Annotated in this window: 49 protein-coding genes (2 of these 49 cut by a window edge); 41 read left to right on the top strand and 8 right to left on the bottom strand. The window is 47.7% G+C overall.

What is annotated here, in order from left to right; translation table 11 throughout:
• Window positions 1-422, bottom strand: the 5' portion of a protein-coding gene (locus IEW26_RS15890) for a MarR family winged helix-turn-helix transcriptional regulator (protein ID WP_111269940.1). It extends 1 nt beyond the left edge of the window; 422 of the gene's 423 nt are visible here — the first part of the coding sequence; its start codon is at window positions 420-422; the stop codon is cut by the window's left edge — 2 of its three bases fall inside, at window positions 1-2.
• A 206-nt stretch (window positions 423-628) separates the two neighbouring features.
• Between IEW26_RS15890 and fucU the strand changes: the two genes are divergently transcribed.
• From fucU to IEW26_RS15905, 3 genes are all read left to right on the top strand, one after another.
• Window positions 629-1,102: an L-fucose mutarotase gene (fucU, locus tag IEW26_RS15895; protein ID WP_188593080.1), complete on the top strand. Its 474-nt coding sequence runs from the start codon at window positions 629-631 to the stop codon at window positions 1,100-1,102.
• 298 nt (window positions 1,103-1,400) lie between these two features.
• Window positions 1,401-1,964: a GNAT family N-acetyltransferase gene (locus IEW26_RS15900; protein WP_188593081.1), complete on the top strand. Its 564-nt coding sequence runs from the start codon at window positions 1,401-1,403 to the stop codon at window positions 1,962-1,964.
• Between the two features lie 49 nt (window positions 1,965-2,013).
• Window positions 2,014-2,637: a TraX family protein gene (locus tag IEW26_RS15905; RefSeq protein WP_229729885.1), complete on the top strand. Its 624-nt coding sequence runs from the start codon at window positions 2,014-2,016 to the stop codon at window positions 2,635-2,637.
• A gap of 138 nt (window positions 2,638-2,775) precedes the next feature.
• Here IEW26_RS15905 and IEW26_RS15910 read toward each other — a convergent pair whose 3' ends face one another.
• Both IEW26_RS15910 and IEW26_RS15915 read right to left on the bottom strand, forming a co-directional pair.
• Complete coding sequence (locus IEW26_RS15910; RefSeq protein ID WP_188593082.1) at window positions 2,776-6,477, bottom strand: non-ribosomal peptide synthetase family protein; 3,702 nt, start codon at window positions 6,475-6,477, stop codon at window positions 2,776-2,778.
• 42 nt (window positions 6,478-6,519) lie between these two features.
• Entirely contained in the window at window positions 6,520-8,265 is a 1,746-nt protein-coding gene (locus tag IEW26_RS15915; RefSeq protein ID WP_188593309.1) for a methyl-accepting chemotaxis protein, read from the bottom strand.
• A gap of 507 nt (window positions 8,266-8,772) precedes the next feature.
• Between IEW26_RS15915 and rpiA the strand changes: the two genes are divergently transcribed.
• The 14 genes from rpiA (at window position 8,773) to IEW26_RS15980 (ending at window position 22,197) form a co-directional block, all read left to right on the top strand.
• Complete coding sequence (gene rpiA, locus IEW26_RS15920; protein WP_188593083.1) at window positions 8,773-9,444, top strand: ribose-5-phosphate isomerase RpiA; 672 nt, start codon at window positions 8,773-8,775, stop codon at window positions 9,442-9,444.
• A 68-nt stretch (window positions 9,445-9,512) separates the two neighbouring features.
• Window positions 9,513-9,764 carry a hypothetical protein gene (locus IEW26_RS30635; RefSeq protein WP_308423485.1) on the top strand — a complete coding sequence of 84 codons (252 nt, stop codon included), beginning with the start codon at window positions 9,513-9,515 and terminating at the stop codon, window positions 9,762-9,764.
• Window positions 9,721-10,065 carry a GNAT family N-acetyltransferase gene (locus IEW26_RS15925; RefSeq protein ID WP_308423486.1) on the top strand — a complete coding sequence of 115 codons (345 nt, stop codon included), beginning with the start codon at window positions 9,721-9,723 and terminating at the stop codon, window positions 10,063-10,065. The genes IEW26_RS30635 and IEW26_RS15925 overlap by 44 nt, the downstream gene beginning before the upstream one ends.
• Before the next feature lie 15 nt (window positions 10,066-10,080).
• Entirely contained in the window at window positions 10,081-10,542 is a 462-nt protein-coding gene (locus IEW26_RS15930) for a MarR family winged helix-turn-helix transcriptional regulator (RefSeq protein ID WP_188593084.1), read from the top strand.
• Window positions 10,543-10,770: 228 nt separating this feature from the next.
• Window positions 10,771-11,871, top strand: coding sequence for a cobalamin B12-binding domain-containing protein (locus IEW26_RS15935; RefSeq protein WP_188593085.1), 1,101 nt, complete (start codon window positions 10,771-10,773; stop codon window positions 11,869-11,871).
• A 4-nt stretch (window positions 11,872-11,875) separates the two neighbouring features.
• Entirely contained in the window at window positions 11,876-13,642 is a 1,767-nt protein-coding gene (locus IEW26_RS15940; RefSeq protein WP_188593086.1) for an ATP-binding protein, read from the top strand.
• Window positions 13,643-13,711: 69 nt separating this feature from the next.
• Window positions 13,712-14,653 carry an alpha/beta hydrolase gene (locus IEW26_RS15945; RefSeq protein ID WP_145402828.1) on the top strand — a complete coding sequence of 314 codons (942 nt, stop codon included), beginning with the start codon at window positions 13,712-13,714 and terminating at the stop codon, window positions 14,651-14,653.
• Window positions 14,654-14,732: 79 nt separating this feature from the next.
• On the top strand, window positions 14,733-15,062 hold the full coding sequence (locus IEW26_RS15950; protein ID WP_145402827.1) for a hypothetical protein: 330 nt from the start codon (window positions 14,733-14,735) through the stop codon (window positions 15,060-15,062).
• 43 nt (window positions 15,063-15,105) lie between these two features.
• Window positions 15,106-15,819 carry a class I SAM-dependent methyltransferase gene (locus IEW26_RS15955; RefSeq protein WP_188593087.1) on the top strand — a complete coding sequence of 238 codons (714 nt, stop codon included), beginning with the start codon at window positions 15,106-15,108 and terminating at the stop codon, window positions 15,817-15,819.
• 104 nt (window positions 15,820-15,923) lie between these two features.
• The gene (locus IEW26_RS15960; RefSeq protein WP_145402826.1) at window positions 15,924-16,358 is read left to right on the top strand and encodes a GNAT family N-acetyltransferase; all 435 of its coding nucleotides are present in this window, start codon (window positions 15,924-15,926) and stop codon (window positions 16,356-16,358) included.
• Window positions 16,359-16,587: 229 nt separating this feature from the next.
• The gene (locus IEW26_RS15965; protein ID WP_188593088.1) at window positions 16,588-17,046 is read left to right on the top strand and encodes a MarR family winged helix-turn-helix transcriptional regulator; all 459 of its coding nucleotides are present in this window, start codon (window positions 16,588-16,590) and stop codon (window positions 17,044-17,046) included.
• On the top strand, window positions 17,043-20,210 hold the full coding sequence (locus tag IEW26_RS15970; RefSeq protein ID WP_188593089.1) for an MMPL family transporter: 3,168 nt from the start codon (window positions 17,043-17,045) through the stop codon (window positions 20,208-20,210). Before IEW26_RS15965 ends, IEW26_RS15970 begins: the two co-directional genes overlap by 4 nt.
• Before the next feature lie 208 nt (window positions 20,211-20,418).
• Window positions 20,419-21,045, top strand: coding sequence for a GDSL-type esterase/lipase family protein (locus IEW26_RS15975; RefSeq protein WP_111269953.1), 627 nt, complete (start codon window positions 20,419-20,421; stop codon window positions 21,043-21,045).
• Window positions 21,046-21,141: 96 nt separating this feature from the next.
• Window positions 21,142-22,197 (top strand): phosphotransferase, encoded by a 1,056-nt coding sequence (locus IEW26_RS15980; protein ID WP_188593090.1) that lies wholly within the window; start codon window positions 21,142-21,144, stop codon window positions 22,195-22,197.
• A gap of 100 nt (window positions 22,198-22,297) precedes the next feature.
• On the opposite strand, the gene IEW26_RS15985 is transcribed toward IEW26_RS15980, so the two are convergent.
• Together IEW26_RS15985 and IEW26_RS15990 are read right to left on the bottom strand one after the other, a co-directional pair.
• Window positions 22,298-22,975, bottom strand: a complete 678-nt coding sequence (locus IEW26_RS15985; protein ID WP_188593091.1) for a tetratricopeptide repeat protein — start codon at window positions 22,973-22,975, stop codon at window positions 22,298-22,300.
• Window positions 22,976-23,063: 88 nt separating this feature from the next.
• Window positions 23,064-23,948: an AraC family transcriptional regulator gene (locus IEW26_RS15990; RefSeq protein ID WP_188593092.1), complete on the bottom strand. Its 885-nt coding sequence runs from the start codon at window positions 23,946-23,948 to the stop codon at window positions 23,064-23,066.
• A 194-nt stretch (window positions 23,949-24,142) separates the two neighbouring features.
• Between IEW26_RS15990 and IEW26_RS15995 the strand changes: the two genes are divergently transcribed.
• Together IEW26_RS15995 and IEW26_RS16000 are read left to right on the top strand one after the other, a co-directional pair.
• Complete coding sequence (locus IEW26_RS15995) at window positions 24,143-25,663, top strand: tagaturonate reductase (RefSeq protein WP_188593093.1); 1,521 nt, start codon at window positions 24,143-24,145, stop codon at window positions 25,661-25,663.
• Complete coding sequence (locus IEW26_RS16000; protein ID WP_188593094.1) at window positions 25,660-27,174, top strand: UxaA family hydrolase; 1,515 nt, start codon at window positions 25,660-25,662, stop codon at window positions 27,172-27,174. Before IEW26_RS15995 ends, IEW26_RS16000 begins: the two co-directional genes overlap by 4 nt.
• 129 nt (window positions 27,175-27,303) lie before the next feature.
• On the opposite strand, the gene IEW26_RS16005 is transcribed toward IEW26_RS16000, so the two are convergent.
• On the bottom strand, window positions 27,304-29,334 hold the full coding sequence (locus tag IEW26_RS16005) for a beta-galactosidase (RefSeq protein WP_188593095.1): 2,031 nt from the start codon (window positions 29,332-29,334) through the stop codon (window positions 27,304-27,306).
• Window positions 29,335-29,481: 147 nt separating this feature from the next.
• Between IEW26_RS16005 and IEW26_RS16010 the strand changes: the two genes are divergently transcribed.
• The 16 genes from IEW26_RS16010 (at window position 29,482) to coaD (ending at window position 50,149) form a co-directional block, all read left to right on the top strand.
• Complete coding sequence (locus IEW26_RS16010) at window positions 29,482-30,315, top strand: AraC family transcriptional regulator (RefSeq protein ID WP_188593096.1); 834 nt, start codon at window positions 29,482-29,484, stop codon at window positions 30,313-30,315.
• Between the two features lie 141 nt (window positions 30,316-30,456).
• Window positions 30,457-31,245, top strand: a complete 789-nt coding sequence (locus IEW26_RS16015; RefSeq protein WP_188593097.1) for an alpha/beta hydrolase — start codon at window positions 30,457-30,459, stop codon at window positions 31,243-31,245.
• Window positions 31,246-31,343: 98 nt separating this feature from the next.
• Entirely contained in the window at window positions 31,344-32,003 is a 660-nt protein-coding gene (locus tag IEW26_RS16020) for an SGNH/GDSL hydrolase family protein (protein ID WP_188593098.1), read from the top strand.
• Between the two features lie 17 nt (window positions 32,004-32,020).
• Window positions 32,021-32,902: an SMP-30/gluconolactonase/LRE family protein gene (locus IEW26_RS16025; RefSeq protein WP_188593099.1), complete on the top strand. Its 882-nt coding sequence runs from the start codon at window positions 32,021-32,023 to the stop codon at window positions 32,900-32,902.
• A gap of 336 nt (window positions 32,903-33,238) precedes the next feature.
• Window positions 33,239-36,313, top strand: coding sequence for a cellulose binding domain-containing protein (locus IEW26_RS16030; RefSeq protein WP_229729886.1), 3,075 nt, complete (start codon window positions 33,239-33,241; stop codon window positions 36,311-36,313).
• Window positions 36,314-36,581: 268 nt separating this feature from the next.
• Window positions 36,582-38,126, top strand: coding sequence for a response regulator transcription factor (locus tag IEW26_RS16035; protein WP_188593100.1), 1,545 nt, complete (start codon window positions 36,582-36,584; stop codon window positions 38,124-38,126).
• 49 nt (window positions 38,127-38,175) lie between these two features.
• Window positions 38,176-39,948 (top strand): cache domain-containing sensor histidine kinase, encoded by a 1,773-nt coding sequence (locus IEW26_RS16040; RefSeq protein WP_145402813.1) that lies wholly within the window; start codon window positions 38,176-38,178, stop codon window positions 39,946-39,948.
• A gap of 334 nt (window positions 39,949-40,282) precedes the next feature.
• Window positions 40,283-41,581 (top strand): extracellular solute-binding protein, encoded by a 1,299-nt coding sequence (locus IEW26_RS16045; protein WP_167433980.1) that lies wholly within the window; start codon window positions 40,283-40,285, stop codon window positions 41,579-41,581.
• Window positions 41,582-41,711: 130 nt separating this feature from the next.
• Complete coding sequence (locus tag IEW26_RS16050; protein ID WP_111269964.1) at window positions 41,712-42,611, top strand: carbohydrate ABC transporter permease; 900 nt, start codon at window positions 41,712-41,714, stop codon at window positions 42,609-42,611.
• A complete protein-coding gene (locus IEW26_RS16055; RefSeq protein WP_145402812.1) occupies window positions 42,604-43,434 on the top strand; it encodes a carbohydrate ABC transporter permease in 831 nt (276 codons plus the stop codon). Before IEW26_RS16050 ends, IEW26_RS16055 begins: the two co-directional genes overlap by 8 nt.
• A gap of 164 nt (window positions 43,435-43,598) precedes the next feature.
• Window positions 43,599-46,649: a beta-galactosidase, LacZ type gene (gene lacZ, locus IEW26_RS16060; protein ID WP_188593101.1), complete on the top strand. Its 3,051-nt coding sequence runs from the start codon at window positions 43,599-43,601 to the stop codon at window positions 46,647-46,649.
• A gap of 233 nt (window positions 46,650-46,882) precedes the next feature.
• Window positions 46,883-47,188, top strand: a complete 306-nt coding sequence (locus IEW26_RS16065; protein WP_090895865.1) for a hypothetical protein — start codon at window positions 46,883-46,885, stop codon at window positions 47,186-47,188.
• A gap of 454 nt (window positions 47,189-47,642) precedes the next feature.
• A complete protein-coding gene (locus IEW26_RS16070; RefSeq protein WP_188593102.1) occupies window positions 47,643-48,086 on the top strand; it encodes an Imm44 family immunity protein in 444 nt (147 codons plus the stop codon).
• 237 nt (window positions 48,087-48,323) lie between these two features.
• On the top strand, window positions 48,324-48,674 hold the full coding sequence (locus tag IEW26_RS16075) for a hypothetical protein (RefSeq protein WP_229729887.1): 351 nt from the start codon (window positions 48,324-48,326) through the stop codon (window positions 48,672-48,674).
• A gap of 358 nt (window positions 48,675-49,032) precedes the next feature.
• Window positions 49,033-49,641 carry a 16S rRNA (guanine(966)-N(2))-methyltransferase RsmD gene (rsmD, locus tag IEW26_RS16085; RefSeq protein ID WP_145402808.1) on the top strand — a complete coding sequence of 203 codons (609 nt, stop codon included), beginning with the start codon at window positions 49,033-49,035 and terminating at the stop codon, window positions 49,639-49,641.
• Between the two features lies 1 nt (window position 49,642).
• Window positions 49,643-50,149: a pantetheine-phosphate adenylyltransferase gene (gene coaD / locus IEW26_RS16090; protein ID WP_188593311.1), complete on the top strand. Its 507-nt coding sequence runs from the start codon at window positions 49,643-49,645 to the stop codon at window positions 50,147-50,149.
• On the opposite strand, the gene IEW26_RS16095 is transcribed toward coaD, so the two are convergent.
• The gene (locus IEW26_RS16095; protein ID WP_188593104.1) at window positions 50,127-51,422 is read right to left on the bottom strand and encodes a nucleoside recognition domain-containing protein; all 1,296 of its coding nucleotides are present in this window, start codon (window positions 51,420-51,422) and stop codon (window positions 50,127-50,129) included. The two genes, coaD and IEW26_RS16095, sit on opposite strands and share 23 nt — an antisense overlap.
• A gap of 246 nt (window positions 51,423-51,668) precedes the next feature.
• Here IEW26_RS16095 and IEW26_RS16100 point away from each other — a divergent pair, with 246 nt between their 5' ends.
• Window positions 51,669-52,709 (top strand): SepM family pheromone-processing serine protease, encoded by a 1,041-nt coding sequence (locus IEW26_RS16100; protein ID WP_188593105.1) that lies wholly within the window; start codon window positions 51,669-51,671, stop codon window positions 52,707-52,709.
• 225 nt (window positions 52,710-52,934) lie between these two features.
• Here the strand turns inward: IEW26_RS16100 and IEW26_RS16105 are convergent, their stop codons facing one another.
• Window positions 52,935-54,179, bottom strand: a complete 1,245-nt coding sequence (locus IEW26_RS16105) for a nucleotidyltransferase (RefSeq protein WP_188593106.1) — start codon at window positions 54,177-54,179, stop codon at window positions 52,935-52,937.
• Between the two features lie 620 nt (window positions 54,180-54,799).
• Here IEW26_RS16105 and IEW26_RS16110 point away from each other — a divergent pair.
• The 5 genes from IEW26_RS16110 to IEW26_RS16130 all read left to right on the top strand — a co-directional run.
• Entirely contained in the window at window positions 54,800-55,306 is a 507-nt protein-coding gene (locus tag IEW26_RS16110) for a YceD family protein (RefSeq protein WP_111269974.1), read from the top strand.
• A 65-nt stretch (window positions 55,307-55,371) separates the two neighbouring features.
• Window positions 55,372-55,545 (top strand): 50S ribosomal protein L32, encoded by a 174-nt coding sequence (rpmF, locus tag IEW26_RS16115; protein WP_090923906.1) that lies wholly within the window; start codon window positions 55,372-55,374, stop codon window positions 55,543-55,545.
• Window positions 55,546-55,920: 375 nt separating this feature from the next.
• Window positions 55,921-56,538, top strand: coding sequence for a transcription factor FapR (fapR, locus tag IEW26_RS16120; protein ID WP_145402804.1), 618 nt, complete (start codon window positions 55,921-55,923; stop codon window positions 56,536-56,538).
• Window positions 56,535-57,530 carry a phosphate acyltransferase PlsX gene (plsX, locus tag IEW26_RS16125; protein ID WP_145402803.1) on the top strand — a complete coding sequence of 332 codons (996 nt, stop codon included), beginning with the start codon at window positions 56,535-56,537 and terminating at the stop codon, window positions 57,528-57,530. The genes fapR and plsX overlap by 4 nt, the downstream gene beginning before the upstream one ends.
• A gap of 8 nt (window positions 57,531-57,538) precedes the next feature.
• Window positions 57,539-57,671, top strand: partial view of a beta-ketoacyl-ACP synthase III gene (locus tag IEW26_RS16130; protein ID WP_111270071.1) — the 5' portion only. The gene runs 857 nt beyond the window's last position; the window shows 133 of its 990 coding nt (coding positions 1-133); its start codon is at window positions 57,539-57,541; its stop codon lies beyond the right edge, outside the window.

A 57,671-nucleotide genomic window follows, 5' to 3' on the forward strand; every position in this document is an offset into this window, starting at 1 on the left:
TACAGATTGTGATTGATGAGGGAAAGAGTATGTTTAAAGGCTTCCATCTGGTCTGCGGGTATACCTTCTGCAAGTTTTTTATTCATTGCTCTTTCGATCGGTACAAGAATATCAATTAAAGCTTTGCCTTCCTTGGTTATATACAGCAGATATGCCCGGCGGTCATGTTCGCTTGTCCGACGTTCTACCCAGCCTTTCTTCTCAAGCAAATCAATAATTCGTGCTGTGGTTGGCTGATCCTTGAAAACAAGCCCGGCGATCTCCTTCTGGTTCACACCTTCTGAACGATTCACATTAAAAAGGACAGAGAACTGCTCTGTCGTGATATCGTATGGCTTGAATTGTGATGCCAGCAGTGCGGCTGATTTGCGATGGGTGAGTCCGAGCATGAATCCAACGGATTGCTCCAGAGAATAATCCATGTATCAATGAGCCTCTCTTTCCGTAATAACATCGTTTAAATTCATTTAATTGTTATAACAACTATATGTGAAACAAGTAATTTTGTCAAAGCCAATGTAGGCTTTCATGGTGATTGCATCTCGGTGCAAAGTGCACAGAATCCTGTTAGAATAGGAATGAAACGGCTTTCAAGGTAATCAAATTCGTGTGTAAGGAGCGTTTAATGATGCTGAAAAATATCCCTGCCATACTTTCGCCCGAGCTGCTTAAATTCATGTCCGAGATGGGGCATGGCGATGAACTTGTGATCTCCGATGCCAACTTTCCGGCAGCCAGTCATGCGCAGCGACTGATACGCTGTGATGGCGTAAACGCTGTGCAGCTGCTGCAGGCCATATTACAATTGTTTCCGTTGGATACGTATGTAGAGAAGCCCGCCGCTGTAATGCAGGTGGTTAAGGGAGATCCCGTTATACCGATCATCTGGGAGGATTACCGGCGAATCATTGAAGAGCACGAGGGCATGACTGATGCATTGGAGTATGAGGAACGCTTTGATTTTTATGAACGGGCCGCCAAAGCTTACGTCATTGTTGCCACAGGGGAACGGGCGCAATATGCAAATCTGATTTTGAAAAAGGGTGTTATCTTTCCTGAACCAGGCCATGCCCAAGGGCAGCTGAATCTGGAATTCAAATAGACCATCCATGTTATGGCGACGGAGCTGGCGAGGCTTTCGTTGCCTTTTTGTGTTTACCCGAACGCAGCCAGTAGACGACAATATATACATAGGAATCGACTCAACCAGAACAGAAACGGCTGGTATCGCGTAAGAGCGATCGTCAATTCGTAAGCTGCTGCATTTCTGGCTTAACGCATCATTTACTGCAAACTTTGCTTCAGTTGATAAATGGGGCACAACGAAAATTTCTTTTACAATTAAATCAAGAAGAGATGAGGTTCATGAAGATATGAAGCAAAGGGAGGATATGGGAGCTATGGAGGAAATAGAAATGCAGCAAACGCAGGACGTGCAAGTTCGAATCAGACAAGCGAACGGAGAAAACGACGTGCCTGAAGTATCAAGGCTTTTTAACAATTACCGTATATTTTATGGTCAGCATTCAGATCTGGAGGGAGCCCGCTGTTTTATCCAGGAACGATTCCGTAAAGAGGAATCTATCATTTTTATTGCTGAATTAGGTGATGCAGGTGAGGGCACGTCAGCTGAAGCAGGTTCCATATCTCGGTATTGTGGTGAATCACAGATGCGGGCGGCTGGTTTTGTGCAGATTTATCCCAGCTTTAGTTCCGTTTCTATGGGACCGATCTGGGTACTGAATGATCTTTATGTCGATTCGGATTACCGAAAGCAGGGGATTGCAAGAAAACTGCTGCAGGCCGTTGCCGGAGAGGCGAAGGAACGACAGATCATTCGTATTACGCTAAGCACTGCTGTGAGTAATCTGCAAGCTCAAGCATTATATGAGTCTGAAGCATATACACAGGATCAGAGCTTCATGTATTATGAACGTAGTGTGCATTCTGGAGATGAAGCGTAAGAGAGGCACTCGATGTTAAGGGTAGGTTAAAAGGGGGGGAGCAGCTGATATGATGCAATGGATTGCCATGATTACGATGCTGATCGATCATATAGGTGCTGTATTTTTTCCGCATATTGTGGAACTGAGAATTATCGGACGCATCGCGTTCCCGATCTATGCTTTTACGGTGTATATTGGTTACAAGCATACACGTAATGTGCAGAAATACATATGGCGTTTGTTCTGGATCGCGGTTATTTCTCAATTGCCGTTTATGGCAGCGTTTAATCATTTCTCGCTGAATGTGGTCTGGACCTTGTGGTCGGCGCTGCTTGTTTTGCTGGCTTTGGATAAGCTGCCTTCCAGACCCCTGAGTATCCTGATTGCTATCGGAGCAGGGATCATCATGGAATACACACATATGGACTACGGGATGTATGGGCTGCTGCTGGTACTGCTGTTCCGCTACTTCAATGGGCCTGTGCTGGTTATGGTTCATGTGATTCTGAATGGACTTTATCTGCTGCTCTATCACAGTTCATTACAGATGTACAGTGTGCTGGCAACAATCGGTATTGCGATTGCTCAGTATTATCAGGCGTCGTTTCGCTTGAAGGGACCACGCTGGATCTGGCGTTATTTCTATCCGGCTCATCTTGCGATTATTGCTGTGATTCGCTGGTTGGCCTGATTGTATTTCGATTATCGTTTGGCAAGAAAAAGCCACTTTCTTCGCTGTGGGCAGCGAGAAAGTGGCTTTTGAAATAAAGGAGTACATTGATGTTTATTAATTGATGTTTTTTACAGAGAACACTTGCCGGACCTCGATTTAATCCGCAACCGTCGTTGTTCCGTAATTCGGACGAATCGGCTCCGGGAAATATCCGATCTGAACGGCATAGTCCAGCATAAGGTTAATGAAACGACGGTCTGTTCTGGCACACGAAATTCCGGCCGGTTCAACATATGCAGTTGTTACCGGTGATGCATAGGCATATGCTGAATCCTTCGCTCCATCACCTTCAAGCTGCGCGATGGCAAGCTGTAGAGCTTCTGGCTCTTTAGAGATCGTGGCATCGAACAGCCAGCGGGTATAATCCTCAAACGGCATCGTCTCAACATGATAACCAGCATGTTTGATCGCTTCGATCAGGTCGTCATAACGAATCGGCTCCGGATTACAGATGTGGAATACACGTCCGGCTGTATCCTGACGTAAGGCCAGATGTACGATTGCTTCACTTGCATAATCAATCGGCGTAAAGTCCATCATCCAATCTGCTGCAGGTGCCTTACCCAGCATCAGCATTGCTTTGATCATCCGGTAAATCGCATTGCTGTCGATGTTGGTCTGGAAACGACCCGTAAGTGAATGACATGTGAGATTGCCCGCACGATAGATGCTGACAGGCACGCCTTCCTCAGCAGCGGTCATAAGCACCTTCTCGGCTTCCAGCTTGCTGTCCGAGTACAGGTTGTCTACATGCAGCTCAGCCGGGTAACGGTCGTACTGCAGCGTGGATTCCCATTGTCCGCTAAGGGCAAGATCCTCCGGTATGCCCATGGTGGATACGTGATGGAAGGAGGCTCCCTTTTTGTTGCGGATCAGATTCAGCAAGGCAACGGTACCTTCGACATTCGTTTTGGCAAACTGTGATGCTTCTCCGAAATGTCGTACGTCAGCTGCACAGTGAATGATGCGGTCAATGCGTGATTGAATGTAAGCTTGCTGTTCACCGGACAGCCCAAGATTGTTTTCCTCCAGATTGCCTTCAACGATCTCCACACGTTCTGCAAGCTGATCAGCCAGTTGTTTTCCGAAATAATCTTGCATGACTTTGGTTAAACGCTGCATGGCTGTTGTTCCGTCACTTGCACGGCGAACGAGGGCGTAGATCCGTGCCGAAGATTTGACAATCAGCTGCTGCAGCACGTGAGAGCCGAGATAACCCGTTGCGCCAGTCACCAGCACATGCTCGGGTTTAACAATATCCGGGTACCCCAGTTGGGATGAGAGCTCGACCGGATGTTCGGAAAGCTGAGTCAGCACTCCGCTGCGGACAGAAGCCTGTGTATCCGTACGCTGATGGGATAACATTTCTACTCGACGAGCAAGTGCACGAATCGTTTTTTCAGCAAAGAAATCGGCAATTTTAAGCTGTGGATAATGCGGCTTCAGGATAACCAATACATGAATGACCCGCAGGGAGTCGCCGCCAATGCTGAAGAAGCTGTCCTCGATACCGAACTCGTCATGCTGCAGAATTTCTTTCCACGCATTGTACAGAATGATTTCCGTTTCTGTTTCGGGCATCACCCGGTCAGGCTGGTCAATATGACGTTCCGCATGCGGCATGGTTACCATTGCTTTGCGGTTGATTTTGCCTGTCGGTGCGATCGGCATCATATCCAGCTGACAGATCCATTTCGGTATGAAATACGATGGCAGCTTCTCTGCAAGCGCTGCTTTGATCTCTGCTGGCGAAACGGTGCTTCCATCTTTGGAGGTGAAATAAGCGACCAGCATATTCTGACCATCTGCTTCCTTTTTCGGAATAACAGCCACATCCTGAATCTGCTCCAGTCGAGCCAGATGATCTTCAATCTCACCGATCTCAATCCGGTGACCACGAATTTTAAGCTGGGAATCACTACGTCCGACATACTCCAGCAATCCTGTATCCAGTACCTTGGCAATGTCACCGGATTTGTAAATCTTTTCTCCGATAGCAAAGGGGTTATCAATAAATGATTGCTCGGTGCGCTCGGGCTGGTTCAAATAACCTTTGGCAAGTGCAGGCGTTGCGATGTATACTTCGCCAGGAACGCCTATCGGACAGAGCTGCTGCTCTTCATTGACGATATATACTTTGTAATTATGAATCGGTTTGCCGATGGGAATGTTAACGACATCAACGGGAACCTGCTCACTAATCCGGTGAGTCGTGGTGGCCACTGTACATTCTGTAGGCCCGTAAACATTAACGATATCGATCTGATTGCCAAATTTACGCTGGAATGCCCGAACCTGCTCGCCGTAGAGCGCTTCTCCGGCTACGGTAATAATGCGTACCTTTGCCAGCTTGTGAAAGCCTTCGTCAGACAGATAGGAAGCCAGCTGGTTAAAGAAAATCGTTGGCAAAATGGTAATGATGGTTGTTCCAGTGCGTTCAACTGCACTTGCAAACTCTTCGATGGACACACGTTCTTCCGCAGACAGCAGGTAGAGCTCCGCACCATAGAAGAGGGCGCCGATCGTGTCCCACACGGATGCATCGAAGCTATATGTGGCAAACTGGGTCAGAACGTCTCCAGGCTGAATGTCGCAGTCGCGCTGTACAACGCTGCCCAGATTGGTGACTCCCCGGTGGGCAATCAGCGCACCTTTAGGTTTGCCGGTTGAACCAGAAGTATAAATGATATAAGCCAGATCGTCCGGCTTGATATCCAGATTCGGATTGCTTGCCGCAAAACCTGCAAGGCGACCGTCCACCGAGAGAATCTGGCGTACCGTCGAAATACCAGAGAACAAAGCCGCAGCCTGCTCATAAGAGGCTTCTGTTGTCAGTACAAAAGATGAGGCCGTATCCTCGACAATGTAGCTGTTACGTTCCTCTGGATGTTCAGGATCAATGGGTACATAAACACCGCCTGCCTTTAATATACCGAGCAATGAAATGATCGTTTCCAGGCTTCGATCCATAAAGATGCTTACAAATTCACCTTGCTGCAGTCCATTGGACATTAACACACGAGCAACCTGATTCGCCCGTTCGTTCAGTTCCCTGTAAGTATAACTCATTGAAGGAGAAGATATTGCCGGGGAATCCGGGTATGCAGCCGCAGTTGCTTCGAACCACCCATGAATTGTCGGATGGACGGGCTCAAGCATTGTCGTATCATTCATCTCGCGGTAGATCAAACGATCGGAAGGAGAAAGGATATCTACAGCTCCAATGGCTTTATTGTCGTCACGCAGCAGTGCGAGAAGCAAAGTCTGGAAATACTCTGCATATCGCAGCACAGTAGATTTCTTTAACAAGGAGCAGTCGTAGAACAGGTCGAGAATCATCTCATTTTGATCATAACGAATATTCCAGTTCATCACCTGAGGGGCCTGAGGCAGCTGAACACTATTCAGCATAAATAGTGTCTCAGGATACCCTCCGGTTTGCAGTGTATAATGAATTTGCAACTGTTCTGTAATTTGTTCAAACAATTCATTAAACGTGGTTTTGCCCTGAAGCTGTAATGAAAGATAGGAAGCTGCCTGATCTGGCGCAAGTACACCAATGGCAAGTTCCTGTTCTGAAGACAATCGGAATAACAAGGCCGCATAGGCAGAAAGGAATGCAGGATACACCAACTGTTCCCCAAACCTCTTTTGAAGTTTACGACTCAATGACGCTTGCAATGTAATATGAGTAGACTCATAAGAGAAAGTTTGCTGGCGGCGCCCATAATCCAGTGGAATCTGAAGAACAGGCAAGCCAGATTCCACGATGCGGGCTGATGATTGGTTTTCAATCACTTCAGGTATCCTCCTTGGTTGAAACCGAGTGTTGGTTTATTTTTATTGTTGCTTGCTTACATGGAAATGAGAGATCAGCTCTTGCAGTTCTTCGGACATATCGTTCAATCGAGTAGAGGAATCTACCAGTGTAATCAAGGAAGCCTTCTGTTCATCAACAGATATTGAAATCTGTTCACTGCTTACTGCTGTTTTACTTACACTTGCGGACAAATCTTCTGCCGTTGCTGTCATCTCTTCTGTACCTGCTGAAATTTCTTCTGTTGCACTCGATACTTCCTGAATTTGCTGTGAAACCTTTTTCGCTGCTTCGAGAATTTCGTCGAATAATTGACCTGTCTGATCTGCTACTGTGAGCCCTGTATCCACTTCCGAGGTGCCTTGCTCCATCGCACGAACGGCTTGTCTAATACCGGCTTGAATCTCTTGAATCAAAACACCAACCTGGCTGGTTGCCTGTTCCGATTGTTCAGCGAGCTTGCGTACCTCTCCAGCAACTACTGCAAAACCTCGACCCTCTTCACCGACACGAGCAGCTTCAATGGAGGCATTGAGAGCAAGCAGGTTGGTTTGGCTGGATATGCCCGAGATAATGTTCAGGATATCGCCGATTTCCTGAGAACGGCTTTCCAATACTTCAATGGCGGATGCTGTGTTTTTTACAGACTCGGTAATCAGATTCATTTGCTCGGAGACTTGTCGAACTACGCTGTTACCCTGTTGTGAGCGGCGTTCCATCTCATAAGCTTCATCGGCTACACTGGCGGAGCTGCTTGCAATGGTCTGAATAACGGTAGCCATCTCGGACATGGCACGAGCACTGTCGCGTGTCGCCTGCTCCTGAGAGCGGATATTGGACGCAATCTGGGTTACGTTATGATTAATAGAATCTGCGTTGTCACTGTTGCGTTCAGATACTTCATAGAGTTCTTTGGCGGACTGATTGACTTCCTGAGAAGTCACTTGCACTTTTACGATAGTGTCATTAATTTTGCGAACCATGACGTTGAATTTCTCGTTAACGAGTCCTAGATCATCTTTGCCTGTCGGAATGTTGACATCAAGGTTGCCTTTGCTGACCTCGTCAATACCTTTAATCAGGTGACGAATCGGAGAAAGGGTATTTTTAACAACCAGGTATTGAATGATCAGGAACAAAAGCAAGAAAGCAACGAGAATAATCGTTCCGTTCAACAGCAAGGAATTCAGACCAGCCGGCACCGCACTTGCATCGGCATCGACAGCGAAGTATGCAAAGATTTTGCCATTGCTATCCTTGATCGGGTAAGCGATCGTTGTCCATGTGCCAAAATCATCTGAATAAAACGTGGTGAATGTTGGACGGTCTGTATTCAGCATTTCTTTGAGCGCATTGGCAACGACAACAGGCTGTTCGTACATGTCACCAATATTTACGTTATCACTCTGAAAAGCCTCTCTCAGGTTTGTTGGCATCGCGACAAGCGAGGTTAATCGTTTGTTATCGCCGCCAAGCTCAACACCAAAGATATAGGCTTGTGCAATGTTAGGATAATATTTTTGCATTTCATCGAAATAGGCTCTTAATTTTGTTTGTGCTGTACCATCATAGCTTTTTTCGGTAATCGCGGTCTGTACATCGACGGGATTAATATCTTCTGCCCACTTTTTCGTAATCTGTGCTACTTGTCCATGTAACTGATCGACCAGAATCGTTTTTTGGAAGTAATAACTGCTTGCAATCAAAGCTACACCAATGATGATAATGTTGGTAAATGAAAGCAATAGGTTTTTGGAGAAAAACGACATGTTTTTCCAGCTCAATGATTTCACTAAATTCCACTCCTGATCTCTTTTAAAGTTAAATGTTTGTAAGCTATACTTCGAATCGAGCAAGCTATCTCATCTCGTCATCTCCTTCTGAAAATATGCGACAATGGTCTTGGTTTCCAGTTTGCGTATAGAGACTTATGTACCTCTTGAAACCATAGGTGTCTAATTATTAAAACACATCTCTCTCTATTATGTCGTGCAAAATGTCGTTAAATTGAAGAGTATTGTTAAAACTTTTTTAATTTTCTACGTAAATGTGGACATAGTTATCAAAAAATAGGTATTTAGAACTGTTTATTGTTATGATTTGCCATTTTTTAGTTTCATTCTGTATTCTATAACATAGTGAGTAAAATTACACTATCAAACATCCAGAAATGAACACCTTGCTGCATCAGAAGCATAGATATACATTACATAAGGTTTTATCTATAATAAATACATATGGTTTTTTACAAATTGAGAGCAGGCGGGGGTTAAATGATGAATCTGAAACAAATTGCGGCAGAGCATGCGGCATCATTCGTTGAAGATGGAATGAAGGTTGGTTTGGGCACAGGCTCAACTGCATATTATGCGATATGTCGAATCGGGGAACGCGTTCGGGAAGGGCTGAACATTCAGGCGGTAGCTACTTCGGAGGCTTCAGACAAGCTTGCACGGGAGTGGGGCATTCCGATTATTCCTTTTGATCAAATCGGGCGTCTGGACCTGACGATTGACGGAGCGGACGAGGTTGACCCGGAGTTCAATCTGATCAAAGGCGGCGGCGGTGCTCTGTTGCGTGAGAAAATAGTGGCAGCAAACAGCGATAGGCTGATTATTGTTGCTGACGGCAGCAAGGCTGTACAGAAGCTGGGTAAATTTCCGCTGCCTGTTGAAGTCGTACCTTTTGCCTCGGAATGGACTTTTCAGACGCTTGAAAAAATGGGATGTCAGCCACGGTGGAGAATGGATCGGCAAGAACGGTACCTTACCGATAACGGCAATCTGATAGCAGACTGTCATCTGGGCACAATTGAGCATGCAGCAGAATTGAATGTGCAGCTTAATATGCTGCCGGGTGTTGTAGACAACGGACTATTCGTGGACATGGCAAACCTTGTTATTATCGCGAAAGAGGATGGCACGATCGATGAGCTTCACCGTCCGTGATCATTAAAGAAAAAGGGTCTGTGAACACTGAAATGGGAAAAGGCCTGTGAACATAGAATGGGAAGAGGGTGAGTATAATCACGAGGACAGAATCGGTAATTATACAAGATGAGCTTGTCCTTCGATGCGTTGAGCCACGTGACCTGGCTGAACTCTATGAACTGATCTACGGTGAGGACGAGCCTGAATGGAAACGATGGGACGCGCCTTATTATCCGCTGGAGCGTGTGAGTTACGAGCATTTTGAGCAGAATACGTTCAAACGATTGAGAGCGGATGAAGAGGAAGCACGCCCCGCATCTATTCGGGTTGTGGCTTGAGATCGGAATCGTGATCTACAAACCCTCAAGATGGGCCCGCGGCATTGGTACGAGAGCTCTTCAAATGTGGTCAGGTTATTTATTCGAGCAAATGCCAATAGTCCGGGTTGGACTAACGACCTGGTCGGGCAACGAGCGAATGATGCGGGCTGCTGCCAAGGTTGGATTTCAGATTGAGGCACGTCTGCGAAAGTGCCGGATTGTACTTGGAGAGTACTATGATTCTATTCGTATGGGAATGCTTCGTGAGGAATGGGACCAGATGTGTGCCATAAGGGCGGACAGAAATGTAAACAACTGATGGAGGATTATAGAAATGCTGAACACGGAGGATAACCGGGACCTGTCATTGCAATTATTCGTTGTACTTATTCGGGCCTATAATTCAGTGACATCACGCTCCAATCGGGACATCCAGAGCCATGGACTGAATTCAACAGAGTTTGGTGTACTTGATCTGTTGTATCATAAAGGACCACAGGCTTTGCAGAAGATTGGTGAGAAGGTGCTGATGTCCAGTGGAAATATAACGTATGTTGTCGATAAGCTGCAAAATAAAAATCTGCTGTTTCGCAGACCTTCCAAGGAAGACCGGCGAGTGATATACGCTGAACTGACGGAAGAAGGCAAACAGTTGTTTACACAAATCTTTCCACAGCATCATCAAGTGATTATTGATATCCTGGATGGACTTGAAGCTTCCGAGAAGGTGGAAGCGATACGTCTGCTGAAAAAACTCGGACTTGCTGCTGAAGGTAAAACGGACCTGCGTTTATAACGTAGATCCGTTTTTTTTTTGTGTCCATAAATGGACTCTGATCCTGGCTATGTGACTTGCATACAGCTACATAATATAGGAAGATTGAAATTCGAAAGAATATGAACTCTTGTTCGTGTATAATAGAACAGTGAAATTGCGTGATTTAGTTCGATTTTATTATTACTTAATAATAGAGGAAGTAGAGTTCATACAGCTGCAGGATGCAGACAGGGGAGGAATGTGTCTATGAGTCATCGGGAAGCTGGAGAGCGTTTACTTCAAAATGCAGGAACCTTGGCTGAGAAAATAACCGAAAAGCAATATCGGTTGCAGCCTGATTTAATGGAACGTTTCGGTCCAATCGGAAAAATACGAACGAAGGAAGACTCACGGTACAGCCTGAGTTATTTGGCAGAAAGTGTGCTTGTGAAGAGTCCAAGTTTATTCACTCACTATATATCCTGGTTAAAGGTACTGCTTGCAGGTTATCGGGTATCTGCCGAAGATCTGGAAGTGAACCTGCAGCTGATTAAAGAGTCGTTAGAAGAAGAGTTCGAACATCCTTACCTTGAATTTCTTCTGGAGTACCTTGAAATGGGCATTGAAGCAACCCGTCAGTCGGAATCGCAGAGTAGCTTTATTCATGCCTCCTTGCCCTATGGACTGGAGGCTCAGGCTTATGTACAGCATCTGCTTCATAATCGACGAAAGGAAGCTTTTGAACTGATCGAATCAGAGCTGGATGCGGGCGCATCGATTCGTGACATGTATTGTTACATTTTTCAGCCAGCGCAGTACGAGATCGGTCGATTGTGGCAGAAGAGAGAGATTAGTGTGGGCCAGGAGCATTTTTGCACAGCAGCAACACAATCGTTTATTTCAAGATTGTATTCCAGATGGCTGCTTCAGCCTAATCAGGGGAAAAGGCTGGTCGCTGCCTGTGTCGGAAGTGAGCAGCACGAGATTGGATTACGCATGCTTACAGATGTATTTGAAATGGAAGGCTGGGATACGTATTATCTCGGTGCGAATGTTCCGAATACAAGTATTGTAGAGGCCATTGGTCGGCATGAAACTGATGTAGTGGCAATCTCTGTTACGATGACTTATCATCTTCATCTGGCTAAAGATTTGATTCAGCGCATTCGAAGCCATGCAGAAACGGCACATGTCAAAATAATGGTAGGCGGTTACCCGTTTAATATAGACAAGGAGTTATGGAGGGCAGTCGGCGCGGATGGTTATGCACCGGGAGCGGAGGAGGCTGTCGCTGTTGCGGAGCGTTTACTTATTCATCCGGTATCGCTTGACAATGTAAGTGCGGCAAGTGAATCAGGAAAGGGATGAAGTGATGTCTAATGACAATGAGGAGATACAGAGACTGCGTCGAACGGTTGAGCAGTTGTCAGACCGGATGATTCGCAGCAAAGAGCAGGAGGAGCGCACGCTCTCTGCGTTTTCGGCAATGAATAACGAACTGGTCACGCTCCAGCGGAGACTTGCCAAGAACAATGCGAATCTGGAGTCCGCGCGGCAGCAGGCAGTAGAATCGGACGAGTCAAAAAGTGCTTTTATGGCGGTTGTCAGTCATGATTTTCGCACACCGCTGAATGGCATATTGGGAATGGCGGAATTGTTAGCCCGGTCTCCCTTGTCCGAGGAGCAGAAAAATTCAGTCACGGTTATCCAGGAAGCGGCGAAGCTTCTGCTCAAATTAATTGAGGATCTTCTGGATCTATCGAAGCTTGAGGCGGGGCAGATGCGACTTGAACAGGGCGAAGTCAACCTTCAGGCGATATTGGACCAGATTGCGCAGCTGCTTCGGCCGCAAATCGAGAAGACAGGAAATCGGTTGTTGATTGATTTTGATGCTGAAGTTGCGTCTGTACTGCAAGGGGATTCGACAAGAATAACCCAGGTGCTGATCAATTTGATCCAGAATGCCAACAAATTTACGACGGATGGCTTGGTAGAAGTGCGTGTGAAACGATTGAAGCATCAAGTCCATCATGCTCAGCTTATACGATTTGAGGTGCAAGACACCGGGATAGGCATTCCAGAAGCAGATCAGGCCCGTCTCTTTGAGCCTTATGTGCAGACCGAGCAGGGGCGTGCGAAAAAATATGAGGGTACAGGGCTTGGCTTGTCTATATGTAAATCACTGGTTACCCTGATGAATGGGCAGATTGGCATCAAGAGTAAGGAAGGGCAAGGCTCCACCTTCTGGTTTGAAATAGAGCTGGGTGTACGTGCGGATCAAGGCGATGAATCCGTGCAGCGAGCTGCGGGAGAGGACCTACCGGTTCATTCGGATGACCCGGGTTATGATGATAGCTGTGCTCCTAAAGCGGATTCTCATGAAGCAACCAAGAAGGCTTCACTTGCCCTGCCTATGCTGCTCGCTGATGATAATGCAATTAACCGCCAGCTTGTGCAGTTACAATTAAAGAAGCTGGGCTATACCCAAGTGGAATGTGTATCCAACGGGCAGGAAGCGCTAGATGCGTTTCGTCATAAAACATACAGCCTGATTCTGATGGACAGCATGATGCCTGTTATGGACGGAATCGAAGCTGCTCGACAGATTCGCATCATAGAGCAGAATGAAATGCGTGAACCGACACCGATTATTGCAATGACAGGTAACGTGATGAAAAGTGAGAAGGAACGATGTTACGAGGCCGGGATGAATGATTTTATAGGTAAACCATGTACCCTGGATGTGCTTGGAGTTGCGATCCGAAAATGGCATTCGGCGTCCAAGCCTGTTGAGATATTGAATATGAACGTTGTTCGTGAAATTGCTGCCTTGAATACGGACGGGAACGAAACGCTGCTTAGCATGCTGCTGGAGATGTACCGTGCGGAGACGCCCGGCAAGATTGAAGACCTGCGCAGACATGTGGTTTCTGCGGATCATACAGCGGCAGTAGAGACAGCACATGACTTGAAATCAGGAAGTCTGAGTCTGGGCATCAGCTATCTTTCAAACTTGTTTAGTCAGATAGAAGAACATGCCAAAAAAGAGCAGACACATCTGGCAGAGCCGCTGCTGGACAAGCTTCTTCCGGCGTATCAGGCGGCATGTGAAGCACTAAGGCAGGCTAACACCGATTAAAGTTTTCACACGTTATTATATGTTAAACAGGGTCGCTTACCCGAGCGTTAACTGAGGGGGATTGGATTTGTGATCATCTATGGGCTTGCGGCTTTGATCGTAGGAATATTGGCTATATTATGGGCCGGTGGGCTTTACTTTTTCAAAACGGCGATTCGTCGTACTCCGAAAACATTTTTGGTGGACAATCCTAATCTGAAAACCGAGGCGGAGGAGGAATTGATCAGCAACGCTGCCGATCTGCACTGGTTTGATGCACAGCAGAGCGAGAGGGTGATGATTCGATCTCACGATGGCTTGAAGCTATATGGAACCTGGCTGTCTGCGAAGCAGCCTTCTGCCCCAACCGTGATTCTGGCCCATGGCTATTCTGGAAGAGGCAGAGAAATGGCGGGTTTTGCCAGATTTTATGCTGAAACGCTCGGTTACAACGTATTAATGCCGGATGACCGTGGACATGGTGAAAGCGAAGGGGATATCATTGGCTTTGGCTGGCTGGACAGGAAAGATTATGTTCAATGGATCGGATGGGTACTGGAACGCACAGGAAAACATTCAGATATTGTGCTGCACGGTATTTCCATGGGCGGAGCGACGGTGCTGATGACAGGGGGCGAAGAGCTGCCGGATCAAGTCAAAGCCATTGTGTCGGATTGTGCTTACACTTCAGTCGAAGAAGAGCTAACATTCCAATTGAAGCAGCTTTACAAGCTTCCTGCCTTCCCTTTTATTCCGATCACCAGCTTGATTACCAAATGGAAGGCCGGGTATTCGTTCAAAGAGGCTTCGGCACTGAAGCAGCTCGCCCAAGTTCACGTTCCGGTGCTGTTCATTCATGGTGAGGCAGATACTTTTGTGCCGACATCAATGGTATATCGGTTGTACGAAGCTTGTGCCACAGATAAGGAGCTGCTGACGATACCACGCGCAGGTCACGGCACGGCGTTTAGGATGGATCAAGACCGATATAAATCTGTGCTGGAAGCTTTTTTACAGGAACATATTTCGTAGCATCAGATCATGTATTTACTCACGTATGGATGGCAGGTATCTATAAAGAAGAAGCAGTAGTGTTTGAAAGGAGATCGATATGCCACGTTTTTCAAGAGAATGCTCTTATTGCCATGAATCTATGGCAGCGGATGAATTCAAATGTAAATCATGCGGTAATATGGTCACAACCAAAACAGCCAAGCCGAAACAACCGTATATGCTGGAGTATGAAGAATCTATACTGGATCGTTACTCTATGATGCTGCTGGTGCTGATTACACTCTTTCTCTCACCCATCGCGGTAACGATCGGAGGCGTGCTGTTATTTAATGATTATGCAAGCAAGCGGGATGCAGGGAAAATTCTGGTGACCGCTGGTTTGATCATGATGATTGTACACGTGATTCTTTATTTCGCTTTCTGGTGAACGTTACTGTGAACATCTAAATTGATTTGCAGGAGGTGCCGGAATGGGAAAACAACAATTTGAGGCTGCTCGTCAAGCTGAAGCGGGGTATCATTCCAATTTTTATAAAAACAATGAATTGTTTGAAGACGGAACTTGGATGTCCAGACCGATGCCCTTGGTTATGGAAATGCTGGAACGGCTGCTTGTTCACAAAAAAGAACTGCGTGTACTTGATTTGGGATGCGGTGTCGGCAGACATACCATACCGATCGCACAGCGTCTGACAGACACCAACAGCGAAGTTATTGGTGTAGATCTGCTGGATGAAGCGGTGGACGGACTTAACAAGTATGCGAAGCGGTATGAGGTGAATCATATCGTTCGGGCAGAAAAAGCAGATGTTGAGCATTATCAGGTTCAGCCGAATGCTTTTGATTTTATTGCAGCCTGTTCATGTCTGGAGCATACCTCCAGCAAAGAAGCTTTGCTTGAAACGGTGGAGCGATTAAAAGCGGGAACTCGGCTCGGAGGCATTCATTGTATAACGATGAGCACTAGCGTAGAGGAAAAGGAAATTCAAACAGGCCGTCAGATCGAGCCGTTGATTGAATTAAATCTGTCCACATCCGAAGCCATCACATTGCTGGAACAGGCTTACGAAGGGTGGAACATCCTTTTTCAAGAGCATGTGACCCAGACGATTCAAGAAGAAAAGTATGATGAACCCACGGAGTTTCGCTGTGAGCTGCTTCGGTTTGCTGTGCAGAAGGATTAATCGACTTGTCTTGAACTTTGCAAAAATAAAGTCTACAATACGATAACGGGTTTGAGCATGTCTTAACGATTGCAGAGCTGAATAAGTCTTTTGGAGGAATTGTTTTGTTGAAAAATTTGAAGCCTCGTTTGAAGGAGCTGGAAGTTCAGGAGTTGTTATCCTACTCTGTCTTTCCAGACCCGGATCAGGTGAACCAAGCAATACAGGAGTATGAGACACAGGAGACATTGTTTCTGTCTGGTTATGAAGACGAGGAACAACTGGTCGGTCTTATTGGATATGAGCACACCGGGCCAAGCGAAATTACAATTCGCCATATTGCCGTGCTGCCGGAGAATCGGTTCAAAAATTATGGTCGCGGAATGATCTCACAGCTGCTTGCCGCCCATAATCCCGATACGTTGATCGCAGAAACGGACCATGAAGCGGTTGAGTTTTACCGTAACAGCGGATTTATCGTATACAGCCTTGGTGAGTTATATCCTGGTGTGGAGAGATTTCGCTGTGTATTAGAGAAAGAAGATGAGCAGGACGAGTAGTGCGTGCATAGAAGTGATCATTATAAAGTCATGAGAAGCTGCACTCACATACTCCTATACTTGATACAACCGACAGGATGTCGGACTTGGCAAATGTGCTGAGTCAGATGTCCTGTTTTTTTATTTTCTAAATAGGATATAAGTATTGCTTTATAACATAGTTTCATTATAGAATAGTTTTGTTGATGAATAGTTCGTTATGTGAACTAGTTTGGGAAGGAGGATATCCATGAGCGCCACGGATGCAAAAAGTTTGGTCAATCGTTATTTGGACGCCTGGTTTTTAGTGACAAAGCGATTTGACACTCAGATAAGGGAAAAGGTAGGTCAGACGATCACGACGGATCAGTTTTGTGCACTGCGCCTCATTCATGAGAAGCCTGCCTGTACCCCCTCAGATCTGGCTGAGCTTCTATGTGTAGGCAAGAGCAGCATTACGGCTCTAGTGAATAAGCTGGCTGACCGGAATCTGGTGCATCGCACAGGTGACGAGCGTGACCGTCGCGTCATCTATCTCACCTTGACCGATATGGGTTTACAGATTTACAGGGAAACAGAGCTGGAGATTCAGAACGTCCTGGAGCCTTACTTGAAGCATTTTACACCAGAAGCAGTCCAGAATTTTATTGAATCATTTGAGAAGCTGGCAGCGTTGTTAACACAAGAAGAAGGGCTGGAGAAACAATGAGAGCGATTTTGAAAGGACGCTGGTGGATCATGGGGCTGTGGATTGCCGCAGCTGCTGTGTTAATGTTCACCGCACCTAATATGAGTGAGTTAATTCGTGAGAAGGGGCAGTTTTCCGTCCCGGAAGGATATTCTTCCACCAATGCTGCGGCGATTCTGGAAGAAGCTGCGGCTCAAAAAGGAGAACAGAAGGGCACGGCTATTGCGTTAGTTTTCCATAATCCGGATGGACTCGGAGCAGCAGGCAAGCAGGAGGCAGAGAAGGCGATCAAGCAGCTTGAGGCTGATAAGCAGAAGCTGGGTATCGTGTCCATTGTAGAGCCATTTTCTCAGCCAGAGCTGGCAGACAAGATGATCTCGAAGGATGGCAAAACCATTCTGACATCCATCTCCATCGAGATGGGTGACCGTACTGTCAAGGAAATGCGGCAGGATCTGAATGACGCACTGAAATCAGTCAATGTTGAACATTATCTCACAGGTAAAAATTTGATTGACGAAGATACGATCGAGAGCTCCCAAGAGGGACTCAAGAAATCGGAATACATCACGGTTGTCTTCATTTTACTAATTCTTTTCATTGTATTCCGCTCGTTTGTCGCTCCATTTGTACCGCTTCTGACGGTGGGCATCAGTTACATCGTATCCCAGCAGATTGTAGCGTTCCTGGTTGACGGAGTTGACTTTCCGATCTCCACTTTCACACAGATCTTCATGGTTGCGGTTATGTTCGGGATAGGTACGGACTATTGCATTCTGTTGATCAGCCGATTCAAGGAAGAACTGGCGCATCATGAGAACACATGGGATGCCATTATTGCTACTTATCGCACAGCGGGTAAAACCGTATTTTTCTCGGCACTCGCAGTATTGGTTGGATTTGTGGCCATCGGCTTTGCACAGTTTATGCTGTATCGATCTGCGGTGGCGGTAGCGGTCGGTATAGCCGTGATGATGCTTGCACTGGTCACTATTGTTCCATTTTTTATGGCCGTGCTTGGAAGAAAACTATTCTGGCCTTCCAAAGGCTCACTGGAGCATCCGGAGAGCGGAATCTATGGTGCAGCCGGGAAATTCTCGCTTAAACGTCCGTGGGCAGCCCTGCTGATTGTTGCGGCGGTTACTGTGCCGCTTTTGATAACTTATAATGGAAAATTGTCATTTAACAGTCTCGATGAGATTGGTGACAAATATGATTCGGTTAAAGCCTTTAACATAATTTCAGACAGCTTTGGTCCAGGTGAATCCTTGCCGGGTCAAATTGTCATTCAGAATGACGAGCCGATGGATAATGTGAAGTATATGGCTGTAGCTGAGAAAATTAGTCGTGAAGTCGAAAAGGTTCCTGGTGTTGCAGGTGTACGCAGTGTAACACGTCCGACCGGGGATGAGATCAAGGACTTTGAAGTTACCAAGCAGGTGGGTACACTCTCTGATGGTCTGGGCGAAGGCAAGACGGGGCTGGACAAAATCAGTGATGGTCTTAGCAAAGCAAGCAATGAGTTGAGCAAAAATGAACCTCAGCTCAAAGAAGCGGCTAACGGAGCCGGAGAGCTGACCAAGGGCACAAGCCAGCTGCAATCCGGGATTACACAGCTTAGCGATGGGCTGAAGCGGATTGAAAAAGGTATCCGCGACGGTTCATCTGGTGCTGGCGATCTGAAGGCGGGTCTTCAGCAAGCCAAATCCAGTGCAGAGCAGCTTGCGAAAGCGAATGATCAGCTGCTGCAAGCCTATCGTCAAGCGGGAGCAGGTGTAGCTGCGCTAGGCGACGGCGCGAAGGAACTGGAGCAGCAGCTGACGGGAGTGTCAACAGCTCTGACAAATCTGACACAATCTTTTGCTGCGCTTGAGGAGCGTTACCCTGAGCTTCAGCAGGATGCTGACTACCAGCGAATTAAAGGTACGATTGGTCAGACGGGTACAGGTACAGCGCAGCTTGCGCAGGGACTGTCCCAGATTCAAACCAATCTAAGTGCTGCCGCAGCCGGAATTAATCAAGCGAATGAAGGTCTTGCTTCTGCCGCAGCTGGACAAAAGGCGCTGGCTGATGGTCTGGGTCAGATCGTTGCTGGCATTGGACAATTGGAGTCAGGACTGAAGCAGGCTGCGGACGGTCAAGGTAAAGTGATCAAGGAGATTCCTTCGATTCAAAACGGTCTGGGTCAGCTGCAGGGAGGACAGGAGAAGCTCCAGCAGGGATTCTCCGATATGAGCGGTCAATTGACACAGCTTACAGATGGCCTCAACCAAAGCGTAGACGGTATTAAAAAAGTGTCAGGAGGTCTGGATTCTGCACAGGATTATCTGACGGAATTGCAGAATTCGCCGGATTCTGATCTTGCAGGCTGGTATGTTCCGGCAGAAGCACTGGATAACAAGGACTTCCAGAAGGTCTTTGATACGTATCTGTCCAAGGATCGCAAGACCATGACACTGGATGTTATTTTTGCAGAAAATCCGTATGGTACGGAAGCGATTGATCGTGTGCCGGATATTGAAGCAGCAGTGCAGCGTGCGGTTCAAGGCAGTGCGCTTGAAAAGGCTGACGTAGCTATTGGTGGAGTAACCAGTACGTTTGCCGACTTGCAATCCATCTCGAACAAGGATTATATTCGCACAGTGATGCTGATGCTGGCAGGAACCTTTATTATTCTGGTTATATTGCTTCGCTCCGTCATTATGCCGATTTATCTCATTATTTCTTTGCTTCTTGCGTATTTCACATCGATGGCACTCACAGAAGTTGTCTTCGTGAATATTATGGGCTACGCTGGAATCAGCTGGGTGACTCCGTTCTTCGGATTCGTCATGCTGATCGCACTTGGTGTGGATTACAGCATCTTCCTCATGGATCGTTTTAATGAAAACAAAGGTATGAGGGCACAGGATGCGATATTACACGCCATGAAAAACATGGGAACCGTTATTCTCTCTGCAGCGGTAATTCTAAGCGGAACATTCGCCGCGATGTATCCATCAGGAGTGCTTTCGATGATGCAGATTGCTACCGTTGTGCTGAGCGGGCTGGTTCTTTACTCGCTATTGTTCCTGCCATTCTTCGTACCTGTCATGGTGAAGATGTTCGGGCGGGCGAACTGGTGGCCGTTCCCGAACAAGGAGCAAGCCGACTCTGCGGATTCCGATCATTCTGTAGGTATGTAATATATAGAGTAAATAAACCTGATATTAATGTAGTTGAGGGAGGCTCTGTCGCATCATGCGGCGGGGCTTTTTTTCTTCCTCATTGCTATCCTGGCAAAGAGGGGTGTCTGCCTAAGGACATTATCCCGCGCTTTGGCGTGCGGGCACTCATATGATATATGGCAGTTCTATTTTGAACAGGCAGATCAACAGAGAGAGGGGCGGCGGGATGGTATATCGTTATGTAGCTATAGGAGACTCTTTGACTGTAGGTACGGGAGCGCTGCTCGGAACCGGGTTTGTGCCCATCTACCGGCGAATGGCTGAGATGAATCTTCGTACGTTTGTATCGATGGAAAATTTGGGGGTGAACGGGCTGACCTCCGGGGAATTGCTGCAGATGATCCATAACCACCCTCGAGTTCGTCAGGCGGTGCGCGAAGCGGATATTGTTACGATATCCATTGGAGGCAATGATCTGATCCGAACCTTTAAAGCGAGCGGTGGTGTGCCAAGCGCGGGGAAAATGACACAGATTCTGGGTGAAACGCGCAATCACGTATCGCTGACGATGAAACAAATTCGACAGCTCAAAGGCAATGACAAGTATTTTATTCGTTCAATTGGATTGTACAACCCGTATCCGCAATCGACAGAGGCAGCATACTGGGTTCGGCAATATAACGCTTATCTGAATGGCGCAGGGTCGGGCAACTATGCGTGTGCCCAGGTGTATGACAAGTTCGAGGGGCGTGAGCGCGAGTTGTTGTTTTGGGACAGGGTTCATCCCAATGCCCGAGGATATCGGGTCATTGCTGAGCAACTGAACCGGACGGGATATAGTCCTTTTGTGTGAGTGAAGTGTAAGAGCTAAAGAAAGCTAGACCTGTTACATGAGTTCCGATATGATGAGAGGTATACTTCAAATCATCGGAACAGAGGGGTTAAAAAAGTGTCTAACTTCCAGAACAATTGTCTTTCTCGGGCGGAGCAGCAATTCATCTCTGACGTGTTGACCTTGTACGGCATCACATCGGAGTGGCAGGGCAAACGCAGCGAAGGAGGCATGAATAATTTGACCTTCGTGCTGCATACGGGCGAAGAAACTTATATTATGAGACAATATGAAACACATAATGATCAAGCGAAAATAGCTTTTGAACATGGCGTGTTGACTGCCCTGCAGCATACCGATTTCAAACTGGATTCGCCTAGACCTGTTGTATCTGTTAAGAATCAGAGGATGTATCAGGTCGTTCAGGATGAGGTTACAGGCAGAACGAAAATTGTGACGTTGTTTCATTATCTGGAAGGTGTCAATCCAGTATGGGAGCATGCGGATCAGCTGCTGCAATTAGGACGTGCAGCCGGTCATTTATCCGCATCACTCGCCAGACTGGATGTGCAGTCGGAGCCTGTCTATCCACCATATTACCGGATTGATAAGGCTTATCCGCTCTGTTCGCCGTCCAGACTATTGGAGATGTGTGCTTCGCCACCCGAGGCACTGACTGCTTGTGCTGTACAGCTTCGACAGCTGCGGGATGAACTTCCGGGTCTGTTTGAAGCGCTGCGCGGTATGGATCAGCTCCCACATCAGCTTGTACACGGAGATGTGAATGCCTCGAACGTGCTGGCTGATTCCGAAGGAAGCATCTGTGCGATTCTGGATTTCGAATTTGCTACATGGGATTTGCGAGTGATGGAACTGGCCGTTCCAATGTCTGACATGCTGACGATGGACAAGAGTGAAGCCTGGATGTGGAAGGCGCAGGCCAGACTGGTTCAGGGCTTTCGGGAAAAAGTGGAATTGACGGCTCAGGAGCTGAGAGCGATTCCTCCGTTAATTCTGCTGCGAAGTCTGGACGTGGTGATGCATTTCATCAGCCGAATGCTGGAAGGAACAGATGAGCCGCAAATTGCTGTGGAGCAGATTGTAAAGCTGAAGCAGCGAATGGATTGGATGCGGCTGAATGAGCAGCAATTACGTAGATTGTTAACGGAATAACTCGTCATGAATGAAAGTGCACTGGTTCTGCTCGGATTAATGGGCAGGGGCCAGTGCACTTTGTATGTGTTGAAGTTTTTGAATATCGGATATCAGGAGATTATATCGTCATCTTGCGAAACCAGCTGCGAACAGCCCAGCGGCGTTCCTGACGTTTCTTATACTTGGGCAAGGAACGATATACATTCAGGGATTGATGATACGCCTGCTTGGCATCATCGTTACGCCCTATTGAACGATAGACGGAGCCGAGCAGATAGAAGGCCTCACTGGACGAGGAGTGAATCTCCTGAAATTGCTGCACATAATGAAGTGCCTTGTCGCGATCCGTATCTTTGAAGGTAGTAGCAAGCGTGAGATAAGGCTGCCCGTATTTTACTCTCGGATTGATCTCAAGCGCATGTAAAATATGATGTTCGCCTTCTACAGTGTGCCCCAGATGCAATTCAGTTGTGCCCAACGCTTCCCAGTATTCTGCCGACTGCTCATAAGGGCGCTCCAGTTCAAGCAAATAAGCATGGGCTTCATTATAACGTTTGCGTTCAATCAGCAGCCTTGCCAGCTCCAGCTTGGAGGATACTTCGTTGGTATTCAAAGCAAGCTGCTGCTTCAGCCGCGAAATGTTGCGCATCCGTTTCAGCGGCTTGGTAAGGCTCGGGAATACACCTACAAAACGCCGGTCCAGAATGTATAGAATGACCAGCAGAATGAGAACGGCAAGGAATGGATTGCCGACGATCTGCCAAAGCAGACCAAAAATAAGAAATTTGATAATCACAGGTTCAACTCCAGTAACAATTTGATCGGGCTTAGCAAGCCTTGAATATCATACCATATCTTTCCTGCAAAGAAACTGTGAGTGCATATCAACGATGACGTACCATCGCTCTGCGGTAAGCGGCGGGGGTTGTACCTGTAAGCTTTTTAAATTGTCTGTAAAAATGAGGCAGGCTCTCAAAGCCGCAGGCGTCTGCGACTGCCGCCATCGTGGCATCCCCTTGCACAAGATGCTCCTTCGCCATAATCACTCTGCGAGCCAAAACGTAGTCCGTTAAGGTCATCCCGGTATAACGTTTGAAGGCACGGCTAAAGTGGGCAGGAGACACGGCGGCTTGCTGTGCAAGTTCAGGTAAGGAGAGGCCGCTTCTCAGCTTGTGATCCATGCTGGATAGTGTAGACGAGAGCCAGGATGGGGCCGGGAGTGACGCTGTAACATGAGCGGGTCCCGCAGCGGTCTCTGCCTCCAGTCGTTCCAGAAAGATGAGCAGCAGCTGCAGACGCAGCTGTGCTGCGTGAGCACTCAGATGATGGTCAAGCTGGAACTCTGCATGAATGTCATCAATTAATGCGGATACTTGTGCCCGCTGCTCTTTGTTCAGATGCCTTTTGTATACCCGGCGTTTACGGCAGCGCTCGAATGGATGCAGCAGCGCAGAGGACATGCCACCGGCAGATGAAGCTAGCAGTCCCGGGCTAAAGAACAATGCCGACGAAGTCACAGGATTGCCGGCATCGGGCAAAGCACGGTGCACTGTGCTGCCTGGAATAAGGAACAGATCACCCTCCTGCATCTCTTCAAGCCCCGTATCAATAAAAATACTGCCTTGTCCCCGGTAGACATAAATAATCTCATGCCAGTCATGCAAGTGATCGGGCAGCTCGTTCTGCGGGGACTTGGTATCACTGTATACGAGCCGCAGCGGTATGCCGGATTCGGTCTGGATCGTTGTGTGTACAGGTGAGTGTTCCATAAAAATACTCCTTTTAGAGACGGATGTCTCTGGTGAGATGTTATTTCTAGTCATGAAAGAGTATATTTAACGCAAAATAAGCAATTTAATTTCCTTTTATTGATGATACAATGAATTTAAAGCGTTTACAATAAAAGGATGACAGCATTTGATGTGCATTTTGGGTTTACAAATAATCGGTGAGGTGAATGTCCATGTCTGCAAGCACGAAGCGGCCAAGGTTAAAGCTGCATTTGCTCAGTAATGATAGTCAGCGCAAATGTAAAGAAATGATAGAACGTCCCGTCAAGGTTTTGCAGATCGGGGAAGGGAACTTTTTACGGGGATTCGCAGACTGGATGCTGCATGAAAGTGCAAGACAGGGCAAGTTTCACGGTAGTGTAGCTGTGACACAGCCGCGGCCCGGCGGCAAGGCCAAGCTGGAGCAGATTCGTGATCAGGATGGATTATACACGATGATTACGCGTGGGTTGTCTGATGGGAAGCGTATAGAGCGTACAGAGATGGTGTCCATTTTTTCACAATACATTAATCCGTACGAGGAGTGGCAGACGTTTCTTGAGCTGGCAGAGCTTCCGTCGCTTGAGTTTGTCATCTCGAATACAACCGAATCCGGGTTGAAATATATCCCTTCCGAGTATGTTCCAGGTGAGCCGGTACAGTCCTTTCCTGGTAAATTAACGGTTTTCCTGCATCAGCGATATGTACGATTTGGTGGAGATCCGTCAAGAGGTCTAATTCATCTTCCGTGTGAGCTGCTGGAGGGCAATGGAGATGTGTTGCGGAGCTGTGTGCTCCGTCACAGCGAGGATTTCGGATTTTCCGACAGTTTCCGTTCGTGGATCGAGCATCATAATTTGTTCCTGAACAATCTGGTGGATCGCATTGTGACGGGTGCACCGACAAGCGAAGAAGCAGAGGAGCTTGCAGATCGCTGGGGGTACGAGGATCAGCTGATTAATACGGCAGAGCCCTATCATTTCTGGGCGATTCAGGGGGAGGAGTCACTGGACAAAAGGCTTCCGCTCAAGCAGGCCGGTCTGAACGTGCACTGGGTCAAAGATCTGAAGCCTTATCAGTTGCGTAAGGTTCGCATCCTGAACGGCTCGCATACACTCATGTCCTCCCTCGGCTTGCTTCGGGGCAAACAGCATGTCAGAGAAACGATGGAAGACCCGCAGTTCAGCTCATGGATCAGGGAAGCGGTGCTTGAAGAGATAGTGCCTGCTATGGATATGCCTGAGCTTGGACTGGAGCAGTATGCAGAAGAAGTGTTTGAGCGCTTCCTGAATCCTTACATCGATCACAAGCTGCAGGACATTGCATTAAATACCGTTGGCAAAATCAAGGTGCGTGTGTTGCCAACTCTTCTGGCTTATCAACAAAATCAGGGAAGCTGGCCCGAGCGGTTGGTGCAGGGTCTGGCAGGTTTTCTGTACTTGTATCGTCCAATTCCAACAGAGGATGGATACAAGGCCCAATTGCTGAATGGTGAATTGATTTCCTTGCGGGATGACCCGGATGTACTGAAAGCGCTGGCTGCTCATTGGGACGGGTATGACAGTCTGAGCAATACAGCGGCAGCTGAACTGGAGAACAGGATGGCAGACGTATTGTCCGATGCAGGTATCTGGGGAGAGAATTTGAATGAAAAAGAAGGGCTGCGTGCAGCACTTGTGCATGAAATCGGTAAACTGGAAGGTGAAGCGAAATGAGTACAACCAGCACAATCAATGACTGGATTGCGATCCAGCCGCAGGATGATGTCATCATTGCACTTCGGGATTATGTCAAAGGAGAACAAATTACTCTGCCGGATGGGGTATCATTCGCTCTGCTGCATGATGTGCCCAAAGGACATAAAATTGCAGTACATGACCTCGCGCAAGGTGCAGATGTGATGAAATACGGCTTCTCCATCGGGATCGCCCAAGAGCCGATTGCACAGGGGAGCTGGATACACAGCCACAATCTGAAGACAGGCCTGCACGGACTGCTTGAGTACGAATATCAGCCTGGAAAAGCAGTCCCTATGGACATGCCGCCTGAGCATCTGCGCTCCTTCGATGGTTATTTGCGCCCGAATGGCGAAGCGGGGATTCGCAATGAAATCTGGATTGTGAATACCGTGGGATGTATCAACAAGGTATGTGAAGCCCTTGCCCGTATGGGGCAGGCCCAGTTTGGCAGCCGTATTGACGGGGTGTACCATTTTCCGCATCCATTCGGATGTTCACAGCTTGGGGATGACTTGAAATATACGCAGCAGCTGTTAGCTTCGCTGGTGGAGCATCCGAATGCCGGGGGTGTGCTTGTCATCGGTTTGGGATGTGAAAATAACCAGGTGGATGAGTTCCGGGAATGTATTGCGCCTGAATATCGGGAGAAGGTACGTTTTCTTAAAGCGCAGGAGACCGAGGACGAGCTGGAAGAGGGACTGCGTTTAATGGAAGAACTGGTGGAGATTGCAGAGCAAGAGCAGCGTCAGCCGTTGCCACTGAGCAAATTGAAAATTGGTCTGAAATGCGGGGGATCGGACGGGTTATCCGGCATTACTGCGAATCCGCTGGTAGGTGCTGTTGCCGATCTGCTGGTTGCCGCTGGAGGAACGGCAATTTTGACAGAGGTACCCGAAATGTTCGGAGCGGAGACGATTCTGATGAACCGTGCTGCCGATGAGCACGTATTTAATGATCTGGTAGACCTGGTGAACGGCTTCAAGCAGTACTTTGTGAATCATGGTCAGAACATCTATGAAAATCCTTCACCGGGCAACAAGGCAGGCGGCATTACAACACTGGAGGAGAAATCACTCGGCTGTACGCAAAAGGGAGGACGCTCCTCGGTTGTCGATGTGTTGAGATACGGTAAACGAGTGACCAAAACCGGTCTGAACATTGTAGAGGCACCAGGGAATGATCTGGTTTCGGTGACGGCATTATCTGCAGCGGGAGCTCATATTGTGCTGTTTACGACAGGCCGAGGCACACCTTTTGGCGGTCCAGTGCCTACACTGAAAATTGCGACACAATCCGATCTGGCGAAACGCAAAAAACACTGGATTGACTTTAACGCAGGTCAACTGCTTGAAGGCCAATCGATGGACGAGGTCAAGGTGCAATTATTCAGCCAGATCATTGACATTGCTTCAGGGCGTGCGAACACACTCAGTGAGCAGCATGGTTTCCGCGAGATTGCCATTTTCAAGGACGGAGTTATTCTGTAACTAGCAATGATGACAACAAACCAACAACCGGACTGTCTGCTTGCCTGCAGACATCCGGTTGTTGGTTTGTTCAGGAGGAGAGCCTTGGTGGTGCAAAGTACAAGCACCTTATATTTCCTACAACATTTGTTAAGTGGTCCATTCCAATATGTGCACGCCGCGCGCTTCGATCTCGGTAGCACCTGTATAATGTTGACCTGTTAACAGGTCGCGAGCAGCGATTTCACCCAGGTCATAGGATTGTGCAGACGCATGATGATTCATGACAAACAGATAGGAGCTGCCATCCTTGGTGCGTGCGCTTACCTCCACACCTTGCGGCGTTTCCAGCAAAGGTTTGATATGTTTGGCTGCTGCAAGCTCACCAAGCAACCCGTCAAGGAACAGATCATCAGGGTCTGTGGCAACATACCAGGCTTCCCCTTGACCGAATTTGTTGCGGGTAAGCGCAGGCATGCCTTTGTAGAAGTCTTCACCGTATTCGGCAATCACATCTGCTCCTTCACTGTGCAGCAGATCACATAACATGCCACATTCGTAAACGCCTTCAAGTGAACCGAATGTTTCCTGCAGCACGATCGTGTTCTTTTGCTCGGGTAATAGCGCATCAATCTCTTCAACCCAGATGCCAAGCAGGCTGCGCAGCTCGCCCGGATAACCGCCTGTGGTCACCAGATCATGCTCGTTAACGATGCCGCTGAAGAAAGTGGTCAGGAATGTGCCGCCAGAGGCAACAAACTGCTCCAGCTTGGCAGCAAAGCCTGGTTTGACCATATATAACACAGGCGCAAGCACAAGATCATAACTGCTGATATCCGTGTCCACACTTACGATATCCACTTGAATGTTACGGCGGAAGAAGGCTGCATAATATTTGTGAATCTGATCGACATATTTCAACGCAATGGTCGGTCCGCTTGATTTTTCGATAGCCCACCAGTTGTCCCAGTCAAATACGATAGCTACCTTGGACTGTACTGCCGCATCAAGCGTCGTATCTCCCAGGAGCTGCAATTCCTTGCCTAGCTGTGCTACTTCGCGGAACACCCGTGTATTCTCATGTCCGGCATGTTCGATAACAGCGCCGTGATATTTCTCGCAGGCTCCGATTGAACGACGCAACTGAAAGAACATAACCGTATCCGCGCCATGTGCGATGGATTGATAGCTCCACAGCCGCATCACACCTGGACGCTTCAACGAATTGTAAGGCTGCCAGTTCTGCTGGCTTGGTGTCTGTTCCATCAGCATAAACGGCTGACCATCCTTGAGTCCACGCATGAGATCATGTGCCATCGCGGTGTAGCTTACCGGTGTAGCAAGCCCCGGATAACTGTCCCAGGAGACGATATCCAGATATTTGGCCCATTTGAAGTAGTCAAGCTGTTTGAAAAAGCCCATCAGGTTGGTTGTAACGACGGAGTCGGGGATATGCTTTTTGATGGCATGGTATTCCAGCAGATAACATTCCAGCATACTGTCCGAGTTAAACCGGGAGTAATCCAGAGAGATGCCCTGAAACGAGGAGCTGTTATGGCCCCAATGCTCGCTCAGATTGCTTGGAAGCACAATCTCGTCCCAATCGTAAAACGTGTGCCCCCAGAAGTTGGTGTTCCAGGCTTTGTTGAGCCGTTCAATGGACGTATAACGTTTCTTGAGATACACACGAAATGCCTTCTCACAATTATCACAGTAACACTCGCCGCCGTATTCGTTGGAGATATGCCACACGAGCACAGCGGGATGATCTTTGTAACGGGCTGCCAGCTTGTCAGCGATGATCTCGGAGTATTTGCGATAGGTTGGACTGTTCGGGCAGGAGTTATGCCGCCCGCCGAATTTGCGTTTGCGCCCGTCTGTGTCTACACGAAGCACATCCGGGTATTTTTTAGCCATCCAGGCCGGATGAGCAGCCGTGCTTGTCGCAAGGCAGACGTATACTCCATTCTGATGAAGACGATCAATGAGCTGGTCCAGATACTCAAAGTTGTAGGTTACTTCATCAGGCTGAATCAGCGCCCAGGAGAAAACGTTAATGGTAGCGATATCAATACCTGCCAGTTTAAACATACGCAGGTCCTCCAGGTGGGTCTCATGATCCCATTGTTCAGGGTTGTAATCCCCTCCATAGAACATTTTGGGCAGTTTGCTGCTAATCAACGCGCTCACCTCTTGTATAAGAATAATTCTATACTATATGATACATATGACTTTTAAAATATAACAAAAGTGATAACGTATATAAGAATATGGAACTCAATTATGGAGGATAAAGCTTTAATTGCAGTTCTGTTCAAGGAGGCTTTTATGCTCATTTCGCCCCGCCATCAACGTTATTTTATGACCCCGCGGGACCAGTCGCTGCCGCTGTACATCGAGAGCATCGGGTATAACGGAAATCAGGAAAAAGTATACAGACCTGCAGGTTATCCGTATTATCACTGGCTGCAAACGGTGAAGGGAGCGGGTGAACTCAAACTGTCCGGGGCTTCGGCAACAATCGGTGAAAATGCAGGTATTCTGCTCCCGCCCAACCTGCCGCATGAGTACGTCCGTGTTCAGAAGGAGTGGGAGACGATCTACATTACTTTTGACGGATCGCAATGTGCAGCAATTGTCGATTCGCTTGGTCTGGGTGAACCTGCTTTCCAGCAGTGGGATATGGACAGTCCACTCGATCATTTTGCCAGGCATGTGCTGGATTCCATCGGCAGTGATCAGGATTTATCCGGGCTTGAAGCGTCAGCAGACATGTACCGTTTTCTGATTTTGCTCAAAAAACATGGCATGATTGGTAATCGCTCCTCGATCTCGCAAGCCGTAGCCAGACTTGCCCCGCTCCTCGCCTTTATGGAGCAGCATTATCAAGATCCCGACATTGGACTGGAGCAGATGGCATGCATTACCGGAATTTCATCGAGACATTTGAACACGCTGTTCAAACAGTCCTTTGGCATGACGGCGTACAGTTATTTTATTTTGCTGCGAATACGCAAATCCAAAGAGCTGCTGACAGGCAGCAGAGAGCTGACAATCAAAGAGACCGCCATACGGGCAGGATTTCGGGATGCCAGTCATTTTGTCGCCACCTTTCGCCGGATTGAAGGGGTAACACCGGAACAGTTTCGGAACTTGTACTAATTTAGAGCCGGGTTGAACAAAAAGATATGCTGCAAGGTATTGATGCATGATGCCGTTCCCGTTATGATGGTATCGAATCCAAGTAACGAAAACGATTAAACGGATATATTTCCATGCTAACGAGAGAGGATGAGCCATATCATGAGTTCTATTATCCCATTGTGGGATCAGGCAGCGCCTTATGCGGCTGCAGGTCATGAAGACGAAATGCCACATCTGATTCCTTTTATTCAACCCGGTTCCGAGAGCGCTGTCATTGTGTGTCCTGGAGGCGGTTACGGTTTTCTCGCAGACCATGAGGGTGCCTCTGTTGCTGAACTGTTGAATCGTGCAGGTATCAGTGCATTTGTGCTTAAATATCGCGTAGCTCCTCATCAACATCCTGCTCCCAAGGCCGACGGGCAGCGTGCAATCCGTTATGTGAGAGCAAATGCAGCACAATACGGAATTAATCCGTCCAAAATCGCGGTGTTAGGTTTCTCGGCAGGGGGCCATTTAACAGCTACACTGGGTACCCAATATGATGCAGGACAACCGGACCACGAGGACTTTGTCGAGCGGCAGAGCTCTCGTCCAGACCGTGTAATTCTCTGTTATCCGGTTATTACGATGGAGTCATATGGACATTCGGGTTCAAGAATAAATCTGCTGGGCGAAGATGCAACACAGAAACAGATTCAGGCCTTTAGTGCAGAGCAGCAGGTCAAGGCAGACGCTCCTGAAGCGTTTATCTGGCATACGAGTAACGATCAGGCTGTTCCGGTTGAAAATAGCTTGCGCTACGCACTTGCTTTGGGTAAACACGGTATCCCTTATGATCTGCACGTATTCGAGAAAGGGCCGCATGGCTTAGGCCTGGCTGAGAATGATGATACAGTTCGGGTATGGTCTGATCTGTGCCTGACCTGGCTTAAAAATCAAGGCTGGTAACGATAGGCTGGCTGCCCAAGAAGAAAGAAAGGTAATAACGGATCCCGCTCCGAGTACGTACTCATCGATCTCATATCAAGCGAAGGAGATTCAGACTCATGAAATTGCATAAAAACGACAAGATTCTATTCATCGGTGATTCCATTACCGATTGCGGACGTTCACATCCTGTAGGGGAGGGAAGCTCGGGGCTGGGCCATGGATATGTTGCACAGGTGTACGCCTTGTTACGGTCTATTTATCCCGAATTGATGCTTCGGGTACAAAATGTGGGTAATAGCGGGAATACAGTCCGTGATCTGAAGCAGCGCTGGGAGCGCGATGTGCTGGAGCTGAAGCCGGACTGGTTGACCATCATGATTGGTATCAATGATGTGTGGCGCCAGTTTGATCATCCGCTTTCAGATTCACATGTGTTTCTCGATGAATATGAAGCCACCCTGGGTGAACTGGTGGCATCTGTTCGTCCGAAGGTGAAGGGACTTGTGCTCATGACACCGTATTATCTTGAAGCCAATCCGGAAGATCCGATGCGGGCTACCATGGACATATATGGAGCAGCAGTTCGCAGGGTAGCATCGGAATATGAGACTCTGTTTGTGGACACACAGGCCGCATTTGCACCATTCTGGGATCACTATTATACATCGGTGCTGACACATGACAGAGTGCACCCGGACGCTACAGGTCATATGATATTGAGCAAAGCGTTTCTGGATGTGATTGGATTTGAATGGTCGGGTAATAAGAAATCCTGAAAACAAGGAGAGTTGATATGAGTAAAGTAACTGTAGTCGTGGATACCCCTGCACTATTGGGAGAAGGCCCCAGCTGGGATGCAGAAAATAACCGTTTGTTATGGGTAGATATCGAAGGATTCAAGGTGCATGCATTCGATCCAGCGACGGGTCAGGATCAGGTCTATGACGTGGGTGAGCACGTCGGGGCTGTTGTTCCGTATCGCGGCAGCGAAGTGCTCGTTGCGCTTCGTACGGGATTTTATACATATGATCTGATTACAGGCGAACTTCAGGCCATTGCCGACCCGGAACAGGATAAAACGACCAATCGATTCAATGATGGGAAATGTGACGCCAATGGACGATTCTGGGCTGGCACCATGAGCCTGAATAACGAGCAAAAGGCCGGATCATTATATTGCCTGGAGGAAGGACAGCCTGTGCGTACGATGGTGCAGCATGTATCTACTTCCAATGGTCTCGGCTGGAGCCCGGATCGTCAGTTCATGTATTACATTGATACGCCAACACGTTCGGTGGATCGTTTTGCTTTTGATCTGGCTTCCGGCACAATCTCGAATCGGACCAGCATTATTTCCGTTCCTGAAGAAATGGGGTTCCCGGATGGCATGACTGTGGATGCTGAAGGAATGTTATGGGTTGCTCATTGGGGCGGAGGGAGAGTTACCCGCTGGAACCCGGAAACCTCGGAGCTGTTACAGCAGATTGAAGTACCTGCGGATCAGGTGACCTCCTGTTGTTTTGGCGGACCCGACTTGGAGGAGCTCTATATTACTACCGCACGAATCGGGATCAAGGAAGAGAGATTGCAAGAAACGCCGCAAGCAGGTTCACTATTCGTGGTGAAGCCTGGTGTGAAAGGGCAGGAAACTCATGCTTACGGGCGAAAAGGTTAAGCAATACGCTGAACATAAGAAGATTTCAGGTGCTGCTTCTGCAGCACCTTTTTTGCGCCTGAAAACAAGGATATGAAGCAAAAAAAATTTTTGAAAGGCAGTTTAAAAGAAAGGGATAAAACGTTTTCCATCGAATGTTAATTATTGTACAATAAACTGTTTTGTGGTTTTGTTTGCAGAGGTTTTGTAAGCGCTTAACCGAAATGTGAAGGGAGGTGATGTTTCCTTAATAAGCAACTTCTATGGATTCGTCTGGAACGGCATCATCAGGATGAGACAGCGGGGAGAGAGCGGATTACAGCACATGTTCAACCATGAAAAGGAGGATATGTTGAGATGAAAACGTGGATGAGGAAGCTGCGGATGATTGGTTTAAGTATGGCTATCGTAACGGCTTCATTGAGTGGAATAGGCATGTCTGGAACTGTGGCGGCGGCTCCAAGCGAAGCTTACGAATGGAAAAATGTTGTTACTGGTGGAGGCGGGGGATATATACCGGGAATCATTTTTAACGAATCGGAGAAGGATCTGATCTATGCCCGGACAGACATTGGTGGAGCGTATCGCTGGAATCCGGCTGATAGCAGCTGGAAACCGCTTACCGACTTTGTCGGGTGGGATGACTGGAACAACAATGGGGTAGATGCTCTCGCTACGGACCCGGTGGACCCGGATCGTGTGTACATGGCTGTAGGCACGTATACGAACTCGTGGGTACAGGATAACGGGTATATTTTTCGATCCACAGACCGGGGAGATACATGGCAGCAGACCGAATTGCCCTTCAAGGTGGGTGGAAACATGCCTGGTCGCTCATTGGGAGAACGCTTGGCGATCGACCCGAATGATCATCGGATTTTATATTTTGGGGCACGCAGCGGCAATGGGTTATGGAAAAGCACTGATTATGGAGTAACCTGGAGCAAAGTAACCAGCTTCCCGAATCCGGGCAACTATGTAGAGAATCCGGGGAATGAATATACCAGTGATATTATTGGTTTGGCCTGGATTACTTTTGATAAAACAACCGGCTCGGCAGGACAGGCGACACAGACGATATATGTTGGAGTAGCGGATAAAAGTGAAAGCATATATCGCAGTACAAACGGAGGTTTGACCTGGACAGCTGTTCCCGGGCAGCCAACAGGTTACCTGCCTCACCATGGGAAGCTGGATGTCGATGGAAATATTTACATTACCTACAGCAATGGTGCAGGACCTTATGACGGTACAAAGGGAGAGGTCTGGAAGCTGAACGCTGCGACGGGGGTATGGAAAAATATTAGCCCTGTGCCGAGCAGCAGCTCGGATAACTATTACGGTTATGGCGGCCTGGCTATTGATGCACAGGAACCCGGTACACTTATGGTAGCCACGATGAATTCCTGGTGGCCGGATGCCATCCTGTTTCGAAGCAAGGATGGTGGAGATACCTGGACACGCATCTGGGATTTTGAAGGATATCCTGACCGCAAATTCAGATATACGCAGGATATTTCGGCAGCACCTTGGTTAACCTTTGGCGTTAATCCTGCACCCCCTGAGATTACACCCAAACTTGGCTGGATGATTAGTGCGCTGGAGATTGATCCGTTTGATTCAGATCGGCTGATGTATGGAACAGGTGCGACGATCTACGGCACGAACAACCTTACCGATTGGGATCAGGATGAGAAGATTCATATCTCCGTGATGGCCAAAGGCATTGAAGAAACCAATGTGCTTGATCTGATCAGTCCTCCAAGTGGAGCAAATCTGGTCAGCGCTTTGGGCGACATTGCCGGGTTCCGCCATGATGATCTGACCCAAGCTCCAGCTGCAATGTTTACGAACCCGAACTATCCTTCAACGGAAAGCATTGATTTCGCTGAATTAAGTCCGAATACAATGGTGCGTGTAGGTAAAGCCGATTACACGGTTGATCCAAATGCGAGATCCATAGGGCTATCCAGCGACGGAGGCAGCACATGGTACAAAGCAAGCGCTGAGCCTTCAGGCACGACAGGGGGCGGGACTGTTGCGATCTCGGCAAGTGGCAACCGTATCGTGTGGAGCACGTCGGACCGGGGAGTATTTTACTCTGCCAGCGGTGATTCATGGACGGCGAGCACAGGAATTCCTGCACAGGCCAAGGTGATCTCCGATCGGGTGAATCCGAACAAATTCTATGGCTTCGCAGCCGGTAAAGTGTATGTGAGTACCAATGGTGGAGCTTCATTCGCTGTATCGCCAGCTGCAGGTCTTCCAGTGGAAGGCAACGCAGACCTTCATGCTGTACCGGGTGTAGAAGGTGAGCTGTGGTTCGCAGGTGGTAATGAGGAAGATGGGCCATATGGTTTGTGGCACTCCACAGATTCGGGAGCAACCTTTACCAAGCTGGCAAATGTGGAGGAAGCGGACAGCATTGGTTTTGGTAAAGCAGCTCCGGGGCAAAATGTTGTTGCCTTATATACCGTGGCACAGATTGACGGGACACGAGGATTTTTCCGTTCGGACGACGGCGGAGCAAGCTGGGTACGGATTAACGATGATCAGCATCAATATGCGCGTGTAACGACTATTACAGGCGACCCGCGTATATATGGCAGAGTATACCTTGGAACAAATGGACGGGGAATTCTCTATGCAGACCCGGTTAACGGAAATGGCGGCACTACGCCAGTACCGAATTCGACGATCACCCCTGTAACGGCTCAGTTTGATCTGAACATCGATCATCAGGCTGATATTCCTGTGGCGTTGACACTCAACGGCAATACATTGACCTCTATCCGCAACGGAAATACGATATTGGCAGCGGGAACCGACTATAGTGTAACTGGCAATCAGGTTGTGCTTCATAAAGCGTATCTGGCTACTTTGCCAAAAGGGGCAGCCGCATTAACTTTTCAGTTCAGTGCGGGCAATCCTGCAACGCTGAATCTGACCGTCAAGGATACAACAGTGGTGATTCCAAGTGGCACAATTCGGATCGAGATGTATAACGGCACAACCGCCGCATCCAGCAGCTCCATCAATCCTAAATTCAGACTGACCAATACTGGCACCGCTCCACTCAATCTGTCGGATGTGAAAATCAGATACTACTACACAATTAATGGCGTTCAGCCGCAAAATTTCTTCTGTGACTGGGCTGCTGTGGGGAACAACAACGTTACGGGTACGTTCAGCTCATTAACACCGGGGCTGCCTGGAGCGGACCATGTGCTGGAGATTGGCTTCAAAGCCTCGGCTGGAACGTTGAATGCGGGGCAGAGTACAGAGATTCAGACCCGTTTCTCCAAAGACAACTGGACCAACTATAATCAAACGGATGATTATTCATTCGCAGATGCACTTTCCTCATATACAGAGTGGTCGAAAGTAACCGGTTATGTTGCTGATCAGCTGCAATGGGGAGTAGAGCCTTAATACCGGGTTACAGCACCCGGAAAGAGCAGAATAAGGGTAGAAGTTCCTTAACGCCTGAATAGGTACTGGCGCTTTGGGGCTTCTTTTTTTGTCGAAATATAGTGTACACTAGAGGTAGTTACTATTGCTTAAACATAGGATTTGAGATATAACAAGATGTACGATTATTATAATGTTCATGTAACCGCTAACAAGGGAAAGCTGTGACTACAACAAAGGTTGAACTGTATAGAGATAGAGTGAGAGACAAGACAGGGGGGTCGCGATCATGAACCGGTTGTGCAAGGTGCTGATTGTTGACGATGAATTTCTGGTTAGACAAGGTATAAAGCACCATATGAACTGGGAAGCCGAAGGCTTTAATATCGTTGGAGAGGCTTCCAATGGCGAAGAGGGCTTGCAGCAGGTGGAGTTGTTGAAACCGGATATTGTCATAACCGACATCGTGATGCCTGTTATGAACGGTGAAACATTTGTCCGCACACTCAAGGCGGCATATCCGCAGATAGAGGTTATTGTGCTGAGCAGTTTCAGTGAATTTGAGTATGTTCGATCAACATTGCAGCATGGAGCAGCGGACTATATTTTGAAGCCAAAGCTGGACACAAACGAACTGCTTGAAGTACTTAGACGCACGGCTGGCAAAATTCCCGAGCTTCACTATGAGCCTTCACATGAGGGCTATCGGATCGTTCAACTGATGGAGAAAATGCTATCCGGCTTTACGCTGGATGAAGACAATGAAATGCCGAAGCTGCGGGAAGCATTCCCGTTAGGCTCCTTTCGTCTGTTCGCTTTCCAGCCTGAGAGTGGACTGAAGAATCAGGAACATGAGCGGATTGAAGCCCAATTACGGAGCCGTCTGCCTGGGATTGGCTGCGCGGTTTTGCCCGCGGAGAGCCGTCTGCCTGTCCTGCTGCTGAATGTAAAACCGGAACAGGATGAAGAGATGGTTGAACAAATTCGGGAGTGGGCTAAGGAGTCAGAAACGGGAACTGGTGAGCACGCTGCAGTGTGGGTACTCAGCGAGAGGTTTGGCTCATTTGAGAAGATGGGTGACATCTATCGTGAGCGACTGGTTAAATTAATGGAGTTCTGCTTCTATTATACAGATCGTGCGATTCTGGTAGATGGCGAGCTTCCACCGATGCATCCCGCAGGATATCAGTTCAATGTCAATATGTTCTTGCAGCATGTGAAACGCAATCGGGTGGAGTCGGCCAGAGAATATTTACGTGATCATGCCGCTTCGCTTGGACGGGATTATATAGCCGATGTATTTGAGATCAAATCCTTTCTCGGCAACCTGATCTTTAATGTCACGATTACGCTGGCAGATATGGATGTGCAATCCTCCGGACTGGAAGAGAGCAAGTACACGTATTTCAAAAACGTCGATGGAGCGTCAAGTCTGAACGAAGTGATGCAGGTGCTGGATCAGTTCATGAACGAGGTTGAGGAATGTGTATCCGGTTCAGGTGGCAAACGGAGTGATCCTAATATGAAAATGCTGCTGGATTATATGCATGAGCATTACGATCAACCACTGGGGCTGTCCGAGGTGGCGAAGCATTTCCATTTTAACCCATCGTATCTGTCCAGTTATTTCTCGTCACACAAAAAAGAGGGCTTTAATGAATATTTGAATAAAATTCGCATTGAAAAGGCTGAGGAGCTGCTTCGTTCAGACGATGTGACAATATCCGAAATCAGCAGCATGGTCGGATACTCGGATCACAGCTACTTCTGTAAAGTGTTCAAAAAATTCACTGGACTATCACCCAGCCGATACCGGCGTAAATTCTGGGCTTAACTCCCGAGTTTAAAGAAATGAAGGCTAAGGAAACGGATGAGATGTATTCATGAAAAAATGGTTGTACAGCGGCTTGGCTCGTCTTGGACTATTTCCCAAGCTGATTTTGGTTATGCTCGTCAGTATTGTACTTGTCTCTGTTCTTATCCTATGGACAACAATTCATATGTCCACCAACCTCTTTACGGAGACGTTCAGCATCACAAATTCCAAGGTGCTCAGCCAGATCAAGACGAACTTTGATGCTTTTAACGACTCGATTGCTGCGGTGACCAATAACGTAGCTCAGAGCGGTGCGATACGCGGGTTTCTATCCGAAGGGGACGGAGATTCAGTCACCTTGTCCAAGTCATATTATAATATGCGGGAAACGATGAAGCGGGTTCAATCGATCATTGACTTTTATGAGGTAGGCATTACGATTGCGGGTGTGAATGGACGCTCTTACTCAACCAATCCCTCCTATATTCAGAAAACAGCAGAAGAGCTAAAGCAGGAGCAGATTACGAAGGAGGCAGCTCAGTCGCCGAGCAGATTGATTTTTGACGACTATCAGAGTAAAACCAATGAAGGCGAGCTGCAGATGATCTCCGCTACGAAGGCATTGACCGACCGAACACGAAGCCGTATGTACGGAACGGTGTATATTACGATGAGAGAAGAGGCATTCCGTCAGTTTTATGCTAATTTCACGAGTCGCGGCAATGATGTAGTCATTATGAACGAAAAGGGAGAGATCGTATCTTCAAACCGGGAAGACTGGATCGGCACGAATCAGCCAGAATTGTTATCATATGCCGAGACGATAAAAGAAAATGCTCCTAAAAACATTACGGCACGTGTAATGGGACAGGAAAGCATTATCATATCTGAATACTTGCCATTCTACCGTTTTTATCTGGTGAATATTGTTGATAAAGAGTCTGCAATGGGGCAGCTCATCGATATGAAGACGGTAGCCCTGATCTGTGCTGCGATTGTTGTCGGGGCTCTGCTGCTGGTGTTCCTGATTACAAACCAGATGACGAAATCACTGCGCAGACTCGTGAAACAGATGTCCAATATTACGAAGAGTGATCTGGACAACTATATTCCAGTTAGCGGCAGTTACGAGAGCAGACAGCTTGGTCATGCGTACAATTATATGTTAGATGAGCTTCATGACTACGTGGATCAGCTTGTGCAAACACAGCGTGAGCAGCGTAATGCTGAGCTTGCTGCACTGCAGAGTCAGATTAATCCGCATTTTCTCTATAACACGCTGGCTTCCATCAAAGTTCTTGTGCAGCAAGGCAATAAGGACCGGGCTGCGGAGACGATCAATGCGCTGATTGGCTTGTTACAGAATACGATCAGTGATGTGAGCGAGACCGTTACGGTTGAGAAGGAAATTGAAAATTTGAAAAACTATGTCTTCATTAATCATGTGCGTTACGGCGGTCGCATCAAGGCGGCCTTCTATGTAGCGCCGGATTGTACGCATTATCATGTACCCAAGCTGGTGATTCAGCCTTTTATTGAAAATGCCTTTTTCCACGGGTTCATCAAAAAAGAAATGGGCACCATTCATGTCATGGTGTCCCGTGCAGGAGAATCGCTTATCTGTGAGATTATGGATAATGGTGATGGCATTGAGGGCTTGAATATGGAAGGAGCACTGCCTAATCCCCAGAACAATCGTCAGCTGTTTAGCGGGATTGGTATCCGGAACGTACATGATCGCATAGAACTCCTGTATGGTTCTCCATATGGGGTAACGATTATGAGCACTGTAGGCGAAGGGACCCGAGTAACGGTAACGCTGCCTTTGATTACAGGTTAAAAACTATACAACCCTTCATCTTAAATAACACAAACCCCTCATTTGATCCGTTTGCAGATGAGGGGTTTTTCATATGCAAATGTATGAACGACTGCATAGTTGTAAAATATTCAGCTCAAAATAATACAAAATCAAAAGAAAGTACAAAAAGCTAAATTAAGTGCAACCGTTTTCTGTAAAGGTTTTCATTGTGGCAATAAGAAGACAAATCTGCACAAAATTTTTACTAACGAATGGAGAAATGGGAATGATAAGATGAATACATCGAAAGCAACCGCTTTCAGAAAACGCAAACAAATTTACAAACAAAGAGGTCGAAGGGGAGTTGAATGTTTTGAAAAAAATGTGGGTTTTAATGCTCGTAACGGTATTACTGTTGTCCGCATGTTCATCCGGCGGTGGAGGTAAAGAAGCTGCAAGCGGTGGCGGCAGCGAGAAAACAAATGAAATTACGATCTGGGCTTGGGATAAAGCATTTAACGTCGCTGCTCTGGAGCAAGCGAAAGCTATTTATCAAAAAGAAAACCCTGATCTGAAAATCAACATCATTGAAAATGCTCAAGATGCGATCATTCAGAAGCTGAACACTGGCTTGAACTCCGGAACAAGCAGCGGTCTGCCAAACGTAGTTCTGATTGAAGACTATCGTGCACAAAGCTTCCTGAGCGCTTATCCAGATGCGTTCAAGGATTTGTCTTCAACAATCAAAGCATCTGACTTCGCAGATTACAAAATCGGACCAACTTCTTATGAAGGCAAACAGTACGGTATTCCGTTTGACTCCGGCGTAGCTGGTTTGTACTACAGAACAGACTTGCTTGAACAAGCAGGCTACAAAGCTGCTGACCTGCAAGATATCACGTGGGATGATTACATCAAAATCGGTGAAGCTGTAAAAGCAAAAACGGGTAAAGAGCTTCTGTCCCTTGACCCGAACGATCTGGGTATCATCCGTATGATGATCCAGACTGCAGGTAAATGGTACACAGCTGAAGACGGTAAAACACCTGATCTGAACAACAATCCTGCATTGAAAGAAGCATTCGAAACGTACAAAAAAATGATGGATGCTAACATTGTCAAATTGCACTCCGACTGGAGCCAATTCGTTGCCAACGCCAACAACGGTGACGTAGCAACAATTCCTACAGGTAACTGGTTCTCACCATCCGTTCGTCAAGAAGCTTCCCAAGCCGGTAAATGGGCTGTAGCTCCAATGCCGAAAATGGCTGGTCAAGCAAACTCTGTACACGCATCCAACTTGGGTGGTAGCTCATGGTATATCATGAACAATGTTCCTGGTGCAGATCAAGCGGCTGACTTCATGGCTAAAACGTTTGGTTCCGACAAACAACTGTATCAAGATCTGTTGACTAAAATCGGTGCAATCGGTACGTACACGCCGGCTGTTGATGGTGAAGCATACAACAAACCAGATGAGTTCTTCAGCGGTCAAAAAATCTTCGCTGATTTCGCTAACTGGACAAAAGAAATTCCAAAAGTTAACTACGGCAGCAACACATATGCAATCGAAGATATTCTGGTTGTAGAGATGCAAGCATATCTGAACGGTAAATCACTTGATGACGTTCTGAATGATGCACAGAAACAAGCAGAAGCACAATTAAACTAAAAAACCAAGGTAACTTATAGAACCAAGGAAACAACGGAGCCGTCTCCCTTGTCTGGCGCAAGTCGAGCTGGACAAGGCGAGAGGCTCTGTAGGTTCTACCCATGTTGCATGGAGAGAGAGGAGCCATACTGTGAAAGCCATAAATACAGGAGACAGTCTCCAAAAGAAAAATAATTTGACTGGATGGGCTTTTGTTTTGCTGGCTGTTGTCGGAATTGTAGCCTTCTACTTCTATCCGATGATTCAAGCGCTGCTCTTATCATTCAAGTCAGGCAAAGGTGCCAACCTTGAGTTTTCGGGCCTTGCAAACTACAAAAGATTGCTCGTGGATACAACGTTCCGTACAGCGTTATCGAACACGTTTATTTACTTGATCATTCAAGTACCTTTAATGATCATTCTCGGTATGTTCATTTCCGTATTGCTGAATGACAGCACACTGCGTTTCCGGGGCTTTTTCCGTACTGCAATCTTTCTGCCTTGTGTAACTTCACTTGTTGCATACTCGGTTGTATTCAAATATTTGTTTGCACCGGATGGTATGGTGAACCAGGCTTTGATGGGTTTACACATTATCGGCACACCAATTCAATGGATTACTGACCCGTTCTGGGCTAAAATTACGATCATAATCGCCGTTACTTGGCGTTGGACCGGATATAACATGATTTTCTATCTGTCATCCCTGCAAAATATCGACCAATCGATCTACGAAGCAGCAAAGATTGACGGAGCGAATGCATTCACTCAATTTTTCAAAATTACTGTACCATTGCTTAAACCGATCATTCTCTTCACGTCCATTACATCAACGATTGGTACATTGCAAATCTTCGATGAAATTATGAATATTACCAAAGGCGGTCCGGGTAATGCGACCATGTCGATCTCGCAATATATCTACAACCTTTCGTTCAAATATTCACCGGACTTCGGTTATGCAGCAACCGTTTCGTATTCAATCGTAATTCTGATCATTATTTTGTCCATCATCCAGTTTAAAGTGGCAGGTGATAATAAAAATGGCTAAATCAAGAGCAAAACGCATTTTCACATATGTTTTCCTGTCCCTCGTCGCTTTTATTTCCATCTTCCCATTTTTCTGGATGATCGTCAGCGCTACAAACAAATCGGTAGACGTGACGAAAGGCACGTTGCTGCCGGGTTCTGCTTTGATTGAGAATATTAACAAACTGCTTGATTCCACGAATCTGATTCAGGCACTGGGCAATTCAGCGATTATCTCGATCATTTCCACTGTTCTGGCTTTGCTGATTGGTTCCATGGCTGGTTACGGCTTTGAGGTATATCGCACGAAATCCCGTGATATCGTGTTTACCATCCTGCTCATGTCGATGATGATCCCGTTTGCAGCGATTATGATTCCGCTCTATCGCATGTTTGCAACCATTTCGAGTACGGTACCTGCAATCGGTATCAACACGATGGGATCCGTTATTCTGCCGACCATCACAACAGCGTTCCTGATCTTCTTCTTCCGTCAGAACACCAAAATGTTCCCGAAAGATTTGCTGGAGGCTGGACGTATTGACGGTCTGAGCGAACTGGGTATTTTCTTGAAAATCTATATGCCGACGATGAAAACAACCTATGCAGCAGCCGCTATCATTACGTTCATGAGCAGCTGGAACAACTACCTGTGGCCGCTGATCGTATTGCAAACGCCTGATCAGCAAACCATTCCGTTGTTGATTTCCAACCTTGGCGCAGGTTATGCTCCTGACTATGGGGTTATCATGACAGCCGTTGTTATTGCAACCCTTCCAACAGCACTCGTGTTCTTCATTATGCAGAAACACTTTGTTGCAGGTATGGTTGGTTCGGTAAAATAAAGTTAACGCATATGACGTCCATACGGACGAATGCAGGAAAGAAGGGAGGACGCCTGTACAGGCGTACCTCTGTCTTTTTTGTATAAAGCAAATATTAGGTACATTCTGTTGTAAGCTTGAAATAACTCAAAACGATATTCGTTCTAAAGAGGGAGAGAGAGCCGATGAAAGCAACAAAGGCAGATATCAACTGGTTGGGAGATGTAAGTGTATTTGAGGTGAACCGTCTGCACGCATACTCCGATCACCGCTATTACCACACGATGGAAGAGGCTGCTGCTAATGCTTCCATGTCGATGCGATATGATCTGAACGGAACATGGAAATTCAACTATTCCATTCGCCCGGATTGCCGTCCTGAGCTTTTCTACACTTCGGAATACTCCAGCGAAGGCTGGGATGATATTGAAGTGCCAGGACATATTCAGCTGCAGGGCTACGGACAGATTCAATATGTAAATACACAGTATCCGTGGGATGGCCTGAATGAACTTCGTCCACCTGCACTGCCGCAAGACAAAAATGCGGTGGGCAGCTATATTCGCACCTTCCATCTGCCAACGGGTTGGGAAGCGAATCCGGTATATATTTCATTCCAAGGTGTGGAATCCGCATTTTATGTATGGCTGAACGGGCAGTTTGTCGGTTACGGCGAAGACAGCTTCACACCGTCTGACTTTGACCTGACCCCGTTCCTTCAGGATGGAGAGAACAAACTTGCGGTTGAGGTATATCAACGCAGCACAGGCAGCTGGCTGGAGGATCAGGACTTCTGGCGTTTCTCCGGTATTTTCAGAGACGTATATCTGTATACCGTGCCAGCAGCACATATTCGTGATGTGCATGTTCGGACGGATCTGGACAAGTCTTACACAAACGGTACCTTGGAGCTGGATCTGAAACTTGAAGGCAAAGCAGCTGCGGGTGCACGTGTCGAAGCCGAGCTTCGGGACAAGCACGGCAATACGGTTAAAACTTTTGGGGCTAATGAAGTGGGCAATGGGCTGGTACAGCTTCGTGAAGAAATTGGCCAAGTTAACCTTTGGAGTGCCGAGATTCCGTATCTGTACCGCCTATACATCCGTGTATATGATGCAGCAGGCAACCTTGTAGAGGTTGTTCCGCAAGCGGTTGGTTTCCGTAAATTCGAAATGATCGACAAGGTTATGCATATCAACGGCAAACGCATTGTGTTCAAAGGGGTTAACCGTCACGAATTCAACCCTCGTCGTGGTCGTGCAATTACGAAGGAAGACATGCTGTGGGATGTTCGTACGATCAAGCAGAACAACATGAATGCGGTACGTACATCACACTATCCTAACCAAAGCTTGTGGTATGAGCTGTGTGACGAGTACGGTTTGTATGTTATTGACGAGATGAACCTGGAAACACACGGCTCCTGGCAGAAGCTTGGTGCTGTTGAGCCCTCTTGGGTAATCCCTGGCGACAAGCCGGAGTGGCACGACATTGTTATGGATCGTGCAATCTCGATGGTAGAGCGTGACAAAAACCATCCGTCGATTCTGATCTGGTCCTGCGGTAACGAATCTCACGGCGGTGAAGTGATCTACAAAGTATCCCAATACTTCAAAGAGGCTGATCCGACACGGATGGTTCATTACGAAGGTGTATTCCACGACCGTCGTTTCAATGACACAAGTGACATGGAATCCCGGATGTATGCGAAGCCGGCTGACATCGAGGAATTCCTGAACGATAACCCGACCAAGCCATATATCAGCTGTGAATACATGCACGCGATGGGTAACTCTATTGGCGGTATGCATAAATACACGGAACTCGAAGACAAGTACCCGATGTATCAGGGTGGCTTTATCTGGGACTACATCGACCAGTCCATCTACAAAAAGGATCGTTATGGCAAAGAATATTTGGCATATGGCGGAGACTTTGGAGATCGTCCATCGGATTATTCCTTCTGCGGCAACGGCATTGTTCATGCAGATCGTAAAGTGACGGCTAAAATGCAGGAGGTTAAATTCCTGTATCAGAATATCAAGCTCTTCCCAAGTCATGACAGTGTTAAAATTGTAAATCAGAACCTGTTCGCAGATACATCTGCGCTTGAACTGGTGTACAGCCTGGAGCGTGAAGGGCACGAAGTATTGCGCGGCACACTGGATGTAAATGTTGCTGCGGAAAGTGAAAGCGTAGTAGAGCTTCCTTTGAATGCAAAAGCTCTTGAAGGCGGCGAATATGCTGTCAACGTAGCGTTTGTGCTTAAAGAAGCAACGCTGTGGGCGGACAAAGGTGATGAAGTGGCATTTGGCCAGTTTATTTTTACACAAGAAGGCAGCCAAGCAGCTGCGGCTGTAGATGAAAATCTGGTGAGCGATATCCACGTGGTTGAAGGTGACGTAAACATCGGCGTTCGCGTTGGTCAAACCCATGCTTTGTTCTCCAAGCAATTTGGTACACTGGTATCCCTGAAATTCTCTGGACGCGAAACGATTGCGATCCCGCCGGCACCACTGTTCTGGCGTGCAACGACAGACAATGACAAAGGTACAGCGATGGGCTTTGAGCTTGGTGCATGGTTTGCTGCCAGCCTGCTGCCGCGCTGTGTAGAATGGAAGCATGAACAGAAACCGGATCAATACCGCATTGAATTCACCTACAAGCTCAACATCTCCGCAGATGTAGAGGTGAAAGTGATTTATACCGTGCTTGCCGATGGCAGTGTGCATGTGCATAACACGTACAAAGGCACTGAGGGCTTACCAAACCTGCCAATCCACGCGCTTTCGTTCAGAACGTCTCCGGACTATGAAAATGTGGAATGGCTGGCGATGGGGCCCGAGGAGAACTACTCCGATCGTGCATTCGGTGCACGTCTGGGCATCCATGGCAGCAAAGTAGCGGATACTATGGCTCCTTATCTTGTACCACAAGAGTCGGGTAACCGTACAGGCGTACGTTGGGCCAAGCTGACGGACAATGCCGGACGCGGGTTCAAGATCGAAGCTTCCGGCTCGCCGGTTGAACTGAATGTGTCACCTTATACAGCGTTTGAGCTGGAAAATGCGCAGCATGTGTATGAGTTGCCACCAGTGCATTACACAGTTGTTACGGTAGCCGGTAAACAAATGGGTGTTGGCGGTGATGACAGCTGGGGCGCTCCGGTGCATCCGGAATACCAAATCCCTTCCAATGGTGAGCTGAGCTTCCAATTTGTCATCCGTTCATTGTAAGAGAAGGTTAATTTAAACTTGGTGCGCAGACTTATATTTCAAATCTGTAAGCCATAGTTTACAGCAAAAGCCAAAGCAGAGGCTCCTCAATGATGAGGGCCTCTGTTTTGTTTTATTTTGAATAAAGGAGAGGGTAGAAGATTGAGGCAGGCAACGGAGCATAGGTATGATTGAAACCGTTCTCGTTCGGTTCTCGTAATGTACATAAACAAAGAGATGGAGGAGGGGACAGGATGAGCAGAAAAGCAAAAACGGGGATGTGGCTGACGGTGCTGGCCGTTCTGGGCATTATTGTTGGATCATTTATCTGGTATTTCAACACCGCTTCTGGTGAGCGCGCACTCAAAACGATGAGATCCAATAATGCCGGAGGACTGGAGCGTGTAGTGAAGGTGTACAGCAGCTCAGGTGAGCTGATCCAGACCTATGAAGGCAAGATCGATGTGCAGGATACCGAGTATGGAAACAAGGTGCTGTTTGATCTGAACGGCAAACGTATTGTGATCTATAATGCAACCGTGGTAACGGAAGAAAAGTAAAGCACTGAATAGAATTGAAACATAGATGCAAAGTGACGAGTGTTCGCGCGGTCCAGAGCAAGGCCAACCAGCTTGAAGAGACATATCTCTGCTTCTGTAGTAAAATTAAGGAAAATAATGAGAATTGAGTGATACAGAATGATGATTTTCTTGGTTGCTCTTGCTTTGCTCGGCATGTTAGCTTTTTATAGTTTGCTTGCTTATTTTTTAATCCGTTTGATATCCAAAAAAGGGTTTAAAGTGACGTTGACGAAATACGAAATTATAGAAATAATGACTTGGCTTGCTTTGATCGTTATTGTTTTTTATAACATTAAGTCGTGGTCGACTTCTACAATCTTACCGGCTGTCTTGCTTATCATACCATTAAGGAATTTGCGGATTTCGAATAGAAAGCACAGAGAGCGCATTAAACGGGAATCAGCTGCATTGCAGTGAATAAGGAGGGCACGCTGTGATTCTGGGCAAAACAACAGATACGTCAGGGCTGACCAAGGTTGCGGAGCTATCGGATGAATTACAGCCCGTTTTTGAAAGAGCGGCCGAGAAGTATGCTCTGTGTGATATTGAATTGTACTTCGTATTCCGCTGCCTGCCTGATGAATATGGACGTAAATCCAGCGTCAGGCACGTAAAGGCTGAAAGGGTGATCTACTTCGATCTGACGGTCAGTGAAGACCGTTATAAGACCTGGAGCGTAAGCAAACAGCGACATGCCTTGAGCCATGCGTTTTATACATTTTTGGGTGAAAAGATGAAGAAGTACAAGATTGATGGTCTGGATACCGATGGATTTATTGCTGATATGGGGATGTGGCTTAAAGAGATTGGGTGGCTGCAGACGGAAGAGCAAGCAGAGCTGGGAGGATTTGAAGAGAAGTATACGGATGTGAAATGAAATACAACACGAAAAGAGCTCTCTTTTGAGAGCTTCTTTTTAGAATAGATCAAAAGATATTTCTATAATCAAAAGACTTTTTTCATTGTGAAGCCGGACTTATTCTAGGGTTATTGATAAGTCTCATTCTTGCTACTTCAACAGCGCTCATTGAGTTTAAATGCATAAATCTACTATTTTCTTTGATAAACAATAAAATAGTTTTTATACAATTACATAAAGAGTTTAGGGGGGAATATGGATAGCTTGAGTGATGTATTTGGGGCTGGAATCGGTATATTATGTCTCTTGGCAATGTTTTTTTTAGCTTTTATGTTCCTTTATATGGCGGTTATGAATATTGTTGATAAGTTTAAACCGACTAGTAAATTAATGAGTTGTGAATCATGCGGAAAAACGATTTCAACAAGTGCTTATGTATGTCCTCACTGCGGGCAGCATTATGGTACTTCTAGTGCATTTGATTCTATTCTCGTTTGCCTTTTTTGCGGTTTACTCTTTTTATTTCTGGGATTACACGTGGTAAGTTTAATGCTTGAAGAGTATGGATATAATTTGCTTGATATCATAAAAGGATGGTTTATTTGATTGGAACCTCTAACAGAATGCTTGATAAGACCAATTTGCACCTCAATAACGAAATTCGCCTTTGTTTTAGATCAAATAATCGAATGGAAGATACTTTTTTTCAACATTCCTACAACAAAAAGAAGCCCTCTTTCGAGAGCTTCTTTTTCATGGGAGAGGAGAAACCGGATGAAGAGCTTATGGGGAAACGTAAGTCTTCTCCGCGGTTGTCTACGACACTTGTGATGTCGATAATTATAGAATGGCCCAAGGCTTTCCTTTTTATACATATTGGTCAACAGTATTTTTCAAACCGAACCTGATTGTGGTACGATAGCTTTATCAATAAACTTACATAGAGAGAAAAGGTGACTCATTCGTGAGAGTGGTATCTGGAAGTGCGAAGGGCAGGCCGCTGAAGGCTGTTCCCGGCACAGGTACGCGACCGACCACTGATAAGGTGAAGGAAGCGTTGTTTAGCATGATCGGCCCTTATTTCGAGGGTGGAACAGCATTGGATCTGTTTGCAGGCAGTGGAGGTCTCGGGATCGAGGCGCTGAGCCGGGGCATGGACAAGGCTGTTTTTGTTGATCTTGAACCGAAAAGTATTGAGGTGATCCGCGCGAATCTAAAGGCCACGAAGCTGGAGGATCAGGCGGCTGTATATCGTAACGATGCAGGTCGGGCGCTCAAGGCGCTGGCAAAGCGGAACACCGCTTTTGAGCTGGTGTTTCTCGATCCACCGTATCGTATGAAAAATGGACATGAACTGATGTTAACGATGCATGAGCTGGAGCTGCTTGCACCGGATGCAACCATCGTGCTCGAATACGAGTCCAAACATGAGTACCCTGAGCAATTTGGGCCGTTTGAGCAAACACGTAAAGCGGTGTATGGGGAGACGGCTGTATCCATCTACTTATATGTACCGAATGCTTCAGAGGGTAACGCAAACAGCAGCATAGAAGAGGAGGCTCCTCATGAATGAAATGATCCAGCGCAAGGAACGTATTGCCGTATATCCAGGCAGCTTTGATCCCGTAACGATGGGGCATCTGGATATTATTGCGAGAGCATCGAAGCAGTTTGACCGTGTGATCGTGGCTGTATTGAACAATATGAGTAAAAATCCACTCTTCACCGTAGAGGAGCGCAAGGAACTGATTCGAACGGTAACCAGCGACCTGCCAAACGTGGAGGTGGACAGCTTCCGTGATCTGACGGCTAATTATGTGCGGCAAAAGGAAGCTCAGGTCATCGTTCGCGGTATTCGCTCTGTGACGGATTTTGAGTATGAGCTGATGCTTGCTTCCACCAACAGCAAGCTGAACCCGGATGCGGAAACGATTTTTATGATGACCAATCCGAAATATTCATATCTCAGCTCCAGCATTGTGAAAGAAATTGCTCACTATAACGGGGACGTTACCGATCTGGTATCACCTGAGGTGGAGGCAGCACTTCGTCAGAAAATCAGCGAGAAGAGCGGCGGGTAAACCACAGGAGCATACCTGACAGGCTAATCATAATGGCAAGAAGCAAGCCGAGGCTTGCGGCTGCGGCAGGGAAGGTGCTCCAGATGATCTGGATTGTACTGGTGGTGTCATAAGCAGGTATGAACGACTGTAACAGCAAAGGGTGTGACTCACGAGCTGCAGTGGTCTGCCAAGCAGCCCAGGCTTCTGTGGAATATTGGCTGAATGGTTTCCATAACGAGAGTGCAAGGCCAAATGCGATCATGGCATGTGCCAGCCGAACGAGTATAAAATACAGTATGGATTGGCGCCCGGGAATGGCTGTTCTCAGGATGGAGGTCACTTGTAAATGCGAGCAGACGCCACCCCAGCCGAGTGCGGCAGCCAGAAGGGCCATCAGCATGGCGGAGTCCAGGTCTGTTTTGCTAATCTGATATGTACCCAGGTGAAGTTCAAGAACAGATGACCACAGCGCCGCTGAAATGCCAGGGGTCAGATAAAGAGAAAGCAGTCGGATGAATACGGCAAAAACGATAATGTATCCTCCGGTTAACATCAACGTCTGTACCGCCTGGGATACGGTGTCACCAAGCAATTTGCCGAACCCCCGTGCATCGCGGCTGTGCGCTTCTCGAGCTGCCTGCAGCATGCGGGAGATTAAACTTGGCCTGCGGGGTGACTGAGATTGTTCACGGGTTGATCCAAGGACTGATATCGAAGTGGTCGTTGAGTCTGACGCGAGGCTGCCATTGCGAGCGGCTGGATGGAATCGCACCGCTGCTGCGGCCGCAATCCAGCCGCTAATCCAGTGTATCATTAGCAGGAAATACCCGGCGGCAGGCAGATGGAGAAAAGCTCCCCCTATGACGAGCAGAATCATCATCGGATTAGCAAAATGAGCTGCAGCAACTACGATAACCGCCTGTCTGGCGGTCATTTGTTTATCCTGAACCAGACGGGAAACGGCATCTGCTGCTGCCGGGAAGCCCCCGCACATACCTACTGCAAGAGCGAAACCTGCATGGCCAGGGAGCTTGAACACACGCTGCATTAAGGGTTCAAGCATCACCCCGATGGCATGGGTGAAGCCAAAGGCAGTCAGCATTTGCGACAGCATCAGGAACGGCAGCATGGCTGGAAAAACGATTTTCCACCAGATGTCGAGTCCTTGAATGGAGGCGTCAAATGCTTCTTTGGGAGAGGCGACTACTGCAATAACGAGCATGAATGCACTGCTGCTCAGAATCAGGGTACGTAATACACCTGAGCTGCGAACCTCACTGGATACGGCCATGGTCTCACCTCTTTATTGAATAGGCCTTTAGCGGCATTGACATTATTGTGGACGGCCGAAGCACGTCCGTAAACGGCTCGGCCTTGACCAGACAGACAGCTATGAAGCAGCGGCCGATCCAGCCTGTACCATTGTATGCAGGAACGCCAAGGTGTTAGAATGATAACCACATTAAATCAGAAAATAAGATGGGCTAAACAGTGACACGCAAGCATATCTTGGGGAGATGGAACGGAGGCTCATAGGATGAATCGAATCCGCAAAACGGGCGGTTTCAGAGCTTCGATCTATGTGATCGCGGTGGCTCTGATCGTCTATCTTACCGTGTATATGCCAACGCCGTATATCATATATACACCTGGCAGCGCGGATGAAGTTAAACCGATGGTTACCGTGAAGAACGGTGACAAGGATGAACGCGGCGTTTTCATGATGACAACCGTATCGGCGACTTATGCAAATTTATTTTTGCTAGGGACCTCGTTGTTTGATAAAAATGCACAAGTGGATAAAAAGGAGGATCGTCTTCGCGGTAAAAGCGAGGCCGAATACTCGGCTGAACAGGTGTGGTTCATGAGTGATTCACAATCCTCTGCCATGGAAGCCGCATATGAGAAGGCGGGGATCGCCTATTCTATCGTGCCGGAGCACATCTTTGTATTCGGGCTTTCGGAAAATCCGAAACCGGATGGGGATATTGAGCCTGGAGATATTATTCTGGGTGTAGACGGCACAGCGACGCCGGATAATACGGCTTTGGCTGAACAGCTCAAGGGGAAAAAGGCCGGAGATACGGTGGAGATGCAGCTGGAACGCGGCGGTGAGACGATCAGCAAGGATGTGACGCTGGTTCAGGTCAAGGACAGTCAGACAGGAAAAACACGGCCAGGGCTCGGTGTGATGATCGGGGCTGTGCAGAAGGTCAAACCTGAAGATCCGAATAAACAGATTACATTTACAAGCACCCAAGTGGGCGGCCCTTCTGCCGGGCTGATGTTTACACTGGAAATCTATAATCAGCTGACTCCGGGTGATCTGACAAAAGGGCATCGAATTGCAGGCACCGGCACGATTACGAAGGATGGTGTGGTAGGAGCGATTGGTGGTGTGCAGCATAAAATTGTAGCCGCTGACCGTAAAAAGGCTGAAATATTCTTTGTTCCCAAAGATAATTACAAGGAAGCCGAAGCCAAGGCCAAACAAATTCACACCAGCATGAAACTTGTGCCTGTCAGCACACTTGATGATGCATTGAATTATCTGAATACCCTGTCTGTGACCTCGTAATTTGTCAGAGAGCCTGGAGGAAGAACAGGGATCAGGTTCAGATGGAGGACGATGGAATGAAAAATCCCTTGTTGTGGCAGCCTGAACGGGCTGTGGACAGCAAGGGATTTTTTGAGGTGTTTCAGACGTGTTGATAATGTATATTGTACATTCTACACGTTGGATAGCTGAACATGTGCTCAAAGACCATGGTCTGAAAAAATGAATGCTGATTCCTGTTGTTTTCTAAATTCGTACTGGTGACTCGTAGTAATCGCTGTACATGGCGCGTGATATGCCGTGTGAATCAGCTTGTCCATATGCTAGTGCATAAGCGGCCTGTGCCTGAATGTCCAGCTCGAGCTGATGATGTGTGAACGTTGACGGCTTCACGACGACAGGCAGCGAGGCTGTTTTTTTCATTTGTTTAAGCAGGTGCTGTCCAGTCGAGGTGAAGCCAAGGACACGCAAGTATCCGGGCCCTGCAGCTAACTGCTCCGGGGAACACTCGTGCTTGGTGTGATTCAGGAGCAGGTGGGTGAGCATGCGCTGCAGTTTGGTGCGTGTGTACCGCTTTGTTTTGAGCGCATTCAGGAGAGCTTCGACGGAAGGCTCCTTGAGCTGGGCGAGTGCACGCAGGAGCCGGTGCTCCAGCCCCTCCGTGACTTCGGCGATGCGTTCCAGCTCGCAGGCACGGCGGGTAGCCGCGATGTGCAGCAGCGGCTGCGCAAAGCGCTCCCAGTGTATGGGAGCGCGCCCCTCCTGCCATTCGCGCTGCAGAATGGCAAGGCTTGCCGCCGGCACGTACGGCGCGGCGGCGTTGGGCCCGTCCGCCAGCAGCAGGCGGCGGACGGCTGTTGCACTGGCGATCGCCCCCGGGCCGGGCGTCGCCTGGTGATAGGCGGCACCGGTACGTGCCGCCGTCAAGGGCTGGATCGCGCTGTCAAGCCGCTGCAGCGCGATGAGGTAGTGCAGCCCAAGCGAATTGTTGGGCTGCTCCAGCAGTGCCGCGGCGTCGTCAGCATCGACGCCGCCGGGCGCCAGCGCTGCCGCGGCGCCTGCGTACGCGGCGGGGTAGCTGGCGCCTTCCCGCAGGCGGCGCGCGATATCCTCGCGCAGCCCTGCGGGCTCCACAGCCAGCACGTGCGCAATGCGCTGCAGGCTGTCGATGTCGCCGGACTCGCTGCCAAAGCAGAGCGAGTCCACAACACCGGTGCGGTGCAGCAGCGACACCGCACCAAAGGCAAACCATTCGGCCGGTTGAACTGCGTAGGCAACCGGCAGCTCAAGCACCAGATCGGCGCCCGCATGCAGCGCCATCTCTGCGCGTGCCCTTTTACCAACGATGGCGGGTTCGCCGCGCTGGAGAAAAGGGCCGCTCATCACGGCAACAACGGCGTCTGCTCCGCTAAGCCGCCGTGATTCATTTAGATGGTGCACATGTCCGTTGTGCAGCGGGTTATATTCCACAATAACGCCTACAGCTTTCATTCAGTGATGCTCCTTTCTATGCATTGTGTGTATAAATCAATTTTTCTGGATTTAGGAACCTAATTGAATAGCGCGGTGATCCTGAATTTATATTTAGATGTGCCTATCATCGTATCTTAATCTTTCACACATGTTTGAATACAATACGACCCGTCTGACAACCAGCCTGCCGTCGATCAAGGGTCTTTGCCCCTTTCATCATAGAATAGAGCTTGCTTTAGAGCAAATCATACAAGAAGACAAAAACATAAAGAGGTACAGATCTTCCAGATTCAATATGAAATGAGCCGCTGGAGCGGAGAGTTCCACCATGGAGATGCTGGTGATAAACATGACTTGTAGTTATGGTGCAGTAAGTCTATAATAGTTTAGATGTGACGAGTTCGTCAGGAATATCGGTTTCGAATAGGGTGTAAAGTTAAAAGTGTTGACAAACCTCTTCAGAAATCGGTATAATGATTTTTGTTTGTTAAGTCAATTTCATAATCTATCTGCGGGTGAAAGCCGGATTACATACAGTCAGGAATGAACGCACATATTAGGATCATCTTGAACTGTATATTGCCGCCATTCGTCTGGACAACTATTTATGAAATTGGTTTCGTTTGGAGTGATGAAACATGTTAATGCCATTTCGCAAAGTGGCAACCAGTGATCGCCCCCTGCATTTTAACGAACAGTGGGATATCAAACATCTGGTTTCTAACCGACAAGATATCACAGCCGTTACCCCGCTGACAGCGGATTTGTTCGCAGAGAGCAGAGAGGGTAACGTTGTGGATGTTCACGGCAAATTGACGGCAGGAGCGGACATGTTGTGCTCTCGTTGTCTGAAGCCGCTTAGTGAACATTTTCATATTGATTTTCATGAGCAATTCAAGCAGGGAAAACAACCCGAGCAATTGCCGGAAGATGATGATACCCTCTATGTGGATGAGGATAGCGTTGATCTGAAAGGTTATGCAGAGGAAGCTTTTCTGCTGGATCTTCCGTTTGTACCGCTCTGCAGCGATACATGCAAGGGGCTTTGTCCCAAGTGTGGCCATGAGCTGAACGAAGGTGACTGCGGTTGTGATAACCAGGTTATCGATCCGCGGCTTGCAGGACTCAAGGATTTTTTTAAATGAGCATGATTGAAAATCGAACGTAACAACTACCTGCAAAGGTTGATTTTGATAAGGAGGTGGGAATAATGGCAGTACCTCAACGGAGAACGTCCAAGACGCGTCGCGACAAACGTCGCACTCACTTTAAATTGGCTGTACCGGGCATGGTAAAATGTGAACAATGCGGCGAATTGAAGCTTGCTCACCACGTGTGCAAAGTGTGCGGAACGTACAAAGCAAGAGAGATCATCTCTCAATAATAGCTGGACATGGAGCAGCACTTCATTTTGATGAGGTGCTGCTTTTTTATGCTTGCATGCTTGGAGTGCATTAGGTAGGAGAGTTGTTGGAATCGTTTGAATCGAACAGAAATCCCATTGCGGCATGCCATTCGATGTTACATGAAATTGCTGAAGAACACTTTGCTGTAGAGGTGTGGATTTTGTTAGACCAGCCTTTCTTTTTGACACAGGATGAGATATACTATAGTTTAGTACCAGGTTCTAAGATTTGACGTTACATACAGATAAACATATACTTTCGTCAGAAACAGCTCTGGTTGATCGGAGATTGTATTGTATAGAGATAGAGATGCGGGATTTACAGATTGAACGGATCAAAGCGTGGTCCTGGAAATGATACAGCAGGGGGTGTCAGGCATCGAGCGATTACCGAAGAGACAGAGGCAGCAGCAATTAACGAAAATGATAGATGAGAATCCGTTTGTGACCGATCAGGAGCTTACACGTCAATTGAAGGTAAGTATTCAGACGATCCGTCTTGACAGACTGGAACTCGGAATACCTGAGCTGCGGGAGCGTATGAAGCTCATGGCGGAGCGGTCGTATGATCAGGTGCGCTCTTTGCCCCTGCACGAAATTATTGGTGATATCGTCGATCTGCAGCTGGATAAGAGCGGCATTTCGCTATTCGAGATCAAGGAAGAGCATGTTTTCTCCAGAACAGGCATTGCACGTGGGCACTACGTTTTCGCACAAGCCAACTCACTGGCTGTAGCCGTCATTAATGACGAGATCGCACTAACCGCTTCGGCTGATATACGTTTCGTGCGCTCGGTTCGTTTAGGCGAGAAATGCATTGCCAAAGCCTATGTGAAATCAATCCCGGGACAAAAGGGCAAAGCAAAGGTTGAAGTGTTCACTTATGTTGGAGAAGAAATGGTGTTCCAGGGCAATTTTGTTATTTATCATTCAGATGGAGAAGACAGCAAAGAAGGAGGGCATTTGGAATGAGGATCGTCATTGATGCGATGGGGGGAGACAACGCCCCTGCGTCAACCGTAGAAGGCGCTGTTGCTGCCGCTACGGAATGGACGGATACACAGATCGTCCTGGTTGGCGATGAAGCTCAGCTCGAACCTCTTTTAAGTCAGTCAGGAGCAAGACCGGCCAACTTGAGTGTTCGGCATGCTTCCGAAGTCATCGGAGCAGAGGATGAGCCGGTAAGAGCGGTGAGACGCAAGAAGGATTCCTCGATGGTCGTCGCGGGGCGAATGGTCAAAGAACGTGAAGCGGATGCCATGATCTCTGCGGGCAATACCGGAGCGTTAATGACTGCGGGATTGCTCGTTGTAGGTCGTATGGAAGGCATTGAGCGACCGGCACTTGCCCCTATGATTCCAACGATGGATGATGTGGGCGTGCTTGCACTTGACCTAGGCGCGAATATGGATGCCAAACCGGAACATTTGGCGCAATATGCGCTGATGGGCAGTTTGTATCGGCAAAAGGTACAAGGGATTGCGTCGCCTCGTGTGGGTTTGCTTAATGTTGGAACAGAGGCGGGCAAGGGCAACGAGCTGACCAAGCACGCGTATCCGCTGCTGGAGCAGCTGCCCATTCGTTTTGTTGGCAATGTTGAGGCGCGAGATGTGCTTACGGGAGCTTGTGATGTGCTGGTATGCGATGGATTCGCGGGTAACATTCTGCTGAAGTCGCTGGAAGGTGCAGCAGGAGCGATCTTCGGATTGCTCAAAGAAAAATTTACTTCATCCTTTAAAAATAAATTGGCTGCCGCTGTGCTGATGCCAGAGCTGCGCGGCTTGAAAAGCAAGCTGGATTACACGGAGCACGGCGGTGCCCCGCTGCTTGGTTTGAGCGGGCTGGTCGTAAAAAGCCATGGCTCGGCTGATGGCAATGCCATCAAAAACGCGGTGCGTCAGGCACGGATTGCAGTACAAAATCAGCTGGTGGACAGCATATCTAAGGAAATTAGCGGGAAGTGAGTGACGATATGAATAATTTGCGCCCGGTAGGGATTATCGGTACAGGTAAATATGTGCCTGAGAAAATTTTAACCAATAGTGATCTGGAAAAAATGGTAGATACGAATGACGAATGGATTGTCAGCCGTACAGGCATTAAGG

Source organism: Paenibacillus silvae (genome assembly GCF_014639235.1).
Classification (GTDB): Bacteria; Bacillota; Bacilli; order Paenibacillales; family Paenibacillaceae; genus Paenibacillus; species Paenibacillus silvae.

What these genes read in the sequence shown, in the direction of transcription:
- IEW26_RS16065 (WP_090895865.1), top strand. Translation starts at nt 46,883, where the DNA reads ATGAGCAGAAAAGCAAAAACGGGGATGTGGCTGACGGTGCTGGCCGTT.
- IEW26_RS16035 (WP_188593100.1), top strand. Translation starts at nt 36,582, where the DNA reads ATGAACCGGTTGTGCAAGGTGCTGATTGTTGACGATGAATTTCTGGTT.
- IEW26_RS16040 (WP_145402813.1), top strand. Translation starts at nt 38,176, where the DNA reads ATGAAAAAATGGTTGTACAGCGGCTTGGCTCGTCTTGGACTATTTCCC.
- IEW26_RS16015 (WP_188593097.1), top strand. Translation starts at nt 30,457, where the DNA reads ATGAGTTCTATTATCCCATTGTGGGATCAGGCAGCGCCTTATGCGGCT.
- rpiA (WP_188593083.1), top strand. Translation starts at nt 8,773, where the DNA reads ATGAATCTGAAACAAATTGCGGCAGAGCATGCGGCATCATTCGTTGAA.
- IEW26_RS16030 (WP_229729886.1), top strand. Translation starts at nt 33,239, where the DNA reads ATGAAAACGTGGATGAGGAAGCTGCGGATGATTGGTTTAAGTATGGCT.
- IEW26_RS15990 (WP_188593092.1), bottom strand. Translation starts at nt 23,948, where the DNA reads ATGGAACACTCACCTGTACACACAACGATCCAGACCGAATCCGGCATA.
- IEW26_RS16020 (WP_188593098.1), top strand. Translation starts at nt 31,344, where the DNA reads ATGAAATTGCATAAAAACGACAAGATTCTATTCATCGGTGATTCCATT.
- IEW26_RS16105 (WP_188593106.1), bottom strand. Translation starts at nt 54,179, where the DNA reads ATGAAAGCTGTAGGCGTTATTGTGGAATATAACCCGCTGCACAACGGA.
- lacZ (WP_188593101.1), top strand. Translation starts at nt 43,599, where the DNA reads ATGAAAGCAACAAAGGCAGATATCAACTGGTTGGGAGATGTAAGTGTA.
- IEW26_RS16055 (WP_145402812.1), top strand. Translation starts at nt 42,604, where the DNA reads ATGGCTAAATCAAGAGCAAAACGCATTTTCACATATGTTTTCCTGTCC.
- IEW26_RS16010 (WP_188593096.1), top strand. Translation starts at nt 29,482, where the DNA reads ATGCTCATTTCGCCCCGCCATCAACGTTATTTTATGACCCCGCGGGAC.
- coaD (WP_188593311.1), top strand. Translation starts at nt 49,643, where the DNA reads ATGATCCAGCGCAAGGAACGTATTGCCGTATATCCAGGCAGCTTTGAT.
- IEW26_RS16100 (WP_188593105.1), top strand. Translation starts at nt 51,669, where the DNA reads ATGAATCGAATCCGCAAAACGGGCGGTTTCAGAGCTTCGATCTATGTG.
- IEW26_RS15955 (WP_188593087.1), top strand. Translation starts at nt 15,106, where the DNA reads ATGGGAAAACAACAATTTGAGGCTGCTCGTCAAGCTGAAGCGGGGTAT.
- IEW26_RS15935 (WP_188593085.1), top strand. Translation starts at nt 10,771, where the DNA reads ATGAGTCATCGGGAAGCTGGAGAGCGTTTACTTCAAAATGCAGGAACC.
- fapR (WP_145402804.1), top strand. Translation starts at nt 55,921, where the DNA reads ATGATACAGCAGGGGGTGTCAGGCATCGAGCGATTACCGAAGAGACAG.
- IEW26_RS16095 (WP_188593104.1), bottom strand. Translation starts at nt 51,422, where the DNA reads ATGGCCGTATCCAGTGAGGTTCGCAGCTCAGGTGTATTACGTACCCTG.
- IEW26_RS15965 (WP_188593088.1), top strand. Translation starts at nt 16,588, where the DNA reads ATGAGCGCCACGGATGCAAAAAGTTTGGTCAATCGTTATTTGGACGCC.
- IEW26_RS15915 (WP_188593309.1), bottom strand. Translation starts at nt 8,265, where the DNA reads ATGTCGTTTTTCTCCAAAAACCTATTGCTTTCATTTACCAACATTATC.
- IEW26_RS15975 (WP_111269953.1), top strand. Translation starts at nt 20,419, where the DNA reads ATGGTATATCGTTATGTAGCTATAGGAGACTCTTTGACTGTAGGTACG.
- IEW26_RS15950 (WP_145402827.1), top strand. Translation starts at nt 14,733, where the DNA reads ATGCCACGTTTTTCAAGAGAATGCTCTTATTGCCATGAATCTATGGCA.
- IEW26_RS15995 (WP_188593093.1), top strand. Translation starts at nt 24,143, where the DNA reads ATGTCTGCAAGCACGAAGCGGCCAAGGTTAAAGCTGCATTTGCTCAGT.
- IEW26_RS16025 (WP_188593099.1), top strand. Translation starts at nt 32,021, where the DNA reads ATGAGTAAAGTAACTGTAGTCGTGGATACCCCTGCACTATTGGGAGAA.
- fucU (WP_188593080.1), top strand. Translation starts at nt 629, where the DNA reads ATGCTGAAAAATATCCCTGCCATACTTTCGCCCGAGCTGCTTAAATTC.
- IEW26_RS15940 (WP_188593086.1), top strand. Translation starts at nt 11,876, where the DNA reads ATGTCTAATGACAATGAGGAGATACAGAGACTGCGTCGAACGGTTGAG.
- IEW26_RS16000 (WP_188593094.1), top strand. Translation starts at nt 25,660, where the DNA reads ATGAGTACAACCAGCACAATCAATGACTGGATTGCGATCCAGCCGCAG.
- IEW26_RS15905 (WP_229729885.1), top strand. Translation starts at nt 2,014, where the DNA reads ATGATGCAATGGATTGCCATGATTACGATGCTGATCGATCATATAGGT.
- IEW26_RS16075 (WP_229729887.1), top strand. Translation starts at nt 48,324, where the DNA reads ATGGATAGCTTGAGTGATGTATTTGGGGCTGGAATCGGTATATTATGT.
- plsX (WP_145402803.1), top strand. Translation starts at nt 56,535, where the DNA reads ATGAGGATCGTCATTGATGCGATGGGGGGAGACAACGCCCCTGCGTCA.
- IEW26_RS15925 (WP_308423486.1), top strand. Translation starts at nt 9,721, where the DNA reads ATGAAGAGGAAGCACGCCCCGCATCTATTCGGGTTGTGGCTTGAGATC.
- IEW26_RS16110 (WP_111269974.1), top strand. Translation starts at nt 54,800, where the DNA reads ATGTTAATGCCATTTCGCAAAGTGGCAACCAGTGATCGCCCCCTGCAT.
- IEW26_RS15970 (WP_188593089.1), top strand. Translation starts at nt 17,043, where the DNA reads ATGAGAGCGATTTTGAAAGGACGCTGGTGGATCATGGGGCTGTGGATT.
- IEW26_RS15900 (WP_188593081.1), top strand. Translation starts at nt 1,401, where the DNA reads ATGGAGGAAATAGAAATGCAGCAAACGCAGGACGTGCAAGTTCGAATC.
- IEW26_RS15930 (WP_188593084.1), top strand. Translation starts at nt 10,081, where the DNA reads ATGCTGAACACGGAGGATAACCGGGACCTGTCATTGCAATTATTCGTT.
- rpmF (WP_090923906.1), top strand. Translation starts at nt 55,372, where the DNA reads ATGGCAGTACCTCAACGGAGAACGTCCAAGACGCGTCGCGACAAACGT.